A 55,818-nucleotide genomic window follows, 5' to 3' on the forward strand; every position below is an offset into this window, starting at 1 on the left:
GATCCGGAGCAGAAGCCTCGGCGCAACATCCGGGTCGACCCACGACTCAGGAGATAGACGCACGGCGTGCGCGCAGCACTACGGCGGAGCGGGACTGGAAAGCAAGGGGCACAAGGGAACGGAGGCTCCCCCTGGCGTCCTTCCCGGCATGCGCGAGGGGCCGCAGGTCAAGTCGGACCCGCACTGGAACGGTCGCCTACGTTAAACGGATCCCAAGTCGGCGCGACATGCGTAGACCACTCATGTTCCCGGAGCTAGCATCCCTCCACAAAATTGTGGACGAGGGAGAACCGGCGTGCGCAGAAAGCAAGCGGCAGTACTGCTCGTCACCGCACTGTCCTTGGCAATGGCCACGCCAGCGAGCGCGAGCCCGGCCAAACCGACTCCCGCGTCCTGTCCTGCGGGCGTGCAAGCCAAGTGCTACACGGGCCAGGACTCCAACGGCGCCTACTACGCGATCGCGGTGCCGGAGAAGTGGAACGGGTCGCTCGTGGTGCACGCGCACGGCGGACCGGACCTCACCGAAACTTCCGACCCTGCCAGGAGCGTCGAAGACCTCGGGCGGTGGGCGGTGATGGTGCGCGAAGGCTACGCGTGGGCGGGGTCGTCCTATCGGCGCGGTGGGTACGGGACGCGGATGGGAGCGGAGGACACGGAGAACGTGCGGCGGCTCTTCGTCGAAGCGTTCGGGCGTCCTCAGAAGACGTTCCTGCACGGGCAGTCGTGGGGCGGGGACGTGGCGGCGAAGGTCGCGGAGATGTACAGGGGCTACGACGGCATGCTCCTCACCAACGGGGTGCTGGCCGGGGGCTCGCGCGGGTACGACTACCGGGTGGACCTGCGCGTGGTCTACCAGTACTACTGCGGCAACCACCCGCGTCCGAGCGAGCCTCAATATCCCCTGTGGATGGGGCTGCGCAAGGATTCCACGCTCACCTCGGCGGGACTGGGCGCGCGGGTGCAGGAGTGCACGGGCATCGAGTCGAAGCCGGGCGAGCGGACGGCGCTGCAACAGCGCAACCTCAGCGACATCCTGGCGGTGACGCGGCTCCCGGAACGCACGCTGGAATCGCACCTGCGCTTCTCCACCTTCACCTTCCGGGACATCGTGCACAAGCGGCTCGGCGGGCGGAACCCCTTCGACAACAGGACGATCCGCTACACGGGATCGCACGACGACGCGGCGCTCAACGCGGGGGTTCAACGGTTCTCCGCAGACCCGGCGGCGGTACGGGACCTGTCCTTCGACAGCGACCCGACGGGCGCGACGACGATCCCGACGCTGACGATGCACGCGATCGACGACCCGACGGCCTTCGTCGAGCACGAGAGCGCGTACCGGGCGAGCCGGGAAGGCGCGGGCACGGCGGGCAAGCTGGTGCAGACCTTCACCAGGGAGAGCGAGCACAGCGGCCTCAGCAACTCCGAGTACGCCACGGCGATCTCCGAGCTGGCGAAGTGGGCCGGCACCGGCCGCGCACCGGCACCGACCGCGATCTCCAACGCCTGCAAGGGGTTCGACGCCACCTACGGAACCGGGTGCTTCTTCGACCCCGCGTACAAGCCCGGCGACTACGCGTCGAAGGTCTACGCGCGCCCCGGCGGCAAGCACTGGCCCGCGATGTCGGCGACCCGGGAGCGGGTGCTGCGCCTCGTACCCGGAATCGGTATCAAGCCCTAGCGCCGACACCCCGTTTGGCCGCGAACTCCATCATCGCGGCCATCGGGTGCGTGGCCCTCGCCGCCGAACCCGGGCGCGCGAGGGCCACATCGACGGCCTTGAGCAACGCCTCGCGAGTCACCTCGCGGGTGTGGCGCTCCTCGATCCAGGCCCGCGACGCCGCACGCACGCGCTCGTCCGGCGCGCCGAGCACCCTGACGATCTCCTCGACCAACAGCAGCGGTCGGGCGTCGGGCACCTCGAAGGTCCCCGGGGCGGTGAACAGCTCGGCGCCGCCACCGGCCGGGTAGCCGACGACATGACAGCCGCTCGCCAGCGCCTCGGCGACCGGCAAACCGAAGCTCTCGTGGTCGCCGAGCGCGACGAACACCGACGTCTCGCCGAGCACGCGGGCAACCTCGTGTTCGGTCGCCCCGGTCAGCTCGCGGACGGAAACCCTGGAATCCGCGCCCAGCAAGCGCTTCAGCAGCGCGTACTCCTGCGGGCGCTTGCGGGGCATGACCGCGACCGTCCACTCACGACGGTCGCCGGGGCGGAACAGCGCGGTGTCGACCGAGTTCGGCACCAGCTCGACCGGCAGCGACGGGACGAGCCTGCTCAGCACCGCCGCGCTCTCCCCCGACACCGCCCACACCGACGGCGCCGGGTCCCAGCCCGGGTACTCCGCGTCGGAGTCCCAGGTGGCGAACATGTGGAAGTGGTTCTGGTTGAAGATCACCTTCCGAGCGCCCGGCGCGGGCTCGGCACCGGGCTTGATGCCGACCTCCGGCAGCACGAGCAGGTCGTCGGCGGACACCTCGATCTCGGTGCCGCTGAGCATCGGTCCGGCGCAGTCGAAGAACGGGAACCGGTAGCCAGGGGTCGGGCACCACAGCACCGCGTCGTGGCCCGCCTCGACCAGCAACTCCACATGCCGTGCCAGCACCCGCACGCCCCCGACCGGGACCGGGACCTCCGGTGCCGCGTAGATGATCGTCATTGATCGATCATGCCCGCATCCCGCCGGTGACGTGGGACGCGCGATCACTGAGCAGGCAGCGGATGGACGTCACCTGACGCCTCCGGCGCGCTGGCGCAGCGCTTCGTCGGCCGCGTTGAGCGCCAACCGGACCGCGCCCAGTGCCACGGCTTCCTGACCAACAGCGGATGCGGCCAGCTCGGGCGTGCGGAGGCAGGCGGTGTCCATGTGCCGCTTGATCCTCGGCAGCAGCAGGTCGGCAGCGTAGGTCAGGCCACCGCCGACGACGATCAGCTCCGGGTCGATGGTCAGCGTCATCGCGGCGGCGTGCTGCGCGAGCACCTCGCAGAAGTCGTCGACGATCCGCACCGCGCCGGGCTCCCCCGTGCGCGCGTCGGCGATGATCTGTTCGGTGACCTGGTGGTCGCGGTCGGCAACGGACTCCTGCGTGGCGGGGCCGAGCAGCTTTTCCCTGCGCAGCTCCCACTTCTTCGGGTCCAGCAGGCCGATCTCCCCCGCCGCGCCGCCGAAGCCCCGGTGCACGCGCCCGCCGAGGATCAGCCCGGCGCCCATCCGACGACCGACCAGCAGGTAGATCAGGTCCTCGACGTCCTTCGCGACGCCGTGCCAGCGCTCGGCCACCGCGGCGGCGTTCGCGTCGTTGTCCACCAGAACCTTGCAGGAGAAGGACTTCTCCAGCCTCCGCGCGATCTGGACGCCGTTCCAGCCCGGGAGCACCGTCGACAGGGTCACCGTGCCGTCGGGCGCGACGATGCCGGGAACGCTGACCCCGGCGGCCATCAACAACGAGCGGTCGACCTTGCCACGGCTCAAGCACTTCGTGGCCACCGAGCGCACGACGGCGATGCGCGGATCGGCCTCCAGCTGCGGATCAACCTGTGCCTCGTGGGTGTGCACCTGCTCGCCGTTGAGGTCCGCGAGCACACCGATCACCCGGTGCGCGCCGACGTCGAAACCGAGCACGTAGCCGCTGTCCGCGCGGAAGTGGTAGCGGCGCGCGGGCCGCCCGACCCGCCGCCCGGCGGCCGCGGCCAGCTCGGCGGCCCAGCCCTGCGCGATCAGGTCCTCCATCGCGGCCTCGACGGTCGGCCGGGACAGCCCGGTGCTCGCGGAGAGCTCGGCCAGGGTCGCCGGACTCGCAGAGCGCAGAGCGGACAGCACGGCGACGGAGTTGATCACTCGCAGCAGCGAGGGGCTGCCGCTCACCCGGGAATCCTTGACCACCGCACGAGCTCAATGGTAGACCATGGCCGATTATTTAAAGGAAGTTCCATTAATAACCCCAGCGGAGGTGATCATCGCGTGGTGACCGTCGCGATCGTCGGCGCGGGCAGCCGGGGCTCCCAGTACGCGGCCCGCTCTGCCGCCACCGGCAAGGCACGCGTCGTCGCGATCGCCGAACCCCGGGTCGACGCCCGGAAAACACTGGCGGACGAGCACCAGGTGCCCGCAGAGAACCTCTTCGAGGACTGGCGGGAGTTGGCCGAGCGGCCCCGGCTCGCGGACGTCGCCGTGATCGCCACCCAGGACCAGGAGCACATGGAGCCCGCCATCGAGCTGGCCCGGCGCGGCTACCACCTGCTGCTGGAAAAGCCGATGGCCACGACCGAGCAGGCGTGCGAAGCCATCGTGCGAGCCGCCGAGGCCGCCGGGGTGATGCTCGCGGTCTGCCACGTGCTGCGCTACACGCCGTACACGCGGGCGATGAAGTCGATCGTCGACAGTGGACGGATCGGCGACGTCGTCAGCGTCGAGCACCTCGAACCCGTCGGCTGGTGGCACCACGCGCACTCCTACGTGCGCGGGAACTGGCGGCGCGAGGACGAGTCGACGTTCATGCTGATGGCGAAGTCCTGCCACGACCTGGACTGGCTCGCGCACATCGTCGGCCGCCCGGCCGTGCGGGTCTCCTCCTTCGGCGGGCTCTTCGAGTTCCGGCCCGAGCGCAAGCCGCACGGTGCGGCGGATCGCTGCCTCGACTGCGTTGTCGAGCCGGACTGCCCGTACTCCGCTCCCCGGATCTACCTGCCGTTCCTCAAGGAGCCGGACCGCGTGTGGCCGCTGTCGGTCATCACGCCGGACCGCACCGAGGAAGGCGTACTGAAAGCTTTGCGGGACGGGCCATACGGGCGCTGCGTGTACTCGTGCGACAACGACGTCGTCGATCATCAAGTGGTCGACATCGAGTACACCGGCGGCGTCACGGCATCGTTCACCATGACCGCGTTCGCGCCCGTGAGCCACCGCAAGACACGCGTCTTCGGCACGCGGGGATCGCTCGACGGGGACGGGGAAACCATCACCGTGCACGACTTCCTCACCGGCCCGGAGGTCATCACGCCGACGTACTCCGGTGGCGCGACCGCCGATGACGGGCACGGCGGCGGCGATCAGGGGCTCGTCGACGCTTTCATCGACGCGGTGCACACCGGAGACGCGAGCCTGATCTTGACCAACGGCAGGGACAGCCTGGAATCGCACCGGCTGGTGTGGGCCGCCGAGCAGGCGCGCCGAACCGGCACCGTCGTCAACCTGAAGGGAGCCCCACGGTGAAAAGGGCGTTAGCGCTGGGAATCGCGGCACTCGTGCTCGCAGGCTGCGGGACCTCGACACCGGAGGCCGACGGGCGCGGCCCGATCACCTTCGCCACGATCAAGGACGGCACGGGCACGGTCCCGAAGCTCGTGGCAGCCTGGAACGCCAAGCATCCCGATCAGACAGTACGGATCGTCGACCTGCCGGAGGCGGCGGACGGCCAGCGCCAGCAGCTGATCCAGCAGGCGCAGACCAAGTCCGACACCTACGACGTGATCACCATCGACCTGCCGTGGAACGCGGAGTTCGCCGCGCGCCGGTGGATCACCGAGCTTCCCCGCGATCAGTTCGACGTGGACGGTTTCTTCGCGGCGCCGCTGAAGGGGTCGGAGTACCGGGGCAAGCTGTTCAGCATCCCGCACTTCACCGGCGCCGGGATGCTCTACTACCGCTCGGATCTGCTCGCCAAGGCCGGAGTCACCCCGCCGAAGACCTGGGCCGAGATGAAGGCAGCGTGCGCGAAGGTGCTCGCTCTGCCTGAAGCCGCAGGCGCTTCGTGCTACGCCGGGCAGTTCGACAAGTACGAGGGCCTCACGGTCAACTTCTCCGAAGCCGTGTCGTCGGCGGGCGGCGAGGTCACCGACGACGCGGGCAAGCCGAAGCTGGACACGCCCGCAGCCAAGACCGGGCTCGACTTCCTCACAACGGGTTTCCGGGACGGCTCCGTGCCGTCGGACGCGATCACCTACAAGGAGGAGGAAGGCCGCCGGGCTTTCCAACAGGGCAAGGTGATCTTCCACCGAAACTGGGCCTACATCCACGCGCTGATGAACGCCACCGACGGTTCTTCTGCCGTGCAGGGGAAGTTCGGCGTGACGGTGATCCCCGGCGCATCCGGCCCCGGAGTGTCCACTTTGGGCGGTAACAACCTCGCGGTGTCCGCGTTCTCCAAGAAGCAGGACACCGCGAGGGAGTTCATCAAGTATCTGACCAATGTGGACACTCAGCGCGAGCACGCCAAGGGCTCCGCCTACCCGATGACGCGGACCGCGATCTACCAGGACCCGGAGCTGCGCGCGAAGTACCCGTACCTTCCCGTGCTCCACGACGCGATCACCAGCGCTCGCCCTCGGCCGACCTTGGTCCGCTACGGCGACGCGTCCTCGGCGATCCAGGAGCAGGTGTACGCGGTGCTCGGCGGCACGACGACCGCCGAGCAGGCGCTCTCCACGTTGCAGCAGCAGCTGACCGAGTTCGCCCAGGGGTCCTGAGCCGTGCGGGCACGAGCGGGCAGGACGGCCGCGCTGCTGTTGTCGCCGAGCCTGCTCGTGCTCGGCCTGGTGGTCGGGTATCCCCTGCTGGCCGCGTTCCGGGAGTCCTTGCACCGCAGCGGTGACGAGCTGGACGCGGACGGCTTCGTGGTCACCGGCGACCGGTTCGTCGGACTCGACAACTACGCCGACGCGCTCGGTTCGCGGTTCTGGACGGCGTTCGGCAACACGTCCTTCTTCACCGTGACCACGGTGGCGATCGAGGTGGTGATCGGCACGGCGATGGCCTTGGTGATGCACAGGGTGATCCGCGGCCGTGGCCTGGTCCGCGCGTCGATCCTGGTTCCGTGGGCGATCCCGACGGCGGTATCGGGGTTGTTGTGGCGCTGGATCTTCCAGTCCGACGGCGTGGCGAACCAGGTGCTGGCGACGAATCTGCTGTGGACCTCCGACGGGTGGGCCGCCCGGATCGCGGTGATCATCGCCGACACCTGGAAGACAGCTCCGTTCGTCGGCCTGCTCGTGCTCGCCGGGCTCCAGCTGATCCCGCACGAGGTGAACGAGGCCGCGCGGTTGGACGGAGCCAGTGCGTGGCAACGGTTCTGGCGCGTCACGCTGCCTCTGGTCAAGCCCGCGTTGCTGGTCGCTGCGCTGTTCCGGTTGCTGGACGCGCTGCGGATGTTCGACCTGCCGTTCGTGCTCGTCGGTGCGCAGAAGGGCTCGGTGGAGACGCTGTCCATGCTGGCGTGGAGCGAGGCCAACCAGGTCCGCTACGGGCCCGCCGCCGCGTACTCGGTGATCCTGTTCCTCTACGTCGTGGTCATCGCGTTCGTCTTCGTTCGGCTGCTCGGAACGGATCTGTTGGGTGACAAGCGAAAGGCGTCGGCATGAGCGTTGTTCGTCGGCTCGCGCCGCTGCTGGGCGTCGCCGTCATCCTCGTGTACTGCCTCGCGCCGTTCTACTGGATGGTGGTGTCGAGCTTCCGCCGCACCAGCGACATCTTCGACCTCTCGGTGCTGCCGTCGCCGTGGTCGTGGGAGAACTACGCGGCGGTGTTCAGCGGCCAGAACCAGTTCACCCGCGCGCTGCTGAACAGCCTCGTGGTCGCGGGTGTGACGACCGTGGTCACCGTGCTGCTCGGCACGCTCGCCGGATATGCGTTGGCGCGCTTGGACTTCCGGTTCAAGAACATCGTGCTCGCGGTGGTGATCGCGACCTCGATGTTCCCGGCGATCTCCCTGGTCGTGCCGTTGCTGAAGCTGTTCACCGACATCGGGTGGATCGACACCTACCAGGCCATGATCGTGCCGAGCATGTCGTTCGCGCTGCCGCTGGCCGTGTGGAACCTGACGACGTTCTTCCGCCAGCTCCCGGTCGAGCTGGAGGAAGCTGCCACCGTGGACGGTTGCACGCGCGGGCAGGCCTTCCGCAAGGTGATCCTGCCGATCGCGCTCCCCGGCGTCTTCACCACGACGATCATCGTTTTCGTTGTGGCGTGGAACGAGTTCGTCATCGCGCTGAGCATGGTGAGCCGTCCCGAGACGCAGACCGCGACCGTCCGCATCTCCCAGTTCGCCGGGTTCGCGGGCTACGACAGTCCTTTTGGGACGCAGATGGCGGCCGGGGTGGTCGTCACCGTCCCGCTCGTGATCGCCGTCCTGCTCTTCCAGCGCTGGATCATCTCCGGCCTCACCTCAGGTGGTGTCAAGTGACCGATCTGCCCAGCAGGAGGACGTTTCTCGGCTTGGCCGGAGTCAGCGCGGCAACGCTCGCGCTCGGCACCGGCGCCCCGGCGCACGCCTCCACGCCCGGCGATGTTCCCGCCGACCCGTTCCGCCTCGGCGTGGCTTCAGGTGATCCAGAACCGGACAGCGTCGTGCTGTGGACGCGCTTGGCCCCCGAGCCGCTCGCCGCCGACGGGCACGGAGGCATGCCGCGCCGTCCCGTTGACGTGCACTACGAAGTCGCCGAAGACTCGCAGTTCAAGCGCATTGTGCGGCGCGGGCACGCGGTCGCATCGCCTGAGCTGGCGCATTCCGTGCACCCCGAAGTGCACGGGCTCGCGCCTGGACGGGAGTACTTCTACCGCTTCCGCGCGGGCAGCTCGATCAGCCCGTTCGGCCGGACACGTACTGCGCCGGCTCGGCACGATCAGGCTCAGCTGTCCTTCGCGGTTGCATCCTGTCAGGCCTGGTACCACGGGCATTTCACCGCCTATCGGCACATGGCGGCCGAGGACATCGATCTTGTGTTCTTCGTGGGCGACTACATCTACGAGTACGCCATCAACTCCGCGAACCTGTGGCGCGAGGGCGTTCAGCTCGACAAGGTGCACGACGCCGAGGTTCGCACGCTTGAGCAGTACCGGTTGCGCTACGCGCTCTTCAAGTCCGACCCACACCTCCAGGCCGTGCACGCGCACGCTCCGTGGGTGTCCACTTGGGACGATCACGAGGTCCAGAACAACTACGAGCACGTGGGCGTCACGCCGGAGGACTTCGAGCGTCGGCGTGCGGTCGCTTACCGGGCGTACTACGAGAACATGCCGTTGCGAAGGACTTCTCTGCCGCACGGCCCGCACATGACGCTCTACCGGCGCGTGGGCTGGGGTCGGCTGGCGAACTTCTCCGTGCTCGACACGCGGCAGTACCGGTTGCCGGGCAAAAGCATTCTCGGCGCACGCCAGGAGAAGTGGCTCCACGACGGGCTTCGCGCATCGTCCTCGACGTGGAACGTGTTGGCGCAGCAGGTCGTCATGGCGCAGATCGACCGCGACATGGGCCCCGGGCAGACGTTCAGCAATGACCAGTGGGACGGCTTCCGCGCCGAACGGGAGCGCCTGCTCGCGCTCCGCACGCCCAACCTCGTGGTGCTGACCGGGGACATCCACCGCAACGTCGCCGCCGAGCTCAAGGCCGACTTCAACGACCCCGAGTCCGCGACCATCGGCACCGAACTCGTCGCGGGCTCGATCGGCTCCGACGGGGACGGCACGCGGCGCGACAACTACACCGATCTCTGGCTCAGCAACCCACACGTGAAGTTCTACGACGGTCGGCGCGGTTACGTCCGCTGCACTTTGACGCCTTCACAGCTGACGTCCGAATACCGCGTCGTCGACTACATCCGGCGCGACGACCGAGCCCCCGTATCGACCGCCGCGCGCTTCGTCACCCCCGCCGGGCGCCCCGGTTTGGAGGTCCAGTGAAGCTCTCGGCCACGCCCGGCATCGGGTGGATCGACCTGGCTTGGGCGCATCACGGCTTCGTCGACCACTTCGCGATCTATGCGTCGGATTCCCCCTTCGTGCAAGGGGAACTCGTCGAGAAGACCGTCTACACGCGTTTCCGCCACGCCAACCTCGGTCCGCGCAGCCGCACCTTCTACTACCGCGTCGTCACCGTCGACGCCGCTGGCAACCGCAGTCGGCCCAGCCCAATGCTGCGCGCGTCGTCCCTGACCTCCGTCACCGTTTCCGGCCAGCCCGTCGCGGTGATCGGCGAATTCGATCGGACGAGCCGTGGTCTGGCCTTAGCACCCAATGGTTACCAGCAGTACACCGCGCGTTTCCCCAACGGCCCCGACTACCCCGCCTCCGACTGGCCGTACCTCCACCCCGGCCCCGCCGACAAGTGGGCCGGGAGCAAGCCGCACTCGTTCCGCTTCCGCTTCACCCTGCCCGTCGTCCGTGACCTCGTCCTCGCCGTATGGCTCATCGACACGCACGCCACGATCCCCGGCGTTCTTTCCTTGTCCTGCAACGACACCTCGTTCGCCGAAGTGCCGTTGGAGCGCGGCGCCACCAAGGGCTCCACCGTCGGCGAGGGCCCTTCTCTGCGACCGTCCATCGTGGAGGTCGCCGTGCCCGCGTCCGCCCTCCGACACGGGGCGAACATGATCACCTTCACCAAGGCCAGCGGCTCCTGGCACGCCTACGACGCCGTCGGCGTGTTCACGCCAGCTTGAGCCACCCGATCGCGGGTTGCTTAACGCAGGGGACTTTCGGTTTGATCATCGCGACGTGAGCCAGGCGGCATTCGAGGAGAGACGATGAGCAACACCGAGGTCCCCACAGAGAACACCCCGGCCGAGGACGCCCAGCCGGAGCAGGCGCCCGAGGTCGCCACGCAGACCTTCTTCTTCGGCGACGCCTTCGACGACTGACGGCTAGGACACCGAACCCACGACCGACAGCAGGCTGAGCTTCTCGTAGCCGTCGCTACCTGGAGAAGCGGTGTAGACCAGCAGGATCTGGTCCTGGCTGTCGGTGTGCAGCACCTGGCAGTGCAGGTCGAGCACGCCCACCTCGGGGTGCGCGATCCGCTTGTGCTCCCCGCGCCGCACGGCGACCTCGTGCTGTTCCCACAGCGCGGCGAACTCGGGGCTCGACGAGAGCAGGCTGTCCACGATCGCCCGCGCACGCGGGTTCTTGACGAGCGCGGCGCGCAGCGAAGCGACCTGGACGCGGGCGTGGTGGTCGTGGTCGGCCTCGGGGTAGATCGCCCGCGAAGCCGGGTCGGTGAACCACCGGTACACGGAACTGCGGGCGAGTCCGGTGAACCGGGTCTGATCACCCAGCAGCGCGGTGGCCAGCCAGTTCTGCACCAACGTCTCCCCGAGGTCGCTCATCACGAGCGCGGGCGTGTCGGTGAGCCGGTCGAGCACCCGCATCAACCCCTGGCTGACGTGGTCGGAGCGCAGCACGCGAGTCGGAGCGCTGTGCCCGGCGAGGCGGAACAGGTGGTCGCGCTCGTCCAGGCTCAGCCGCAGTCCCTGGGCGATCGCGGCCAGCATCTGCTCGGACGGCGTCGGCCCGCGCCGCTGCTCAAGGCGGCTGTAGTAGTCGGTGGACATGCCCGCGAGCACGGCGACCTCGTCGCGGCTGAGCCCGGCGGAACGCCTGCGCGGGCGCCGGGGCAGGCCGACGTCCTCGGGTTGCAGCGCCTCGCGGCGAGCGCGGAGGAAGTGGGCGAGCTGATCGCGGTCCATGCGTTCGATCGTAAGCAGCCGCGCGCGGTCAACCAGGGACCGCCGATCCCTGGTTGACCGAGTCCTTCCGCGCCCCCGCCGCGCGGTCGAGTGTTGTGGTCATGACACGCATCGCACTCATCACGGGCGGCAGCAGGGGCCTCGGCCGGAGCACCGCGCTGCACCTCGCCAACCAGGGCGTGGACCTGGTGATCACCTACCGCACCGGCGCCGACGAGGCCGAAAAGGTTGTGGCGCAAGCACAGGAGCTCGGCCGCACCGCGATCGCCCTGCCTCTGGACGTCGCCGACGCGAGCACGTTCGCGGGCTTCGCCGAGGCCGTGCGCGACGCGCTCCACGAGCACTGGGGCCGGGGCAACTTCGACTTCCTGGTCAACAACGCGGGCATCGGCAGGCACGCGCCCTTCGCCGAGCTGACCGAGGACGTGTTCGACGAGCTGGTGAACGTGCACGTCAAAGGCGTCTTCTTCCTGACTCAGGCGCTGTTGCCGCTGATCGCGGACGGTGGGCGGATCGTCAACGTCTCCACCGGCCTCACGCGTTTCGCCATCCCCGGGTACTCCGCCTACGCCAGCATGAAGGGCGCGGTGGAGGTGCTGACGCGCTACCTCGCGGCGGAGCTCGGTGCACGCGGCATCGCGGTGAACACGGTCGCGCCCGGCCCGGTGGAGACCGACTTCGGCGGCGGAGTGGTGCGGGACAACGCGGAGCTGAACGGTTTCCTGGCCTCGCGGACCGCGCTGGGCCGCGTCGGGTTGCCGGACGACATCGGCGCCGCAATCGCCGCGTTGCTCGGCGACGGCAACGCGTGGATCACCGCGCAGCGCATCGAGGTCTCCGGCGGCACGCTCCTCTAATTCGCTTGCGCCGCACGCCTAGGTTCGGTGGGCATGGAAGCGAACTCGATGCCCGTGCTCTGGGTGACCGGAGCGCCCGGCACGGGCAAGTCGACGACGGGTTGGGGCCTGTTCACGCGCATCGCGGAGCAGGGTGGCAGCGTCGCCTACGTCGACATCGACCAGCTCGGCCTGATCGGTCCCCCACCGGGCGGCGGCGGCGACGCGAGCCACGCCATCAAGGCCGCCAACGTGGCGCGCGTGCTCGACACGCTGCGGCAGCGCGGAGTGCGGCAGGTGATCGTTTCGGGCATCGTCGACACCTCACGAGATGTCGCGCTGGACGACCTCACGCTGGTGTGCCTGCGGTGTGACCGCGAGGACCTGCGCCGCCGGTTCCTCGGCCGTGGCTCGCCGGAAGCGTTGCTGGAGGAGCTCTTCGAGCTGGCCGAGCAGTTCGACCGCCTCCCCAACCGGCTGGACACGACCGGCCGGTCGCCCGACGACGCGGTCACCGCGCTGCTGCCGCACTGCGTCGTGGCGCCCGGCTCGGTCCAGCCGTTGACGATCCCCCAAGCTCCGCCCGCGCGCGTGGTCGTGGTGACAGGGGCCACTGCGGTCGGCAAATCCACCGCCGCGTGGGGAGCCCTGAACACTCTGTGGGACAAGGGTTGTAAGACCGCCTACATCGACACCGCGCAGTTCGGGTTCGTCCACCCCGGCCCCGATCCGGTGCTGGCCGCCGCGGCCATGGCGACGATGTGGGAGGGCTACCGCGAAGCCGGGGCCGAGACGCTGATCATCGTGACCCGCGAGCTGACGCCGGAGCTGCGCGGCGTGTTCGGCGAACTCACCACGGTCCGGCTCGACGCCGACGCGCAGACCTTGGCGGAGCGGGTTCGGCGCAGAGCGGATGGCGAGGCCCCCTTGCTCGCGGGCGACGAACTCCGAGGCGCGCCAACGGCTGTGCAGCTCCAGGTGGCCGCTCGCGCCGCCGCCGAAGCGGAGCGGCGGCCCGAAGCCGATCTCGTGCTCGACACGAAGGGTCAGACTGCTTCTGAGACGGCCGCTGAGCTGGCAAGATTGATCCGGTGCTGACCATCAGCCAGCTCGCCGCGCACATCGGCTGCACGGTCAAGGCGATCCGCGTCTACCACCGGCGCGGACTCCTCGCCGAGCCCGAGCGCGACGCCTCCGGGTACCGCCGCTACGACGCCCAAGCGGTGATCGACCTCGCCCGCATCGTCACCCTCGCCAAGTCCGGAGTGCCGCTGGCGCGCATCCCCAGCGTGCTCGACGCCCAGCCCGATGAGGCCGCGGGCGAGATCGACCGCATCGACGCCGAGCTGCGCGACCGCATCCGCGAACTCCAAGCCCGCCGCGAGCAGCTGCGCCAGCTCGACCGTCCCGACCGGCTCTGCCTGCCGCCCGAGGCCGTCGAGCACATGGAGCGACTGCGCGAACTCGGCCTGTCCGAGCACTACCGACGCGTGGTCCGCGACGGCTGGATTCTCGCTTTCGCGCTCGCACCCGACTTCGCGCGCGCTTATCTGCCGATCCGCACGGGGCTCTTGGACGACGAGGAATACGTTGCCGTGCAACGTGCCTACGACGCCGCGATGGACTGGGACGCTGACGATCCGAGGCTCGAAGCGCTCGCCGACGCGGCGATCCGCCTCGGCGAGCGCATGGAGCTGCCGTCCGATCTGCCGGACTTCGCCAAGCTGCCCCGCGAGACGGTGGACGTGGTCACGGGGCACACCGAGGTCGACGCTCCGGCGTGGCGGCGCCTGGACGAGATCGTCACGCGCCGCCTGGCAGCTGGCCGGTGAACAGGACTTCCAGCCTCCGATCGTCCGGGTTGGCGTGCAGCCACCAGTAGTGCTCGGCGATGCGATCCGGGTCGAACGCCGTCCCCGGCACGACCCCGCCGTCGACGGTGACGCTGGCGACACGCACTCCCGAATCGCCGAACTGCTTGTCCAGCAAGGAAATCAGCGTCCGCACACCGGCCTTGCCCAGCGAGAGGCTGACGTACTCCGGCTTCGCTTCGGGCATTCCGCCGGTGACCAGGAACGAGCCGCTGCCGCGCCGTGCCATTGCCGGCAGCACGTGCGCCGCGGCGACGGCCGCGCCGACCACGTTCACCGCCCACGCGTCCATGTGCTCGCGCACGGATAGCTCGCCGAGCGCGTCGGCTCGCACGAGCGCCGCGTTGTAGACGACGACATCGGGCACACCCAGCTGCTCGGTCACCTTGTCGAGCGCCGACCGGAGGGCGTCAGCGTCCGTGCTGTCGGCGACGAGCGCCAACTCGGCTTCCACGGTCGCTTCAGACCGCGCGATCACCGCAACCGGCAGGCCCTCCCGCGCGAACCGGCGCGCGACCGCGTTGCCGATTCCTGGCCCGGCACCGATGACCACGACTCCCGGCATCACTGACTCCCTCGTTAGGCGGCGGAACGCGGGAACGGTAGAGCGTGACACCGGTGTCAAGGTCAAGGGCTAGCGCGCGGGGACGACCCGGCTCGCCTCGGCGGGGGCGAGGATCGCGCTGAGGTCGCCCAGGTTCGAGGTGAGCAGGATGCGCAGGATCTCCCGGCCCATGTCGAAGGTGCGGACCATCAGCTCCGGCAGCTTCAGCAGCGAGCTGATGTCGCAGCGCGCCGCGGCCTCGGCCCAGTCGCTCGCCAGGGCGAGCACCTTGTGCTTGTCGATCTTGTTGAGGGTCCGGCCCAGCTCCGACAGCGCCACCAGCGCGGCCTTGACCTGCGGGGTCCGCACCTGCTCCGGCAGCGAGGCGAACAGCTTCGCGCCCTCCGGCGTCCTGGGGTCGAGCAGGTTCAGCACCTGGGCGATCTGCGGCAGGTTCGCACTCGCCTCGTACAGGCGCACCACGTCGGAGAGGATCGACAGGCTCCCGGCGGCGGCGCTGCCCGCGCCGCAGATCACCCGGCGCGCGGCGTCGGGGTTGCCGGTGGCCTGGAACTCGGCCACGGCCATCGCGGCCTGGGTGATGCCCTGGAAGACGCGCTCGATGTCCATGGGCTTGACGCCGGCGATGATCTTCGCGATGTCCCGGAAGGCCGCGAGGAGCTTCTCCAGCTCCTGGGCCGAGGCGTTCGGGTTGTCGCGCTTGGCGGCGTCCAGGACGAGCCGTTCGAAGACCTCCGGCGAAGCGGCGACCGAGCGCTGCTCCAGGTTGCGCCGCACGGTCGCCGGGTCCGAGCCGCCGCCGAGCAGCGCGCGCAGGCTCTCCACGGCTTGGTCCTGCGAGGTCGCCACGGCGGGCCGCTCCACGGAGGGCTGCGCGAGCGCGGGTGCGGCGTTCATCCCGACGACGGCCGTCATGGCGGTCATCCCGACGACGGCGGTGAGTCGCTTCATGTGGTGCTCCGTCCACGAAGTACAGGGGTCCGTTGTTTCTTCTCAACGGGGTGGAGCGGACCGTATGGGGAGCCGGTGAAATCCGGCTGAAATGACCGTTTGCGCTGGTCAGCGCACTTTGTCAGGGGTGGGTGCCACCATCGTCGACATGGAAGATCCCTCGCGCTCTCCGGTCACCACCGCGGGCTTCGTGCGGCTGGTCTCCGCGTGGTTGGCCACCCTGGCCTCCCGCCACACCCGCGTCCGCTACAGCCGCCAGGTCGGCGCGTTCGCACTGTGGTTGCTGCTGCACCAGCGGCGCCACCTCCTCGGCGCCCGCGCGGACGACGTCGTGGACTACTGCCGAGCGCTCTCCGCTCGCCGCCACGATTTCGGCGACGAGGAGTTCCCGGTGCGCTGCCGCAACACCGTCGCCACCGCGGCCACCGCGCTGAGCTCCTTCTACCGCTACTGCGCCGGCGTCGGCCTGGTGGTGGACAACCCCGTTCGCCAAGCACGCGCGATCGACTCGGTCGCCTCCTACGTCCCGCACCCACGCCGCCGACCACCCGAGCTCGGCGCGGCAGCGCTGCGCGCGGTCGTTGAGCAGGCTCACCGCGATCCATGGCTCGGTGGAGCACTCGGCGCGAGCATGGTGAGCCTGATGCTGTGCCTGCACTGGAGGCCCGAACGCATCACCGCCGCGACTCTGCGCGACATCCGCCGCGCTGGCGGAATCCGCGACCGCGCGCGCTTCGTCCCGCTGCCACCACCCGTGCTGGGCCTGATCAGCGCCTGGCTCGCCGAGCGCCCCGACACCGGCCACCGCCAGGTGTTCGTCCACCCCGTGCAACCCCGGCCGCTGGCCGCGATCGAGCTGACACGGCTCGTCGCCCGCGCCACGCACCGGGCCGGCCTCGGCAGGGGGATCACGCCCATTCAGCTCTCGCGCACGGCCGGAGCCCTTGCCGCACAAGGACTTCCCGTCGCCTTACCGACCGTGGAGGAACTGCGCACCACCGCCGCCGCACCCCGGCAGCTCGCCCTGCCCGAGGACGCGGACGGCTACGACCCCGACTGGCAGGACTACGGCCAGCAGGCACTGATCCCGTTGGTGTCCCGTGAACGCTAACGCGCGCGGCGGCGGACGCGATCCACGCGCCGCTCGCTCTCATCCGGGTCGAGCATCCCCAGCGCGGCGCGGCGGCGCAGCTTGTAGATCACGACATCGCGCAGCGGGCTGTCCCGCCACTTGCGCCACCGCTTCGTGTCCCACATCGACTTCTTGCTGTGCAGCGCAATCTCGGCGCGCTCGGCCGCCTCCAGCTCGACCGGTCCCGTCGCGGCGGCCAACAGCCCGCGCTCGCGGTGCCGGTCAGCACGGTTCGGCAACTGCTTGTTGCGCCGGATGTTCTTGCGCGAGCTCTTGTCGTTCTCGCCGTAGTCGTTGCGCCGGTCCCTCTCGTAGCTGAGGGCCTTCTTCTCCTGCGGGCTCCGCCGTGCCATGCGCTCCAGCGTAGGAGGCGTGAGAATCGATTTCGCCCCGCTGAGCCGTCCGGACCGTCACGCCCCTGGTTCCCGTGACGCACCCAGGAGGCCCCCTCTCCGCGCCGCCGAGATCCGCGGTACCGGTGGCGGGGCGTGGTGCGAGCGCGAGTAGATCTTCTGGCGCCTCAGCATCAGCGGCGCCTGATCGACCACGTGTCCCGCGCACCACGGGACGGCGCACCCGGCAGACTGTCGCGGTGACGACGGAGAACGGCCCGCCCGTGACGAGCACCTCGATCGTGCTCCTGGCGCTGGCCAGGCAGATCGAGGACGAACTGACCACGGCGCTCGCCCCGCTGGAGCTCACGGTGCGCAGGCTCGGTCTGCTCGGCCACATCGCGGGTGTACCGGGTGCGTCCTTCAGCGATCTGGCGCGGATGTCCGGGATCTCCGTGCAGTCCGCGCACAGCGCCGTGAAGGGGCTCGTGGCGGCGGGTCTCGTGCTCGACCACACCGCGCGGGCGGGCACGGCGTCGACGATCGAGCTGACCGAGGAGGGCGCCCGGCTGCTGCGCGCCGCGCGCGAGGCCAGCGCCGAGGTCGACGAGCGCCTGTTCGGCCCCGGAGCGGACCCGGTGCGGCGGCGGCTCGGCGAGGCCGTGCGCGCCGCCTTCAGTTTGCCTGAAGGTTCAGGGTAAGCTTCAGGCACCCTGAAGCTTGGAGGCTCCGCCGTGGACCAGTTCCCGCAGACCGAGTTGGCGTTGGAGGCCGTGCGGTTCGCCCGGCGCGTCGAAGCGCCCGCGATCTTCAACCACAGCATGCGCACCTACCTCTACGGCCGTTTCCTCGGTGAGCGCCGGGGGTGGCGCGCCGGGCTCGACTACGACGACGAGCTGCTGTTCCTCGGCTGCGTGCTGCACGACGTCGGGCTCAGCGAGGAGGGTGACGGCGACCAGAGCTTCGACATCGACGGCGCGGACCTGGCCGCGCGGTTCCTGTCTGAGCGGGGCCTCGCCGCGGATCGGGTCGAGGTCGTCTGGGACGCGATCGCGCTGCACCTGTGCTTCGAGGTCGCCCAGCGCAAGCGGCCGGAGATCGCGCTGGTGACGCTCGGCGCGGGCTACGACCTGGGCCCGAACCGCCGCCACCCGCTGCCCGAGGGCTATGCCGAGCGCGTGCACGCCGAGTTCCCCCGCCTGCACGGCGCCGCGGTGCTGCAGAAGGCGATCGTCGATCAGGCGTTGGCCAAGCCGCAGAAGGCTCCTCCGTTCACCTTGCCCGGGGAGCTGGTGCGCCAGGCCACCGGCGAGCAGTGGCCCACGTGGCACGACCTGATGGCGCGGGAGCCGAGCTGGAACGACCACGTCGGCTGGCAGGGCTAGGCCCTGTCCTGCAAGCGGTTGCGCCGTGCATCCCGGTCACGGTGCCGCCGGGGGTTGGGGTGTCTTCAAGACCAGCAAACCCCCCTGTTGATCATCGCTAACCGCCGCAAACCCTGCGGTCTTACGGGGTTTGCTGTCGTTGAAGACCGGCGAACCTGACGACTTACAGGACAGGGCCTACGGCTCCCAGAGGTCGATCGTCACTTCGCGCGCCCACTCGCTGAACACTCCGTTCGTGCTGGCGCCGCGCAGGAGTTCGCGCAGCTCCGACTCGAACTCGGCACGGCGCTGGCCGAACAGGTGTGGCGTGGAGCTGGACAGCGAGAAGACCGCTGCCACAACGTCTTCCAGCTCGCGGACGACCGCGCGGCCCGGGACCACGATCCGTTTCGGCCCGGTGAAGCCGACGGCTCGGTAGATCTCCGCTTCTCCCCCGGCTGTCCCGTCCGGGAGGCTGCTTCGGCCCGCGCGCCGGATCGGGCCGAGGTACTGACGCACCAGCTCCGCGATCTCCGCGTGTGGCGGGACCGGGTGCCGCAGTTCCACGTCCGTGTCCACGCCTCGATGGGTCGTGGCGTGCACGTGCGCGCACACTCCACCGGCTTCGAGCATGTCGCGCGCCGCCGCCAGGACCTTCGGCCGGTCCATCCAGTGCAACGACTGCGCGAAGGTGATCACCCGGAACCGGCCGAGCCCGGCGGGCAGCTCTTCCGCGCGGATGCACAGCCACCGCGCGTTGCGCACCCCTGCCGCAGCGGCTTCGTTGATCATCCCCGCGTCCGCGTCAACCCCCACGACTTGTTCGAAGGCGTTGGCCAGCAACAAGGTCAGTGATCCCGGCCCGCAACCCACGTCGAGCAGTCGCCCGGCTCCGTCGAGTCCCAGTTCGATGACGAGCGCGTCGGCCACCGCTTCCGGGTAGGCGATGCGTCCGCGCGCGTAGTAGGCCGCGCTGCCGGTGTACAGGGAGGGGTCCCACTGCCACATGGTTCAGGCCACCGAGGCGCGGAACGGGTCGGTGGGGTTGATCGCCGCTTCGTCGAAGAGTTGTTCCAGGGCTTCGTGCCCGTGTTCGCGGCGGTACTCGATCTCGGCCGTGGTGACCGGCAGGGTCCACAGGATCCGGGCGTGGCCTCCTGGTACCGGGCAGATCTCCAGGTCAGGCCCGTGCAGGTAGGGCAGGCTGACCAGCAGTTGGTCGCAGGTCGAGCCCGGCACCCACGGTTCACCGATCGGCAGGCTGTGTTCCACGTCGAGCTGGTGCCCGCCGCAGTGGTAGTAGGCGATCATTTCCATGAGCTCGATGAACCTCTGGTCGCGGACCGCCGAGGTCATCACGAACTCGATCCCGTGACCGTCTTCCTGCACCAGTGACCAGCACCCTGCGGTCACGTATGCCCAGCTCCCACCGCGCGGTCCTGGCCCGATCACGAGCACTCTCAGTTCCGGCACCACGTCCCGCCGCGTCCCGAGGTCGAGGTCGATCGCGTCCACCTCGTGCCCTTCGAAGAAGGCCCGCACGTGTGCTTCCACCGCTTCGACGGCTTCCCGCTCCGCATCGTTCACCGCGCAAGCTTCTCAGAGCTCTACCCGTGCTCCGCGAGGTCGAGTTCGACTCTGATGTTGCGCAGGGGTTTCTGGTCCGGGTCGACCCAGCGTGGCGGGATGAAGGTCGGCAACCCCTGCTCGAAGACGATCTCCCACCCCTGCTGATGCATGACGTGATGGTGATGTGTGCAGAGCAGGACCATGTTGTCGAGGTCTGTGGGTCCGCCGTCGAGCCAGTGCACGACGTGGTGGGCTTCTGTCCATGCCGGGGGCCGGTCGCATCCGGGGAAGGCGCATCCTTTGTCCCGCACCGCGAGTGCGGTCCGCATCCCGGGTGAGGCGGTCCTCTTCGACCGTCCGAGGTTCAACGGCACGTTCTTCCCGCTGAGTACGGCGGGGACGATGTTGGCGTCGCACGCCATTTCGCGGATGAGGTGGGCGGAGAGGGGCCCGCCCCAGGAGGTGTCGCCGAACCCGATCGCGGTGAGCAGGGCGTGGTAGGGGATGGTGATGATGATCTGCGGCCTTTGTCCGCCGCTGCTCGGCAACTCCCTGGTCGCGAGGGCGATTTTCATGGCTTCGGTGAGACTGTCGGCGTAGCGCTGTTCGGGGGTGCGGGTGTCTTCCCCACTGCGAGGGCTGGCCAACGCGTGCAACGCCGCTTCCACGGCGGCACCCTCGACGGGTGGGAGGATGCCGGTGAAGTGCAACCACCCGTTGTGGTCTTTACCCATCTTCACCGACCGTTGCGCGATGTTCTCCTGTTCGTCGCGGTAGGCGCCTTCGGGGTCGAGTTGGGTGCGGATGCGTTTGCCCACATACATCAACTGACGCGGATTCAACAGGGGCGCATGCTTCACCAGGGCTTCCTCGGCCTCAACCGCACGATCCTCCGGGATCTTCGCGACGGCATCGGAGATGACCAGAGCATGGCGGGGGCTGATCGTCCCGGTATACATCGCTTCCTTCGCCAACGGCAGCGACGGGAGTTCCCGCACAAGACGACTGCGGCGCCGGGCGTCCTCAGGCGCCAGTTTCAAGGCGGTCCGCAGTAACACCGTCAAGTCCTTACACCCCTGATCCGCATACAACCCCTGAGACTGGGCCTCGGTGGCAAGATCGGTGCTGGCGGCGACGGCGAGGGTGGCGATGGTCTCGAAGTTCCGTAGCTCATCCAACAGCGGATCGCCGGTGAACCGGTAGGTGTCCCCACGCGCGAGGTAGCGTTTCAGCAAAGCGATAATGGCCTTGGCACTCAACAGAATCCCCCCTGCGGTTGTCTCCCTCTATTATCTCAAATTCGAAGATCGAGATCCTGTCCCCAACGAGTGAATCACGTTGAGCCACAACGCTTTCCGCCCGTCGACTCCGTCGACATCACCCCAAAAACCACAACAAGACTGCCAGGCGCCTGCGAAACCGGGTCGGCTTTACCTGGGGTGCGCGTGCCATACGCTTGCTGGCGTGGGCCGGTGATCCTTCACCGTGCCCGTCCGGCCCATGACGGCACGCGCAAGGGGCCCCCAGGTCAAGCCGACCCCCACGCAGCAACCCACGCGCCCCACGCACCCAACCCAACCGGGAAGCGCGGCCGCACCCCGCTGGAAAGAGCTAAGACACCAGCCGTTCCCCTGCTGGAAGCCCAGCCGTCCCCCACTAGGAAGCCCAGCCGTACCCCCACTGGAAGTTCAGCCGTCCCCACCAGGAAGCCCAGCCGTCCCCCCACTGGAAGCCCAGCCGTCCCCCGACCAGAAAACCCAGCCGACCCACACCAAAAGCCAAAAGCCCAAAACCGAACTACGCCAACCCGCCGTTCACATCCACAACCGTCCCGTTCACATAAGAAGCTTCCTCCGACAACAGGAACCCGATCACCGAAGCCACTTCCCGCCCCTCCCCCAACCGCCCGGCCGGAATCGTCTCCAGGTACCGCTCCAACCGCTCAGCCGGAATGCTCCGGGCCATCCCGGTCTCGATCACCCCGGGTGCCACCGCGTTCACCCGCACGCCGGACTTCCCGTACGACGATGCCAACCCCTTCGTCAACGAGATCAGCGCTCCCTTGGACGCCCCGTAACACGGGTCGTGGCTGCCGATCCGCCCGACCACCGACGTCACGTTCACGATCGACACTCCGCCGCCCGCACGTGAGATCACCTCGCGGCACAACATGATCGGCGCGGTGACGTTCACGGCCATGACGTCGGCGGCGTAGTCGCTCGTGGTCTCCGGCAGAGCAACGGCGCGATACAGGCCCGCCGCGTTCACCAAGCCGGTCACGCGCCCCAACCGGGCTTCGACGTCGTCGAGCAGGTCGGAGAAAACATCAGGCGAGCGGAGGTCCACGATGTGGCTGGAGTCCGCTGTGGACGGTGCGAGGTCGACTCCGGCGACCGCCCATCCTCTCGCCCGCAGCTCCGCGACGGTTGCCGCGCCGATTCCTCCGGCCGCGCCGGTCACCACTGCCACTCGTTCAGTCACGGGGCGACTCTAGGCCGCGAGTACGGTGCGCGAGTGGATCTCGGAGTGCTCGGTCAGGCCGTCGGCATGTTCGCGGTGACCAACGTGGACGACATCGTGATTCTGGCGGTGTTCTTCGGGCAGGCGGCGGGAAACAGCACGGCGAAGGTGGTCATCGGCCAGTACCTGGGCTTCGCGGCGATCTTGGCGATCTCGGTCGCCGGGGCGCTCGGCGCCGGACTGCTGCCGCCAGTGGTGTTGCCCTACTTGGGTTTGCTGCCGTTGCTGCTCGGCGTGCGCGCCGCATGGCAGGCGTGGCGCGGGCCCGACGACGACGAGCAGAGCGCGAGCGGCGGGCCGACGGCGCTGGCCGTGGCCGCGGTGACTTTCGCCAACGGCGGGGACAACGTCGGCGTCTACGTGCCGGTCTTCGCCAACGCGGGGACGGCCGCGCTGATCGTGTTCGTGGTGGTCTTCCTGGTGTTGGTCGGGGTGTGGTGCGCGCTCGGCAAGTTCTTCGCGACGCGGCCGGTGGTGGCGCGAGCCCTGGCGCGCTGGGGGCACGTCCTGCTGCCGGTCGTGCTGATCGGCATCGGCGTGCTGATCCTGGTCGAAGGCGGACTCTAGCGTTTCTGTACCTACTAGTATGTATAGTCGGCGGCGTGAGCACAGCCGACCGACTGATCGAGAGCACCCGCGAACTGCTGTGGGAACGCGGCTACACGGGCACGAGCCCGAAGGCGATCCAGCAGCGTGCCGGGGCCGGGCAGGGCAGCATGTACCACCACTTCGCCGGGAAGCCGGACCTCGCGCTGGCCGCGATCACCCGCACCGCCGAGGACCTGCGCGCCAGGGCCGAGGAGCACCTCTGCGCCCCTGGGACCGCGATCGAGCGCGTCACGGCCTACCTGCGGCGCGAGCGCGATGTGCTCAAGGGCTGCCCGATCGGCCGCCTCACCCAGGACCCGGACGTCATGGCCGACCCGAGGCTGCGCGCGCCGATCGAGGAAACGCTGGCGTGGCTCCGGCAGCGCCTGGCCGAGGTCCTGCGCGAGATCGATCCGGCCCCCGAAGCCATCGCCGCCACCGTCGTCGCGGTGCTGCAAGGCGGCTACGTCCTGGCCCGCGCCGCCGACTCCGTCGAGCCGTTCACGGCGGCGATCGACGGAGTGCTCACCCTGCTCGCCGCACGCTGAGGAGACCGCGGATGTACGCGAAGCAGTATCCGATCCCGCTGCCAGCCGACTACGACATGGAGATCATTCGCAAGCGCGTCGCCGACAAGGGCCACTTCCTCGATGACCGCGAAGGTCTCGGGCTGAAGGCGTACCTGATCCGCGAGCGCGGCGTGGACGGATCGCCGGTCAACGAGTATGCGCCCTTCTACCTGTGGAACGACACCGGGGAGATGGCGCGCTTTCTCGTTGGTGGCGGCGGATTCCAGAACATCGTTCGCGACTTCGGCCGCCCGGCCGTGCTGCACTGGACCGGCGTCGCGTGCCACGCGGGCCCGGCCCGCAACGCCACCCCCAAGGCTGCTTCCCGCCGTCTGAGCACGCTCGACGAGGACATCGAGCGGGAGATCGACGCGCTTCGCGAACTGGCCCAGCACGAGGACGTGCACACCGCCGCGCTCGCCGTCGACCCGCTCCACTGGCAGCTCCTGCGCTTCGTGCTGTGGAAGGAGGCACCGCAGGAGACCGAAGGCGAGCGTTACCAGGTGCTGCACCTGTCCTTCCCAGGTCTGGGTGATCTTCCGGAAGGTCCGTCCTGGTGACGGCGTCCGTTCTTTGCCTATACGAAGTGAGCGACCCGGTGAACATCCCCGCAACGGAAATTCTCCGACGTAGCGTGATGGCGTGTCTTCATCGAGCCTGGTCAGCTCCGATTCGTTCACCGTTCCCGACGTGCGCTTGCCGTTCCACGCACCTTCGCCGCGCCCTGACGGCGAAGAGCTTCGGGCGCGGGCGATCCACTGGGGCGAACGGCACGGGCTGATCGGCCCTCGGGGTGGCCAGCGCTTGGCCGAGACCTCGTTGCTGGGCTTGGGCGTTGCGCTCACGGGGACGGCTCCGGCGGCGGGTGCCGCCGTGCTCATGGACTGGTTCCTGTGGGCGGTGGTCCTCGACGACCGGATCGACGACGGGCCGTGGGCGGAGAACGGCGTCCTCGACCGCTTCACCGAGGCCGTGCGGGCGGTCACCGGCGGAGAACAGGACGACCTCCGCGATCCGATGGTCACCGTGCTCGCGCAGGACCTGTGGCCGCGCACGGCGAGCCTCGCCGACAGCGCGTGGTTGGAGCGGCTGCGCGCACACCTCCTCCAGCACCTGGACGCGCAGCGCGAACTCGTGCGAATTCGTTCGACAACAACGGACATCGGCGTCGATGACTACGTGCTCCTTCGGCGGCACACCTTCGGGGCGCTGCTGTTCTTCGACCTGATCGAGGCGGCGGACGGCACCGAACCGCACCGGGAAGCACTGCGGGAACAGGCCGCCGACATCGTGTCGTGGACCAACGACATCCACTCCGTCGCGAAGGACATGGTCCTCGGCGAGCGGTTCAACCTGGTGACGGTGCTCGCGCACGAGCGCGGGCTGACCCTGCAAGCAGCGGTCGACGCCGCCAACGCCATGCTCACGACCGCGGCGAACACCTTCGCGCGGCAACCGGCGACGCGGCGCTTGGAAGAGGTGATGAGCGCCTGCGCCGACTGGCACCGGACGACCTCGCGCTACCACCTCCAAGCCGGGGTCCCCGAGCAGCGCACGGTCCACAGTGGACAGACACCGCCGACGTTGAAGTCGCGGCAGTTCGAGGTCGACCCGCACCCGCTGTACGAACGCCTGCGCGCTCATCACCCCCTCACCTACGACGAGCCCACCGACACGTGGCTGTTGAGCCGGCACGGCGACGTGCGCGCCGCGCTGACCGACAGCCGGTTCACCAACGCCAACTACACCTGGCAGATCTCGCCGTTGCTGGGGCACAGCCTCATCTCCATGGACGGCCGCGAGCACACGGCGCACCGCGCGCTGCTCACGCCGCAGTTCCGCAGCCGGGCGCTGGCCGTCCTGCACGAATCGATCACCGAGGTCGCCGCCTCGCTGGTCGAAGGGCTGCGCGAGCACGCGGACGGCAACGGCGGGCGCGTCGACCTCGTCGAGCACTTCTCGGGACCGCTTCCCGTGCGCGTGATCGCCCGGGTGCTCGGGCTGCCCGCCGACACCGCCGAGCAGGTCGAGCGGATGCGCGGCTGGACCAGGGTCGGCTTCTCCTACCTCGGCAACTACCGGCAGGACCCCGGAATGCTGACCTACGGGCTGGCCAGCCGCGACACCTTCTACGACTACCTGCGACCCCACCTGGAGGCCCGGCGCGCCGACCCGGGTGACGACCTCATCTCCGCGATGTTCAGCTCCGAGGTCGACGGGCAGCCGCTGTCGGCGGAGTACGTCCGGGGCTGCTGCGCCATCCTGCTCACGGCGGGCAGCGAGACCAGCACGGCGGGCCTGACCAACATGATCGTCAACGTGCTCGACGAGCCCGGGGTCAGGGACGCGGTGCTCGGCGATCCGGAGCTGCTCGACCGCGCGCTCGTCGAGACCCTGCGCCGCGACCCGCCGACGCACGTCGTGCTGCGCCAAGCCGCCGAGGCCGTCGAGCTACCGTCCGGGACCGTTCCGGCCGGGGCCACGGTCGCGTGCCTGATCGGCTCCGCCAACCGCGACCCGCGCCGGTTCGAGCGCCCTGACGAGTTCGACCTGCACCGTCCTGACGGCCTCGACCGCGAGTACAGCGCCGCCTCCTCGCACGTCGCTTTCGGCGCTGGACGGCACTTCTGCCTCGGGTCCCACCTGGTCAGGGCGGAGCTGACCACCGGGGTGCGGGCGCTGCTCGAAGCCTTTCCCGACCTGCGCTGGGCCTCCGGTTCCGCACCCGTGCCGACCGGCTTCATCAAGCGCTGCCCGCCCCGTTTGGATGTGATCTTGTGAGCGCGCGATACGGGAACAGCTACGTGGCGCATGGCGTTCCTGGCGAGCGCTCACGGCTCGGCACGCTCGAAGCGGCATTCGATCCCGCCACCGTTGAAGTCCTTGAAAGCCTTTCACTTCCAGAGAAAGCTGGCTGCCTGGATCTGGGCGCGGGAGCCGGGTCGATCGCCGCGTGGCTCGCCGACCACCGACCTCTGGGGCGCGTCGTCGCCACGGACACCGACACCCGCTTCCTGACTTTTCCGCCTGGCGCGCCGGTGCGAGTACTCCGGCACGACGTGGTCACCGAGGACTTCCCGCCCGCGTCCTTCGACCTCGTGCACGCGCGCGCCCTGCTGTTCCACCTGCCGGAGCGCGAGAAGGTCCTCGCCCGCGCGGCCCAGTGGGTGCGGCCAGGCGGTTGGCTCGTCGTCGAAGACCTCACCGTGCGCCCGGTCGACGACTCGCCGCACGACCTGCTCCGCAAGATCACCAAGGCGGGTGAGGAGCTGCACCGCACCACCATGGGCAGCGACATGCGCTGGGCGGACTCCCTGCCAGACCGTTTGCGCGCCAACGGTTTGCAAGACGTGAGGTCGCGGTTCACCCCGGGTGTCATCGGCGACGGCAGCGCAACCGACGCCTTCTGGACGGCGACCTTCGAGCAGTCGATCAGCGCTCAGCTCGCCCTGGGAACGGTGTCCCCGGAGGACGTCGAGGCCATGCGCGCGCTGCACCGCTCTCCCGGCTTCCGCGATGTCGGCGTCGCCATGGTCACCGCGTGCGGCAGGCGACCGTGAACCTGCTTGATCGAGCCCTGCTGTCCTTCACCGGCGACGATCAGCCCGTTATCACGTTCTCCCTTGACTACCAAGGGAAAGCGCCTGCTCTTGAGCTTCTGGCGCGTCGGGTTGCCGAACGCTCGGTCCTGCCTCCCGGCGCCGGTGTCTTCCACGCGCACGGCGACCTCGACGAGGAGACCGACCGCATCGCGCGACGGCCGTTCGGGCGAGCGCTCTGGGACCTGTGGTTGATCACCAGCGGTGATCGCTTCCGGGTCTGCCTCCGCGCCCATCACGGCTTCATCGACGGCGTCGGCCTGAGCCACGTGGCGGCGGCGCTACTACCGGATTCCCCTGGCGAAGGCGATCGTCTGCACACTGCGGCGATGCCGACCGTTCGTGGCTTGGCGCGGGCGTTCAAGGACTTCACCGGCTTGCTGACGCACCGATCTCCGTGGGCACCGATTCCGCGGCCGGACGCGGGTGCGCGCTCGGCATACCGGGACGTGCCGGTGAAAGCCTTGCGCGCCAAGGCCGACAACTACGGCGTGAGCGTCAACGATGTCAGCGTCGCCGCGCTCGGGCTCGCGTTGGGCGAGTGGCAACGCGCCCGCGTCCCGGAGCGCGCGCGGCGCGATGTCGTGGTGTGCGTGGCCGTTTCGACGAGGACACCGCAGGAACGTTTCCACCTCGGCAACCGACTCGCGGTGTACCGTCTGCGGCTCCCGCACGCACTCCGGTCATGGGACGACGCGGTTTCCCTTGTGCGCGGGCACACCGACAAGGTCCGCGAGACCCGCCAGCGTGATGCCCTCCGCTTGGCGCTGAAGGTGCCCGGCTCGCTGCGGCCGGGCGTACGGCTGTTCCGCGCGACGCTGGCTCCGCGCGCGACACCGTTCACCGTCAGCAGTGTTTCCCTTCCGCAGCACCACACTCTGTTCGGCGCGGAGATGCGCGCCGCCGGGATGACGCTCAACGTCTTCGAGGGCTTCCCCGCCTACATCTCCTTCACCCGCACGCCGGAGAACCTCCGGTGCGCGGCGGTGGCCGACACCGCGCGCGGCGCTCTGCTCGCCGTGCCGGAGCACTGGGCGAACCGCCTCGTGTGACCCCGATCCACGGACGCCGCGACGGGGCGGCTCCGGGCAACTCGACAGGGAGAAACCGCCATGACCACGAACGTCGCCTCCGTGCTCAGCCTCAAGTTGCGGCGCATGTTCGACATCCTCGACGCCGACCGGGACGGGCACCTCACGGCCGAGGACATGCCCGCGCTCGCCGACGCGCTCGCCGTGCCCTTCGCCGCCGTGCCGGACAAGATGCGCGACCTGCGCGCGGCGCTGAGCAACATCTGGGACGCGCACCTGAGCCAGATGGCCGAGGAGTCCGGCGGCCGTCTCTCCCCCGCCGGGTACGAGCGCGGGGTCCGGGTGGCCATCGCGGAGGACGGAGAATCGCTGGTCGAGGCGCTCAACGACACCGTCGTCGCGTGGTTCGCCCTCTTCGACACCGACGACGACGGCCTCATCAGCCGCGAAGAGTACGTCCAGATCGGCGGACCGCTCGGCGGGGTCTCGGTCGAGGAGATGGGGCAGGCGTTCGACCGCCTCGACCACGACGGTGACGGGGAGCTGAGCATCGAGGAGATCCGCACCGCGGCGGCGGAGTACTTCACCAGCGACAACCCCGACGCCGACGGCAACTGGCTGTACGGGCCGCTGTAGGTGGATTTCTCCGTTTCGCACTCCCAGCGGGGTCGGCGCCGCTAGGAGTGCGAAACGGGTTCAGCGGCCGAGCGCGGTGCCCGCCGAGCACCCGAGTTCGCCGGGCATCGCCTGGACGCGCGACAGGTAGCCCACCTCGACCTTGCCGCCCTTCCGGGATCCGATCAGACAGCTGAGGCCGTCGCCGGAACCGGATCTCAGTGAAACGCCGACCTTCTCGCCCTTGACCAGGACGTCGACTCCTGGCAGGTGGTCGGCGAGCTTCGTGTCGGGGTTGACGTGCGGCGCGGGCATCCCCTTGCCGACCGCGTCGCGCACCTGGGCTTCGGTCGGCGTGGGTGGCAGGGTCGACAGGACTTGGCGGATCGCTTCCTCAGCGCCCTTCGGGATGCTCGTGCCGCGCGTGGGCGGCGGCGTGACGGGGGTGGCCGTTGCGGGGCAGGACACGCGCTCCGGCTCACCGATGATGCCGTAGTAGTTGAAGTCCATGCCGTAGCAGGCGTTCAGCTCTGGTTTGCGGGGAGAGAACATCACGGGCTCGACCGCCGGGCGGTGGATGCGGATCACCAGGCGCGCGAACTGCTTCGAGGGACTGCGGTCGGGCACCGGGATCTCCTTGACTTCCAACACCGCCAGCTTGCCGTCGCCCTTCCACACCGCCAGTGCCGCCCGCGCGAAGTCCATCGCCGAGTCCTGGCGCGGGTAGCTGATCGCGTCGGCCAACGTCACGGCCTGGCGGTCGGTCGTCGCGTCCCCGGGCGGGGCGGAGCACGAGGTCAGGAGCACGGTGGCACCGAGGAGAGCTAAGCGTCTGGAAGGCACGACGCACGCTATCCACGCGCACTGCCCGCAAGCTTGAGTAGATCTCCCTATCCTGGCGGGAATGACGGTTCGGATCGTGCACTTGAGCGGCGTCGTGTTCGACGCGCTCGCCGCCGGGGATCTCACGACGGCCAACGCGGCGAGCCCGGTGCCGCTCTCGGAGTACTTCGCCGGGCCGGAGTGGCGGAGCGTGTGGCGCATGCGCAGCGCCCAGGTCGCCGAAGATCCGGCGAGCGCGGACTGGGTCACCGGCGTCATCTGGGACGCCGAGCGGGAGCTGGCCGTTGGGCGCGCCGGGTACCACGGTCCGCCGGACTCGACCGGGATGGTGGAGATCGGGTACGCCGTCGACCCCGCGCACCGCAGGCGCGGCTACGCCCGCGCAGCGCTGGAGGCGTTGCTGCGCAGGGCCGCCGATGAGCCGCTCGTGCACACCGTCCGCGTCACGATCAGTCCGGAAAACACGGCGTCGTACGACCTCGTGGCCGGATACGGTTTCGCCGAGGTCGGCGAGCAGTGGGACGACGAGGACGGCCTGGAGATCATCTACGAGAGGCGGGCGTCGTGATCCACCACGTGCGGGCTGACGGACTCCCGTCGTGACGGGCTTTCCGACTTCGGCGCGACGCGTTCGCGAGCCCGGCCTCACGCCACGCGATCGGTTGATGGCGCTGCGGGAGTGCGTGAAGTGCTTTCAGCCGTACGGGTTCCGCGCGACCTGGCACCACGTGATCGTCAGCGCCAACGTGCCGAGACTGCTCGAAGACGACCTTGACTCGCTCGTGCGTGCGGTGGACGAACTGGAGCAGGCCCGCGCCGTCTGGCGGAGCAAGAGCGAGGAGCACGCGGCGCTACGCCGTCGGGAGAAGGCGAGCGGGCGCAGAGTTCCCCGCCGGGCCGATCCCTGGCACGCGTGGGCCGGGTTGGTCGCCTACTGCCCCGACTTCGAGAAGCACCCGACCGAACGGCTGGATGTGGTGCTGCGCCGGGTGATCTCCGCGTTCGAGTCCGGCGTTGACCTCACCGCGCAGTGCCGGGCGTGCGCGCGGGCGCTCACGGAGGACGCGCCGTGCCCGGACTGCGGCGTCGACCCGGTCGGCCCCACCGCAGTCCGCCGCGTCGGCACGGTTCACCGGTGGCGAGAGGTGTGGCTCAGGTCCGGCAGCTGATCTCCATGCCGTCCTCGACGGGGAAGGTCACGCACTCGTAGCCGTTCCTCGGGTCGCGGACGTGGTCGAGGTACGGCTTCATCGACGGCATGTCGATGTCGTCGGCCACGACCAGCGTGCCGGGGGCGAGCCGTGGTTCGAGGAGTCGCAGCACGGGCAGGCACAGGTCCTTCCAGCCGTCGAGCAGCACGAAGTCGACCGGCTCGTCGTCGGCGAGGGTCTCCCGCGCGTCCCCGACCAGCACGGTGATCACGTCGTCCAGCCCCGCTTCGGCGAAGGTCTCGCGCGCCGAGGCCGCCTTGCTCGCGCTCAGCTCCGTCGTCACGACGTGCCCGGAGCCGTTGTCGCGCACGGCGGCGCCGAGGTGGAGCGCGGAGATCCCGAACGACGTGCCGAACTCGACCACGCGCGCCGGGCGGATCGCGCGGACCAGCGCGTAGAGCATGCGCCCGCCCGCGGCGGAGATCGGCATGACCACCTCGGCGGCGGCGTCGGCCTGCTCCTGCGGCGTCGACGTCGCGAAGTCGGCGGTCCAGGAGCCTTGCAGGCGCTCGTCGTCCTCGTCAGCGCGAGCGAAGAGACGGTCGAGGGCGGAGGCGACTCGGGGGTCGCGAAGGGTCGTCATGCGTTCTAGAGTAGACGCAACGTCTCGTCTCGTCTAGCTCGCGTTGTGGGACCGGGCGGGGAGGTCTGCTGGTCTTCAACTGCGGCAAACCCTCGGCGCGGAGGTGGCGGCGGCGAGGGATCTAGGGTGAGCGCGGGAGGTCGGAATGGCGGAGAACGCGGCGCGGCATCACGGGAACCGGCACGGGCGGAGCGAGCAGGCGCGGCTCGCGGTGCTGGAGGCGGCCGACGATCTGTTGGTGGAGAAGGGTTTCGCGGGGCTGACGATCGAGGCGATCGCGGCGAGCGCGGGGGTCTCGAAGCAGACGATCTACCGCTGGTGGAGCACGAAGACCGACATCCTGCTGGACGCCTTCCTCCAGGACCTGGCCGAGGACCTGCCGGTACCGGACCACGGGAGCCTGGAGCGCGACCTTCGGCACTACCTGCGAAACCTGGCGTACTTCCTCACGCGCACCGACGCGGGCGCGGTGCTGCGGGCGCTGCTGGGGCACGCGCAGCACGACGTGGACTTCGCGGCCGTGCTGCGGACGCGCTACCTGGACGAGCAGCTCAGCCGCGACAAGCTGGCGCTCGAACGCGCGGTGGAGCGCGGGGAGCTTCCCGACAGCCTCGACATCGCGGCGGAGGTCGATCAGCTCGTCGGGCCGATCTACTACCGCGCGCTGGTGACCGGCGGCGCGGTCGACGAGGGCTTCACCGATGCCCTCGTCGACGCGTGCCTGAGACGGGTCAGCTGAGGCGGGTCAGCTCGTGAAGTGATCCGCCAGCACGGGAGCGAGCACGCCCGGGTCCGGGGTGTGCGACTGACCGGCCAGGGTGCCGCGCCGAGCGGAGGCGATACCCGAGGCGAGGGCGTCGGCGGCGGGGTCCAGGGCGCGGATCCACCGTGGTGAACCGGGGTAGCGGGCATCGCCGGTCAGCACGAGCGCGGGCTGGGTGATCTCGGCGAGCCGCCGGGGCTGGCCGGTTCCCAGGCAGGCGGCGTCGTGGGCGAGGGTCGGCGCGAGCGCGAGCAGGCTCTCCCACCACGGCGAGGCGCGGAGCCCGACGATCTCCTCAGCGGGAGTCTCGGCGAGGCGCATGAACAGCTCCAGCGCGTCGTCGGGGCGGTTCTCCGCGACGGCGAGGCTGACGCGCTCGACGTAGGCGCGCCACAGCGGCGGCCAGTCCGCGCCCATGTCGAAGGGCACCTCGTAGACGGCGAGGCTGATGATCGGCACGCCGGAGGCGGCGGCCTCCAGGACGAGCGCGCCACCGGAGGACATGCCGAACACGTGCGCCGCTCCCCCTGCCGCCTCGATCACGGCCGCGAGGTCCTCCACCTCGCGCTCGACCGCGTAGAGCGGGCTGTCGGAACTGCCGCCCCGGCCTCGACGGGCGTAGTTGACGACGGTGAACCGCTCCGCCAGCACGGCGGCCAGCGGCGCGTTCTCGGCGCCGTCGTCCAGCCCGCCGCCGACCAGCACGACACCAGGACCCACGCCCTCGCGAGTGACAGCGATCTTCGTGCCGTCCCGGGAGATCACATGATTCACTTCGGTCAACCCCTCAGTCCCACAGTCCCACAGTCCCTCAGTGACGCAGGGCCGCGCCGACACGGCGGATGATCTCGGCTTCGGCCTCATCGGCGGGATCGGCGGGCGCGTACTCGGTGATCGCGGCTCCCACGAGACCGTCCACAGCGGACACGAGGTCGATGAGTCGTTGCGGCGCAACACCTGCTGGCTCGGGGTAGCACATCGACGCGAACACGGTCGGCTCCAGCACGTCGAGGTCGATGTGTGCGTAGACGGGACCTCGGATCCCCTCCAACGCCGCCTCGAAGTCCGGCACGCCGTGCGAGCGCATGCCTTGGCGCGCAAGGTACTCCAGCTCCGAGTCGTCCCCGGCGCGGCGCCCGGTGAAGATCACCTGCTCCGGCCGCAGCGGTCGGTCCGGGACGAGGGAGGCGTGCCCGTCGCCGAGGAGCGTGCGCAGCACCATCCCGTGGAACGCCCCGGACGGCAGCGTCTGCGGGGTGTACAGGTCGGGGTGCGCGTCGATCCACAGCACGGTCAGCTCGTCGCCGTAGCGGGCGTGCGCCGCCGCGACCGGGGCGAGGTCAACACCGCAGTCCCCGCCGACGGTGACCACGAAGTCGTCCGTGCCCGCCAACGCTTTCCTGATCAGCGCGGTGTTCTCCTCGATCACGTCGAAGGAGCGCACACCGCCATCGCGCTCCCCCGCCGTCTCCCGCACGGGCAGCGTGACGCGCGTGTCGCACGGCACCAGCTCAGCCACCCGCCGCGCGCCCGCCACCAGACGCGGGGCGTTGGGCGCGGCCGAACCTTGCCATTGCGGCACGCAGAGAACAGTGGTCATCGCCGAAGCATATGCACGACCCCCGACAACGACGGCCGCAAAGTCGTTGAAGTCAGGCCGGGCCGACGCGTGTCACCAAGCCCCAGTGGTCGGAGCGGTGGCTGTCGAACTTCGCGCTGCGGTGCGTTGAGACCCCGCGCACCAGGATGAAGTCGATCCGCTTGCGGCCGGCGAGGTACTCGGGGAACTGGACGTTGCTGGTCACGCCGAGATTCCAGCCGATGTCGGCGTAGCCGTAGCGCTCCATGAACGAGCGCATCGCCACGACGGTCAGCGGGGAGCCCTCCGCGTCCTTTCCGCCCATCTCCAGGTTGAAGTCGCCGGTCAGGATGACGGGGTTGCGGCGGGACTCAGTCCTGGTCTGGAGGAACGCGATGTCCTCGGTGCGCTTCTCGTCGGAGGCGTCCTTGGGGCGTGCGAGGTGGGCGTTGTAGACGTCGACGATCCCGTGCCGCTCGGTGGTGATCTCGGTGCCCTGGAAGGAACGCGCACCGGACTTCAGCATGATGCCCTGGTCCTGCTGCCCCTCCGCGTCCGGCACGTCGTCGATGGTGAGCGGGCGCTGCGACACGACGCCGTCACCGATCTGCACGAGCTGCGCGTTGCCGGCGGAAACGTCCTTGTAGACGGGTTGTTCGCCCTCGTGATCGCCCCGGTAGTAGCTGGCCTTGCTGGAGCCGGCCCAGTTCAACAGCCACTCGCGGCCGGTGCGGCGCTTGAGGATGCGCGCCACCTCCTGCGCGGCGGGCTTGGCCATCTCCTGGAGGTTCGCCACGTCGCCGTCCTGCCGGAGGATGTCGTCGGCCAGCTTCTCCAGGTCCTCGACCTTGGCATTGGTGCCGCGATCCTCGCCTGCGCCCATCTTGAAACCCATGGCGGCGTTGAGGTTCACCACCGTGACGGTCCCGTCGGACGCGGGCGGCGGCGGGGGTGACGGCGGCGTCCACAGCTTCCGCACGCTGGAGGACAACGACTTCCGGTGATCGCCGTTGACCAGGGTGAGCCGCTTGTCGGCGCCGATGCTCTGCTTGCTGCCCGACAGTTCGACGCTGCCTTCGCCGAGCGCGCGCAGCGAGACCAGGCCGCGCTCGTCCACGGCGGTCCAGCCCTTGGCGTCGAAGCGCCACTGCGTGTTCGGCGTGTAGTCCGTGCACGAGCCGGACGCGAGACCGCAGGCCCACACGCGCGCGGTCACCCCGAGCGCGCCGTCCCAGCCCCACCACAGGTTCTCCTGGGTGATGCTCGCCTCCGCGTTGGTGGTCTTCGCGCGCAGGTGCGAGTTGTCCCCGATGAGCTGCTGAGCGGGGTTCAGCGGGTCGATCACCACCACGGTCCCGACGCCGTTGCTGGCTCCGCTGCTGCTCATCGCGATGTAGGCGAACATCGGCCTGCCGTCCCAGCCGCGCGGCGTGTACGCGGTGTCCTGGGGCAGCCCTGCGTCGCCGCTGTTGCCGACCTTCGTCGCCGCTCCGGTCGCGGGGTCGACGACCACCACGTCGGTCTCGGGCCGGGCTCCGTCGGCGGTGATCTGGAAGGTGACCAGCCGGTCCCCTGCCCCGGCGACCGTCAGCATGCCCTTGGCGTTGGGCTGCAAGGGCTTCAGCTTGCCCTTGGGCACCAAGGTCTTGAGGTCGTAGATCGCCAGGTCGGCGCCGCTGTAGGACTCCAGCACGTACACCGACCCGCCGGAGATGCCGAGCTTGTCGCAGGTGCAGTTCACCTCGACGGCGGCGCCGCTGACGGTGTCCACCGAGACCAGCTTCTTGCTCGTGGCGTAGACGAAGCGCGAGCCGTCCGGCGCCCACTCGGCCGACAGCACCGAGGACGAGTTCGAGCCGAGCTTCAGATCGGCCACCTCGGACTCGCCCCTGGCGATGCGGACGGCGCTGGAGGTCTCGTAGGCGAAGGCGACCGGGCCCGTCGGGCGCGCGGACTGGGGCTGCGGTGGTGGTGGCAGCTCGTCCTCGCAGCCCACGAGGACCGAGGCGATCACGACGACGATTGTTGCGAGTGTCCCTGCGCGCACCCCGGCAATCTAGCCGCCCGCTCGCGGCACGTCCCAGGAAAGGGGGACTCAAGGGGCTCGGGGGAATACTGCGGGCATGCGAACACTGATCATCGCCGCCGGGTCGATGGGCGATGTCGCGCCCTTCACCGGCCTCGGTACGCAGCTGCGCGAAGCCGGTCACGACGTCACGATCGCCGCGTACGGCACCTTCGAGGAGCTGATCACCAAGGCGGGCCTGGGTTTCGCACCGCTGCCCGGTGATCCGCACTCGCGCGGGGAGGCCGAGGACGCCCAGCGCTGGCAGCGCGGCGGCGGAGGTGTGCGCGGCTCGATCCGGCTGCTGAAGCTCACCACCGAGCTGACGATCGAGATGAACCAGGGCATCATCGACGCGGCCCGCGCGGGCGCCGACGTGATGCTGTTCTCGCAGATGGGGATGATCGGCGGCTACCACGTCGCGCAGGCGCTGAAGATCCCCAGCATCGGCACCTACCTGGTCCCCCTGCACCCGACGGCCGCGTTCCCGCCGCCGATCGGCATCCCGGACCTGGGTGGGCTCGGCAACCGGCTGGCCGGGAAGTTCCTGGTCGGGCCGGGCTTCACCTTCTTCACCAAGGTGATCGCCGACGCGCGCGGCAAGCTCGGCCTGCCGCCGATGTCGGTCCCGCAGATGTTCCGCCACCAGGAAGCCACGGGCTGGCGCGTGCTGCACGGCTACAGCCCGTCGCTGCTGCCCCGCCCGGCCGACTGGCGCCCCGGCCTTGAGGTCGTCGGCAACTTCTGGACCGCGCGCCCCGAGGGTTGGGAGCCGCCGGAGCGCCTGACCGATTTCCTGGAGTCGGGGCCGCCGCCGGTCTTCGTCGGGTTCGGCAGCCTCGCGCAGGGCGACGCGGAGCGGCTGAGCGATCTGGTGCGCACCGCGCTGCGGTCGGCAGGTGTGCGCGGGGTGGTCCAGTCCGGCTGGGCGGGTCTGTCCGCAGAGGACGATGACGTGCTCACGATCGGCTCAACCCCGCACGACTGGATGTTCCCGCAGATGGCGGCCATCGTGCACCACTGCGGGGCGGGCACGACAGCGGCGGCGCTGCGCTCCGGGGTGCCAGCGGTCCCGGTGCCGGTCGCGGGCGATCAGCCGTTCTGGGCCGCACGCCTGGCGGCCGGTGGGCTGTCCCCGGCGCCTGTGCCGTTCAAGAAGCTCACCGCCGAGCGGCTGGCCTCCGCGATCCGGCTCGCGCTGTCGGTGCCGTCGTACCGGACAAGGACCGAGGCGATGGCGGAGCGGCTGCGCGAGGAGGACGGGTCGCCGAAGGTGCTCGCCGCGATCGAGGCGCTGGGCTGAGAACCGGACCTCCCTTGTTCGGCGTCAGCAGGAGTGGAGACGTCGAACAAGGGAGATCGGGATGAACCTCGCGCAGGTCATGGGCAACGTCGCCAGCATCGGCTACGGCCTGGCCGCCATCGGGCCGGGCATCGGGGTCGGCATCGTCGCGGGCAAGACGGTGGAGGCGATGGCCAGGCAGCCGGAGCTGTCGGGCCAGCTGCGCACGACGATGATCCTGGGCATCGCCTTCACCGAGGCGCTCGGCCTGCTCGGCCTGGTCGCGGGGATCATGTTCGGCGGCATCAAGTTCACCTGACCCGGACCGGTGGTCTTGCCGGTTCGCGGGAGCGCGGATGATCGCGGACCGGCGACGATGGCCGGGTGAAGATCGGGACATGGGTCGGGACGGTCGTGCTGGTGCTGGCGACGGCGGTCCCCGCGCGGGCGGCTGACGAGCTGGAGTACGTGGCGCTGGGCGATTCCGCGGCGGCGGGGCCGTGGATCCCGACCCAGGTCGACGCGCCCTGCAAGCGCTCCGACCACAACTACCCGGCCGTCGCGGCGAAGGCCTTGGGCGCCAAGCTGATCGACGTGAGCTGCTCCGGCGCGATCACCCCCGATCTGACCGTCAAGGGGGAGAACGCCAAGGCCGCGCAGCTCGACGCGCTCTCCGGCTCGACCGGGCTGGTGACGCTGACGATCGGCGCGAACGACTCCGGCCTGTTCAGTCGGGCGCTGACCTGCGTCAACGCTTTGCCGGAGCCCCTCGGGGCGTCCTGCGCGGACCGGTTCCGCTCGGGTGGGGCCGACCCCATCGCGGCCTCGGTCGAGGCGTGGGCGCCCACGCTCGGCACGGCGCTCGACGAGATCCGGCGCCGTGCTCCGAAGGCGAAGGTCCTGGTCACCGGCTACGGAACCTATCTTCGGCGCGGTGGCTGCTATCCGATCCAGCCGGTGTGGGCGCGCGATGCCGACTACCTCCAGGACACCATGGACAGGATCAGCTCCATCGCGCGGGAGCAGGCGAAGTCGCGCGGCATGGACTTCGTCGACTTCGCCGCGGTAACGGTCGGGCACGACATCTGCGCGGCGCCGTGGGACCGCTACCTCGAAGGCCTGGTGCCGGTGAACATCGCGGCGCCGTTGCACCCCAACGCCAAGGGCATGGCCGCCTTCGCCGCTGCCGTCACCGCCGCTGCTGCCGCATCTCCGAGCTGAACGCACGCACCATGCTCGTCTCACCCGCTGTGCGCCACGTGAGGCCCCACTGCGCGTCCGGCGCGTCGCGGAACGGCACGAAGACGATTCCCGGCCTGGCGAAGTACTGCTCCGCGTGTCCCGCGAGCGGACAGATGCCTTCGCCAGCGCCGATGACGAGCAGCAGCTCTTGGAACGTGCCGAACGCCCGCCCTCGGGTGATCGGCTTCCCGGAGGGCGTCGTCCACGGCTCGGGCGGCTCGCGCCAGTAGTCGGGCGGAGGGTGCGCCGCGCGCAGCACGGTGTCTCGGCCGAGGTCCTCCAGCGTCACGAAGTCCTTGCGCGCGAAGGGGTGCCCGGCCGCGACGGCGAGCACCATCGGCTCGGTGTGCACCACGGGCCCCGTCGTGATGCCGTCGTCGGTGACCGGCAGCAGCACCACCGCCACGTCGGCATCGCCTCGGCGCAGCGGGGCGAGCGGGTCCTCGAACGGCGCTTCGCGGATCTCCACGGCGCATTCGGGGTGACGTGCGCGAAAGTCGTTGAGCCGCAAGGAGATCAGCTCGGCCAGCGCGGGTGCTTCGAAGCTCAGGCGCAGCGTTCCGGTCATGCCGCGCCCCGCCGCGACCGCGCGCGCGAACCCGGCGAGCAACCGCTCGAAGGCCGGGCGGATGTCGTCCTCCAGCCGCGCACCGATCGGCGTCAAGGCGACGCGGCGGCTCGTGCGGTCGAACAGCGGCGCCCCGATGCGGCGCTCCATCGCCTTGATCGACTGGCTCACCCGGGCCTGGGACACCCGCAGCCGCAGCGCGGTCCTGCCGAAGTGCAGCTCCTCGGCGAGCGCCAGGAAGATCTCCACATCCCTGCGTTCCATAATTCCCAGCTTATCGATCGATACCGACTTCGGCGTTGTTCGCCCTGCTCAGGCTGGCGAGAGTGGTGTTGTCCCGCTCAGCAACGCCTCCGCTCAGCAACCTCAAGGAGAATCCCATGTCCGAGCCCACGTTCGTCCGCGCCGCCGGCGCCGAGGTCGTCTCCGACGCGCCGGGCAGCCTCATCACGCTGCTCGCCGACTCCGCCGGGTTCACCACCAACCGCGCGACCCTGCGCAGCGGCGTCTTCGGCACTCCGGCGCACTTCCACACGCGTGCCACCGAGCTGTTCTTCGTGCTCGACGGCACGCTCCAGGTGCTCGTGAACGACGAGCTGCACAGCTTGGAGAAGGGCGACTTCCTCGCCGTGCCACCCCGCGTGCCGCACGCCTTCGGCCCGCAGAAGGACTCCGACGCCGACGTGCTCGTGGTGTTCACGCCCGGCATGGACCGCTTCGACTACTACCGGCTGCTCGACCGCGTCGCGCGCGGCGAGGCCGACCCCAAGGAGATCGCCGCGTCCTCGCAGCAGTACGACAACCACTACGTCGACAGTCCACTGTGGCGCCAGGCCCGCGCCGACGCCGCCTAGGAATCTCAGAGCAGCCCTCGCGTCAGGTGCGTCGTGCGGTGATCATGGAGAGGCCGCCAGGGGAGAGAGCAGTGCCGGTCACGACGCGGGGGCGGGAGCCGGGGGCCGGGCGCAGCCGCCAGTTCGCGGTGATCGCGGCGAGGGCGGCGACGGCCTCGGTGACGCTGAGGACGTCCGCGACGCACTTGCGCGCGGCGGCGCCGAAGGGCAGGAACGCCTTGCGGTGCTCGCCGGTGCTCCGGTCCGGGAGCCAGCGGTCGGGGTCGAAGCGGTCCGGCTCGGCGAAGACTGCCGGATCGCGGTGCAGCACGTAGGGACTGAGCACGATCGTGCTGCCGGCGCGGACCGGGTGGCCGCCCAGCGAGGTGTCCGTTGAGGTCGTGCGGGTGAGGATCCAGCCCGGCGGGTAGAGGCGCAGCGCCTCGGTGACCACGCGCCGCAGGTAGTCCAGTCGCTCGCCGGGGAGCCGGTCGACCTCGGCGTGCACGCGGGCCTCCGCCTCGGGATGCGTGCCGAGCAGGTACAGCGACCACGCCACGACCGAGGCCGTGGTCTCCGTTCCTCCGGTCAGCAGAGCCAAGATCTGGTCGTGCAGCTCCGCATCGGCCAGGTCGGCGGCGAGCAGGGTGGACACCACGTCGCCGTGGTCGGCGCCGGAGGCCCGGTAGGAGCCGATCACCTCGTCGATCGCCGAGCGCATCCGCTGCCTCGCCTCGGTGAACCGGCGATTTCCCCGGGTGGGAACCGTTTTCCAGAGCCCTGTCGGATCGAGCATGCGGTGGAAGACCCCTTGGAGCAGGATCGGCAGCGACCGCTGGATCTCGGCCACGGCGGGCTCGCCCAGATCGGCGGAGAACAGGAAGCGCGCGGTGACTCGCGCGAACAGGGAGTCCAGCAGCGGCTTGGGCTCGACGAGCTGTCCGGGCCGCCACGACGCGGTCAGGGCGTCGATCTCCTCGCGCACCACGTCGATGTAGGCGGGCAGCCGACTCCGGTGGAAACCGGGCTGCACCAAGGAACGCTGCCGTTGGTGATCCGCCCAGACGCAGGTCGGCAGCCCGTCGCCGAAGACCTGGCGCGCCTTGTCGTAGAAGAAGCCGCCCTTGTCGAAGACCTGGGGGTCGCGCAGCACCTCCCACGCGACATCCCTGTGACAGACGAGGAAAGCGCGCTTCGGGCCGATGCGCAGCTCCACCACGTCGCCGTGGGCCCGAGAGGACGCGAGGAACGTCAACGGTCCACGCGCGAGCGACAGCACTTGCCCCAGCCCAGGCACCGCTCCGGGAGCCCTGCCGAACGAGTAGCGCACCATGCTGCTGGTCATGGGGCCGAGCCTTGTCGCACTGCCGAGCCCGGCACCAGGTCAGTCGACCGCGTCCTGTTAGGACTTCACCTGTATCGGCGGCAATTCGATCTCGGGCGGAGCCGATCGGCCTCGTGCTGCGTTGAAGTGACATGACCGTCGAGAAGGACCCGCAGATGCCCGCGTGGGCGGTGTGGGTCGCCCGCGTTATCTCCGTGGTGATCGTCGTGCCGCTGACTTTCCTCTGGGAGCTCCTCAAGGCCGCCGGGCGGGTGCTGATCGTCCGCCCGGCCGAGTTCCTGGGGCGCTGGCTGTTCGCCCCGCTCGGCCGCTACGTGCTGCGGCCGATCGGCGTGTTCCTGCGAGCGGTGTGGGACGTGCTCGCCCGAGCTCTGCGCGTGGTGGCGCTGCCCATCGGCCGCGTTCTGCGCCAGGTCCTCGCGATCGTGATCATCACGCCGGTGGCGTGGCTGGCGAAGTACCTCGTGGTCGTTCCGCTGAGCTGGCTGTGGCGCTTCGCGCTCGCGCCCGCCGGACGGCTCTTCGGTGCCGCGTGCGCATGGGCTTACGAGCGCGTCGCGCTTCCCCTGTGGCGGTTCTTCCACCGCTTCGTGTTCTCACCGCTGTGGCGCGGCACCCGCGCTGTGCTGCGCGTGGTGGTCGTCGCGCCCGCGCGGTGGGTTCGCGACACGGTGATCACGCCCGTGCGCTTGGCCGGGCGACGCCTGCGCCAGCACATCGGCAGCGCTCTCTTCGGCCGCCGCCCCAGCTAGGGGTTTGAGGCTGTCAAGGACTCAGCCCTCGAACTGGGTCAGCGCGAACGCGGTGAGGAAACCGGCGACGGTGATCAGTCCGGTCCACAGCCGGGCTGACTCGAACGCCTCGGGGATCATGGTGTCGGCGATCATCGTCAGGATCGCGCCCCCGGCGAGCGCGGTGATCGTGGCCAGCACCGCCGCAGGGGCCGCGCCGAGCACGCCGTAGCCGAGCATCGCGGCTCCCCCGCTGGCCAGCGTGATCGCGGTCCAGAGCCCGAAGACGTAACCGCGACTGCGCCCGGCCCTGCGCATGCCTGACGCGCTGGAGAGCCCTTCGGGCACGTTGCTGATGAACACCGCCACCACGGTGACCGCGCTGACCGTGCCGCCGCCGAGGAGGCTGGCGCCGATGACGACGGACTCCGGGATGCCGTCGAGCAGCGCGCCCAGCGCGAGCGCGGTGCCGGAGCCGGACTGCTCGGCTTCGGAGGGCTGTTGCGAGCCGGAGCGCTTGCGGTGTCGCGCGCCGCGCCGAGCGAGCAGGACGTTCGCGCCGGTGTAGAGCACCGCGCCGGTGACCGCGCCCAGCGCCGTCGGCAGCAGGCCCGCGCTGCGGTGAGCTTCGGCGATCAGCTCGAAGGAGACCGCCGAGAGCAGCACTCCGCTGCCGAAGGCCATCACCCCGGCGACGACGCCGACGGGAACTCGGACCAGGTAGCCGACCAGCGCTCCGACCAGCAGCGCCGACCCCGCCAGCAACCCCCAACCACCCGCCGCGAGCACCGCTTCCATCGCCGCCTCCTCCGCTGTCGCACCACTCATACCCCACGCGGGCGGACGCGGCAGAACAGTGAAAGCGCGGCCGGGGGAAGGCCGCGCTTTCACTCCGATCCCAGAGGATCAGCAGGTGCGCCCGATGTACCAGGCGTTCAGCATGTCCGGCCAGTGACCGAGCCGCGTGATGCCCGGCTTCACGCACTTCTCGAAGTCCTGAAAGCCGCCGATGTTGGTGCGGTCCACCCAGATGACGACATTGGTGTTGCCGCAGTGGTTGTAGAACGCGTTGGTCATCCAGTCGGTGTACCAGCCGCACTTCTCGCTCGCGGCGGCCTCGCTCTGCACGGTGGCGGGGGCGGCCGTCGCCGGACCCGCCATCATCCCCATCGTCGCCGCGACAGCGGCCACCGTTCCCGCGAGCGCGGTCATGCTCTTGCGCATTGTTGCCCAGCTTTCGTCGAACATCCCTGACATCGCACCGAGGTGGACCAGTGGCTCCTCGGTACGGCGCTCATCGAACAACGGCCGGGAATGTCCGCGTAGGGGTCAAAGGTGGAACTTCAGGACGAGGCAAAGTTCCTCTTTCGGAGGCCAAACGTTCGCGCTCCGGCTAGCCTGACGCCGATTTCCGTTGCAGCACAACATGAATGTGAATGCGAATGCGACGAGGGGTGGATGCTTCAATGACGGTCGAGAGCACGCGGACCAGGGTCAGGCGCCGAGTTCTGCCCGAGGGCAGAGCAGGATCGCTGTGGACATCTCGCCCGGAATCAGGCGTGCTCGACTTCCGGGGACGGCGCCTGCGGATCGAGGTGCCCGACCCCGACGAGGTCCTGTTCCCCACCGACTGCGGGCTGAGCCTGCTCGCCGCCGTCGCCGAGGCCGAGGACGTCGAGCTGGCCGGGCTCAACGTGCTCGACATCGGCTGCGGCTCCGGCATCTACACCGTCGCCGCGCTCGCCGCCGGTGCCGCGCGGGTGACCGCGCTGGACATCAACGCCGCCTCGATCGAGGTCACGCGGACCAACGTGGCGCGCAACGGCTTCGCCGAGTCAGCCGTCACCGGGGTCACGGCCGACCTGCGCGCCTACGAGCCACCGACCGGCTTCGACGTGGTGCTCACCAACCCGCCGCACCTCCCGTACGACCCGCGTTACGCCTCCGACAACGGCTTGGAGGCAGCCCTCATCGCAGGCCCCGACGGCCGCGCGCTCTACGACACGATCGTCGAACGCGCCGACGACCTGGTGCTCCCGGGCGGGCAGCTCGTCATCGCGCACTCCTCGCTCGCCGACGTCGGCCTGACGACCAGGCGCCTGCTCGCACGCGGCTACGAGTGCCGCACGGTGGAGGTGTGCGAGATGGACATCCCCGTCCTCGCTTACGCCGCCCACCGCGCCGCCCTGTTCCACCGCTTGGCCGAACTCCGCGACGCCGGGCGCGCGGAGTTCGACGGCGACCGGTTCTCCGTGCACGTACTGGCTTTCCGCCGCCCGGCCTGAGCCCGAGCGGGACGCTGGCAGCGCCGCCGGGGTTGGGTGGTCTTGAAGACCGGCGAACCTGACGACTTACCCGACCAGGGCTAGGAGTCGAGGTCGAGGGGCGCCCACGGGAGGGCGGTGCGCCAGCCGGGGCGCTCCGCCACCCAGTCCCGGACCACGCGCACGACCTGTTCGAACCCCCGGTCGAAGACGCTCCCCCACTCGGAGTCGCGCGGCACCAGCGCCTGGAAGTGCGCGGACGGGCCGCCTTCACGGTGCTCGACCTGGTAGCTGCCGAAGCCCGGTTCGCCGTCCAGCGCCACCTGGATGTAGTGCTGCGAAGCTCCGGAAAGCCGTTCCACGACAACGAAGTTCGCCGACAGCGTCATATCGGCGAGCAGGTCGTGCAGCTGCTCGTCGGTGGGGTCGTCCACGGTTCGGCTGGCGTCGGTGGCGCGAATGCGCGGGGTCGTCACGACGCCCGATCGTAGTCGCACAGCCACCCGGCCAGGTCGGACTGTTGGAGGCGGCGCTGTTGGTGGACACCGGAGAAGCGTTGGGGCAGCTGGTTTTCACCACGCCGCTCGCGTTCTTGGACGTCGGGTGAGTTGACCAGGGCCGAAGCACCGCGCACAGTGACGCGCATGAACCGGGCCCTCGCGGTGCTGACCTGCGGCGCGTACTTCACGCTTGCCATTGGCGCGCTCGCGTCCGGGGAAGCGCTCGAAGCGGTGCCGCTCGGCGCTTTGTTCACCGTCCTGGCCACGTTCGGCTTCGCATGGGTGCGGCGCAAGGGCCAGCTCGCGTGGTCGATCGCGTACGTGCTCGTGTCGCTGCCGTTGGCGTTCGCCGTTTTCTCGTTCGACCCCAGCGTGGGCTCCACGTTGTTCTTCGTGGTGCTGGTGAGCCAGAGCGTCCTGCTGCTCCCCGTCCCGGGAACGGCGCTGCTCGTCGCGGGAATTCCCTTCGCGCACGTGGGAATGCCGTGGGCGGAAGCCTTGCGCGAGGGATTCGGCCTGCTGGCGTCGGTGCTGTTCGCGGCCGTCATCACCACCTTGCTGCTGCGGGAGCAACGGGCTCGCGCGGAGCTGGCCGAGGCGCACAAGCGGTTGCGCGACTACGCGGCTCAGGCGGAGCGGCTCGCGACGGCTCAGGAACGCAACCGCGTCGCGCGCGACATCCACGACGGCCTCGGGCATTCGCTGACGGTGATCCAGATGCAGGTCAAGGCCGCGCGCGCGGTGCTGCCGACCGACTCCGACAAGGCCGATGACGTGCTGGCCAAAGCTCAGGACCAGGCGGAGTCGGCGTTGGGCGAAGTGCGGCGCTCGGTGAGCACGCTGCGCGAACCGCGCTCGATGCCGCCGCTGCCGGAAGCCCTGCGTGCGCTGGCCGAGGAGAACGCCGCGACCGGAGTGCCGACCGAGCTGACCGTGTCCGGCACCGCACGAGAACTGGGCGCGGAGGCACGGGAGGCGCTGTTCCGGGCCGCCCAAGAGGGGCTGACGAACATCCGCAAGCACGCTGGCGCCGAGTCAGCCGACGTTGTGCTGGAGTACGCGGAAGCCGTTGTGCGCCTTGAGGTTCGCGATGACGGCACTGGCGCGTCCGGCGACGGTTCGCCCGGCTTCGGCCTGCTGGGGCTGCGCGAGCGGGCGGTGCACCTCGGCGGCCGCTTGGACCTCCGTTCCGAGCCGGGGCGGGGCAGCACGCTGAGCATGGAGGTTCCTGGATGAGTCCGGTGCGCGTGCTGCTCGTCGACGACCAAGCGCTGTTCCGCGAGGCGCTGGCGACGCTGCTGGCCACGCAGGAGGGCATCGAGGTCGTCGGCGAGGCGGGCAACGGCGACGAGGCGCTGCGCCGGGTCGCCGAGCTGGAGCCCGACGTGGTGCTGATGGACCTGCGCATGCCCGTGCTCGACGGCGTCGCGGCCACCCGCAGGCTCCGCGTCGAGCACCCGGGCGTCCAGGTCATCGCCCTGACGACCTTCGACGACGACGAGGACGTGTTCGCCGCGCTGCGCGCCGGGGCGCTCGGCTACCTGCTCAAGGACGTCTCGTCGGCGCGCCTGGTCGAAGCGGTCCAGGCGGCCGCGCGAGGCGAATCCGTGTTGCAGCCGTCGATCGCGGCCAAGGTCGTGGCCCGTTTCGCGCAGCTCTCCGACTCCCCCGAGCCGCGCCCGCAACCGCTGGTGGTGCCGCTGTCGGCGCGCGAGCTGGAGGTGCTGCGGCTGCTCGCGAACGGTCAGAGCAACCGGGAGATCGCCACCGCGCTCTACCTCGCGGAGGGCACGGTGAAGAACCACGTGACCAACGTGCTGTCCAAGCTCGGCGCGCGCGACCGCACCCAGGCAGCGCTGCGCGCCCGCGCGCTCAACCTGCTGTGACCGCTGGTCATGCCACGGCATGACCCCAGCACATGACCTCCGGCACAGGTCGGATCGGCCGCTGACGGCGACTCTTGCCGTCACCAGCAACCGCCGCACCGGAGGCCGAGATGACCACCACCGAGACCACCCGCACGAGCAGGGCGAAGCTCGCCCGCTTCGTGGGGCACTACGTCGAGATGATCGCCGCGATGATCATCGGCATGATCGCGCTAGCCCCGGTCTGGCCCGACGCGTGGACGGCCCGCCCGGACGCGAACGCGATCATCATGGCCACCGACATGACCGTGGCGATGGCGCTGTGGATGCGTGTGCGCGGTCATTCCTGGCCGCGGACGCTGGAGATGTCCGCCGTCATGTACGTGCCGTTCGTGATCATGCTGGCGCCGTACTGGCTGGGCCTGCTCTCCGGCTCCGCGCTGATGATCATCGGCCACGTCGTCATGTTCCCGCTGATGCTGGTCGCCATGGTGTGGCGCCGCGGCGACTACTGGCACTGAGGGGTCATCGTGCGCACCTTCCTCCGCCGCGCGGGCCTCGCGCTCGCCGCCCTGATCGCCGTCTTGCTCGTGCCCGGCGTGTCGGCCGCCGTCTCCGTCTCCTCCGCGTTCGGCGCGCTCTACACCGCCGGCCCGGCTCGTCCGGTTCCCGCTGCCGCAACGAAACCGCACGATCCGGCCAAGCCGACCGCTGTCGTGGTCGTGGGCAACCTCGGCGCCGCCGCGTCCGATGTGCTCGCACCGTACGAGATCCTCGCCGCGACGGGCCGCTACAACGTCTACACCGCGGCGCCGAGGCGCGAGCCGGTTCCGTTGACCGGCGGCCTCGACCTGATCCCCGACGTCACCCTTGACGACCCCGTCGCGCGCACTCCCGATCTGATCGTCGTGCCCGCCGTCCCGGACGTCGGTGAGCCCACGACCGCCCCCATCACCGACTGGCTGCGCGTGCAGGCCGCGCGAAGGACTCAGCTGGTCAGCGTCTGCAACGGCGCGGGCCTGCTCGCTTCCGCCGGGCTGCTGGACGGACGGCCCGCCACCGCGCACTGGCTGCGGCTGGGCAAGTTCGAATCGCGCTACCCGAACGTGAAGTGGGTGCACAACGAGCGCTACGTGGATGACGGCAACATCATCAGCACGGCCGGAATCCTCTCCGGTATCGACGGGACGCTGCACATCGTGGAGCGCCAGTTCGGTGCCGCTGTCGCCGACAGCGCGGCGGCCGCGATCGGGTGGCGGCACTTCCGGAACAGTCCGCCCGTGGCCACCGGCCTCGCGTTCCCAGACAGCGTGGCGATCTTCAACGGCGGCTACCGGTGGAATCCCGCGACCGTCGGCGTGATGCTCACCGATGGCGTCGGCGAGACCGAGCTGGCTTCCGTGTTCGACGGGCACAGCCACGGGCTGGCGACGCGCACGATGGCATTGAGTTCCAACGGGAACGCAGTGCGCTCGAAGCACGGGATGGTGTTCCTGCCCCGCGCCGACCACGCCAGCGCGGCTTCGGGGCTCGACCGCCTGATCGTGCCCGGCCCGGCTCGCGGCGTAGTCGCTCCGAGTGGCCCCGCGCCCGTGTATGTGCACGACGGCAACGGTTTCCCCTTCGACGGGGCGCTGCGCGACCTCGCGCGGACCACCGATGTCGCCACCGCGCGGTGGACGGCGAAGACGCTCGAACTGCCCATGGCGGGCCTCGTGCTCGAAGGCTCGGCCTGGCCTTGGGTGCCGACGCTGCTCCCCTTTGTGCTCCTCCTGCTCAGCGTGGGCGTCCTGTTCGGCATCCGTCGCCTGCGTCGCCCTTAAGGTGGGTCACGTGATCACGCAGCGAGACATCGAAGTGGGCGACGGTCGCATCATCCGGACGCACGACACCGGCGGCGAGGGCCCGGTTGTCTTGTGGCACCCCGGCTCTCCGCACACCGGCGCCCTCTTCTCTCCCCTGACCGAGATCGCCGCAGAGCACGGCGTGCGCATGGTGTCCTACGCGCGCCCGAGCTACGACGTGTCGACCCCGCAACCCGGGCGCACGGTTGTTTCCGCAGCAACCGATGTGGAGCGGATCGCCGACGCACTGGGCATCGAGCGTTTCGCCACGATGGGGTACTCCGGCGGAGGACCGCACGCACTCGCCTGCGCCGCCGTGCTGCCGTCGCGCGTGACGGGCGTGGCGTGCCTGGCGAGCTTGGCTCCTTACAACGGCGAGGAAGCGTGGTTCTCCGGGATGGCGTCCCCCGAGGGACTGCGTCACGCGCTCAAGGGCCGTGCCGCGCGAGCCGCCTTCGCAGAGGTCGAGGAGTTCGACCCGAACGTCTTCACCAAGTCCGACTGGGCGGCCTTGTCGGGCGACTGGAAGGCACTGGGCGAGGACGCCGGCCAGTCGAACTCCGACGGCCTGGTCGACGACGACGTGGCCTTCGTCGAGCCGTGGGGCTTCGACCTCGCAGCAGTGGCAGCACCGGTCCTCATCGTCCAAGGCTCCGACGACCGCGTGGTCCCACCCCTGCACGCCGACCTCCTCATCCGTACACTCTCCAGGGCGGAGCTGTGGAGGCGCCCTGACGACGGCCACGTCTCGGTGCTCAACGCCTGCTCCGCCGCAACCGCCTGGCTCACCCCCCACTCCCACTGACCTCCCTCCGCCGGTGGAGCGCGGAGTGCGCGGGAGCTAGGGCTTGCCCGTTGAGCGGAAACCTGATGACCGCTCGCGAAGTGGTCCGGGGGCGCGGGTGGCGGAGTTCGGCGGGCTCGTATTGTGCAGGTGTGCGACAAGATCAACACGGCGTGCCGCTGACCGCGGCCTCCTCCGCCGCCGTCGAGGAACTGGACCGCGCGGTCGACTCGCTGCTGCACTTCCGCTCCGACGTCGGAGACCTCGCCGCCCGCGTCGTCGCCGAGGACCCGATGCTGCCGCTGGGCAACGCGATGCGCGTGCACCTGGCCGTGCTGAGCACCGACCCCGCGCACGTCCCCGTGGTCGCCGACGAGTTCGCCAAGTTCCTGAGCGTGGTCGATCCCGGCGAGCTGACCGAGGGCGAGCGGATGCACCTCTCCGCCGCCTCCCACCTGCTGGACGGCGACCTGGCTGGCGCCGCGCGGGTGCTGACCGGGATCTCCACGGCGCAGCCGCGTGATGCGATGGCGCTCGCGTTCGGCCACCAGCTCGACTTCCTCACGGGCGACGCCGTGTCGTTGCGCGACCGCATCGGCGGCGCCATGCACGCGTGGGGCGAGTCCGACCCGCACTTCGCGAACCTGCTGGGCATGTACGCCTTCGGTTTGGAGGAGTGCGGGCACTGGGACCAGGCCGAGCAGGCGGGTCTGCGCGCGATGTCGCTGGACCCCGCCGACGTGTGGAGCATCCACGCCGTCGGTCACGCCCACGAGATGCGCGCGCGGTTCTCCTCCGGCATCGAGCTGTTCGACCGGCGTCGCGAGAACTGGGACGGCGACAACCTGCTGCGCGTGCACATCTGGTGGCACTACTGCCTTTTCCTGCTGGAGAGCGGTCAGCCGGAGCGCGCGCTGGACATCTACGACACCAAGCTCGCGCCGGGCGCGGCCGACGCGCTCCGCGACGCCGTCAACGCCGCGAGCCTGCTGTGGCGCCTGCACCTGGAGGGCGTGCACCACGAGTCCCGCTGGCAGGAGCTGGCGCGGACCTGGCCGCCTCGGATGAAGATCCCGTTCAGCGCCTTCAACGACATGCACGCGGTCATGTCCTACGTCGGCGCGGGCGACGATCTGGCTGCCGAGCAGCTGATCGCGGAGCGGAAGCGCTACCTGGTCGACGCGCCCGAGACCGTCTCCAACGCCTCGATGACCGCTCGCGTCGGCCTGCCGGTGTGCGAGGCGCTGCTGGCCTTCGGGCGCGGTCGCTACGGCGAGGCCGTCGACCACCTGTGGCCGGTGCGGCGCCGCGTGCACGAGTTCGGCGGCAGTCACGCGCAGCGCGACGTCGTGCAGCGGACGCTCGTCGAAGCCGCTGTGCGCGCCGGGCGGACCGAGCAAGCGCACGTGCTCGTCAGCGAGCGGATCAGCCTGCGCCCCGACAGCCCCTACAACCACCTCAAGCTCAGCCAGCTCCGCCCCGCCTAGGCCCTGTCCTGCAAGTCGTCAGGTTCAGCGGTCTTCAAGACCTACAAACCCCTGCCCCAGCGGTCTTCAACGACGGCAAACCTCACGAGGCTGCTGGGTTTGCGGCGGTTAACGATGATCAACAGCGGGGTTTGCGGGTCTTGAAGACACCCCAACCCCTGGCGGCGCCGTAACCGGAATACGCAGCTCAACCACTTACAGGACAGGCGCTAGGCCCTGTCCCGCAACTCATCAGGAGGTCTTGCAGTCCTTGTTCCGGCGTTTCCGTCACCGTGCCGCTGTCACCCGAGAACGGGACGCGCCGAGGCATTCGCGGCAGGGCGGACCGGAGGGTTCGGCCATCGGCAGCGGTTCGACGACGTGCCCGCACAGCGCGGCGTAGCTGCCCAGCCCCTGTCCCTCGTGGAAGGCGGAGTCGCTGACCCGGTGCTCGCGGCGGTCCCTGCCGCAGGTGATCGGGTTGGCGTACACGACGGGCGGCGTGTCGCGGCGCGGCGGCGGGACGGAACGGGGCGCGCGACGGGCCGCGCGCACGTCCACCACCGCGGCGGCGGCGACCGCGGCCAGCGGGAGGAGCGTCCACAACGCGGTGTCCTGCATCGTGCTCCGTTCGGAGTGGTCGCCCGGCGGCGTCGCGAAGTTGGGGGAGTTGACGCCGCCGGGGCGACCGGATACCCCGTGCGCGGTCCGGGGTTGGTCGGTGGGTCGGTGGTGCGGGGCCCGCTACGGCACCGCGGCGTTGATGCCGGGACCGGGGGTGAGGATGCGGGCCGGGTCGTAGAGCTTCTTGGCGCGCACCACGTCGTCCCAGGTGTCGCCGTAGTGCTCGCGCCACTCCTCGGGGCCGTACTGCTGGCCGCCGATCGGGTAGGCCTTGCCGCCGAGCCTGCGCACCTTCTCCATCCAGGCCTTGTTGCGCTCCAGCATCTTCTCGACGTAGTCGGGGGCGGCGCCGCCCGAGGAGGCGTTGAGCACGTCGAAGAGCCAGATCAGGCCGTCCGGCTCCTGCTCGGGCATGCGCAGGCGCGGGCGGCGGAAGGAACCGGCGCGGTGCGGGAACACCAGCACGAAGCCCTTCCCGTCCGGCAGCGACCAGTCCTCGTCGGTCATCAGGGCGAAGGTCTCGGCGGAGAAGGCTTCGATGTGCTCGTCAGCCAGGAAGATGTCGAACCACGGCTTGTGCCGGTCGTCCCAGCCGTCGTCGATGCGCCACTGGTGCATCATCAGCGAGTACTTCTCGCACAGGTCGACGTAGTCCAGCCGCTCCTCCTGCACCGGCCCCTGCGGGTCGAGGCCGTCGAGCAGGCCCTCCGGCGTCGGCTCACCCTCGTACTCGTAGTGCGCGAGGTGCACCAGGAAGGTGGGGACCGGCGCGATCGCCCCGGGCGGCGCGATGATGCAGTAGATCTCGTCGACCTGGCCGCGGGCGACCACCTCGCGCATGGCGCGGAACGCGGCGCCGGGCTCGACGTAGGGCAGCACCCACGACCGCGTGCCCGTGGGCACCGGGGCGACCTTCAGCTCGGCCCTGGTGATCACGCCGACCTGGCCGACGCCACCGAGCACCGCGTCGAAGAGGTCGGGCAGCTCGGTCTCCGAAGCCCACTCGATCTCACCGCGGCCGGTGACGACCTGGACGCGGGAGACGGAGTCGATCTGCGCGCCGTAGCGGTAGCCGGGGCCGATGCCGCCCGCGCTGAGGGTCCCGCCGACGGTGATCGGCAGGTAGCCGGTCAAGCCGCCCGTGAAGCGCGTCCCGTGCCCGGCGAGCGCGGAGACCAGGTCCGACCAGAGCACGCCGCCGTCGACGTCGGCCGTGGTGGGCCCGCACTCGTGCACGGTGTTCAGCGAGGTCACGTCGATGGCGATCCCTCCTTCGACCAGCCGCTGGCCCTGCGTCATGTGACCGGTGCCCTGCGGAGCGACCTGGATCTGGTTGTCGTGGCAGAACCTGATGACCTTCGCGACGTCCGCCGCGGTGCGCGGGCGCAGCACCGCGGCGGGTCGACGGGTGACGATCCGGCCAAGATCACGCGAAGCCTCTGTCACGGCCTCGCCGTCGAAGTGGAACTCGCCTTCGACCTCGGGCAGCGCGAGCGCACCGCCCCCGGCCTCGGTGGTCCAGTCGCGGGAGGAGGGGTCCCAGAACAGTGGCAGCTGCGTCATTGGATCTCCGGATGTCGCCTCGGTTTCACGGGAACGATGCTCCGAACACGCTGCGTGCGCATCCGTGTTCGCCACACGACTCGCGCTCGCGCGCACGTACGTGATCGGATACCCACACACCGAGCACACGTACGTGTGGCCCGTCGGCTGGCTCGACGGGCGCCCCAGGTACAGACTGCGGGCCTCGACGGCATGACGGGACGGATGTGGAACTAGCTGGCGTGGGGCTGACCAGTCTGGTCGGCAGGGACGAGCTGCTGGACGCGCTCGCGGCTTCGGTGCGAGCGGGCGCGCGGCTCACGAGTCTGTCCGGGGCGGGCGGCGTCGGCAAGACCCGGCTCGCGCTGGCGCTGCTCAACAAGGTGGCGGGCGACTTCGACCTGGCCGCCGTGGTGCACCTGGCCGATCTCGATCCGAGCGAGGACGCCGTCACCGCCGTCGGGCAGTCGATCGTGGCCGCGCTGGGCGTCACCGACCACCAGTCGCAGCGCCGCCCGGTGGAGATCCTGCTCGAACGCCTCCAGGGGCAGCGGGTGCTGCTCGTGCTGGACAACGCCGAGCACATCCTCGACCCGGTCGCCGACGTGGTCATCGCCCTGCTCACCGAGGCGCCGGGACTGAGCGTGGTCGCCACGACGCGACACCGCCTCGACCTGCCGCCGGAGCGCGTGATCGCCGTGCCGCCGGTGACGATCCCCGAGGTGGGCGCCACGCCGGAGGAAGCGCGGGGCAGCCAGGCGCTGTCGCTGCTGCTGGAGCGCGCGGGCGACGCGGGCTTCCCCGCCGTCGTCGAGGGCACCCCCGCGTGGGAGGCCGTCGTCGAGCTCGCGCGGTGGTCCGGCGGGTTGCCGCTGGTCATCGAGCTGATCGCGGCGCAGATGGGCGTGCTCGGGCCGGAGAAGACCCTGCAACGGCTGGACGGCGGGCGGCTGCTCACCACCACCGCGCGCCGGGCTCAGCCGCACCACCGCACCCTCACCAAGGCGCTGGACATCTCCTGGGCGCTGTGCACCCCCGCGCAGCGGTTGCTGTGGGCGCGGCTGGCGGTGTTCTCCGGCGGCTTCGACCTCGAGGCCGCCGAGGAGGTCTGCGGCCGGGGCGACAGCGCCGACGTGCTCTCGCCGCTGGGCGAGCTGGTGCGGCACTCCGTCGTCGTCGTGACCGGCGACGGCCGCTACCACCAGCTCCAGCCGCTGCGCGAGTACGGGCTGCGCCACCTCGACGCCTTCGGCGAGACCGACGAGCTGCGCGCGCGGCACTGCGACTGGGTACGCCGCCTCGTCGCGACCGCCGCCGCCGAGTGGTTCGGGCCCGACGAGCTGGAGTGGCTGGCGCGCCTGCACCGCGAGGTGCCCAACATCCGTTCCGCCGTCGGCTGGTGCGTCGCGACGAGGACCGCTGCCGCCGTGGAGACGGGCCTGGCGATCGTCTCCGACGTGATGCGGACGCGGGTGCAGTTCTTCGCCGCGTTGCAGAGCACCACCTGCGGGTGGATGTACGACCTGCTCGCGATCCGGTTGGAGAACGACGCGCGGCCGGCGCCGACGCCTTCCCTGCTGGCCGCGCAGGCAGCGCTCGGCTTCACCTTCATCGCGATCGGCGACACCGAACGGGGAACGCGCCACCTCGCCCTGTGCAGGGAGGTCGCCGCCCAGCTCGGCGCGGAATCCGCTCCCCCGGTGCTCTTCCTGGAAGGGTGCCACCGCACGCTCAACCTCGACGACCCCTCCGGGCTGTCGCTGCTGCGCGAGGCGCGCGACGCCTTCAGGGCAGCGGGCGCGCTCGCGGACGGTCAGATGGCCTCGTTGATGCTCGCCGTGGGCGCGGGCCTGTCGGGGCCCACCGATGTCGCCGACGAGGCGGCCGCCGACTGCCTGGCCGACGCCGAGCGTCACGGAGCGCCGTGGGCCCGCACCTGGGCGCTGTGGGTGCAGGGACTGCCCGCGCTCACCGCGCCGCGCTACGTGCTGCACGAGTGCCTTCCCGCCCAGATCGCGATGGGCGACCGGTGGGGAACGACGTGGACGGTGCAGGCGGGCGCGTGGTGGCGGGCCCGGGTCGGCCAGCCCGAGGACGCGGCGCGGCTGCTCGGCGGCTGCGTCGGCATGCAGGAGCGGCACGGCGTCGGGCTCGGCGGGCTACCGCTCTTCCGGCGGCAGCGCGAGCAGGCGGAGCGGCGGATCGTCGCGGCGATCGGCGAGGCGGCCTTCCGCTCGGCCTTCATCGACGGCACGGAGCTGACCACCGAGGAGGTCTACGAGCTGGCGCTGCGGCCCGTCGGCGTCCCCGGCGCGCCGCTGCCGGCCGCCAACGCCGCCGAGCTGACCACCGCGGAGCGCCGGGTGGCCGCGCTGGTCTCCGGCGGGCTGAGCAACGGCCAGATCGCCGAGGAGCTGCACGTGTCGAAGCGGACCGTGGAGACCCACGTCGGCCGGATCTTCGGCAAGCTGCACCTCGCCAACCGCGCGCAGCTCGCCGCCTGGTACCTCGGCCGCTCCGGGGACGAGCCGCCCGCCTAGGATTCGCCGCGTGGACACCGACATGAGCCGCTCCGTCGTGCTCTTCCAGGTCGCGGCGGCCGAGCACCCCCTGGTGGCCGACGCGCCCGCCCGCGAGGACGACTTCCTCAGGCAGGCGTGGGCGGAGGTGTCCCGCGAGAACCCCGTCGACCCGGCCGCGGTCACGCTCATCCACAGCGAGTGGCAGTTCTCCCCCGCCGACGAGCACTTCGCCACGACGACGTTCCCGAACCTCGGCGAGGTGCACTTCAACTTCCAGCGCCCGGGGCCGCAGGGGTGGGAGGAGGCGATGGCGCAGGCGCGCGCCGTCGTGCAGGAGTTCCACGAGAACCAGCTCCGCGAGGAGG

Annotated in this window: 59 protein-coding genes (1 of these 59 only partly in view); 37 read left to right on the forward strand and 22 right to left on the reverse strand. The window is 70.2% G+C overall.

Translation table 11 applies throughout. The annotated features are described in order from the left end of the window. Nucleotides 1-295 precede the first annotated feature (295 nt). On the forward strand, nt 296-1,681 hold the full coding sequence (locus ABD798_RS18355) for a hypothetical protein (RefSeq protein ID WP_344876362.1): 1,386 nt from the start codon (nt 296-298) through the stop codon (nt 1,679-1,681). Here the strand turns inward: ABD798_RS18355 and ABD798_RS18360 are convergent. Together ABD798_RS18360 and ABD798_RS18365 are read right to left on the reverse strand one after the other, a co-directional pair. Further along, a complete protein-coding gene (locus ABD798_RS18360) occupies nt 1,671-2,660 on the reverse strand; it encodes a glycosyltransferase (protein WP_344876364.1) in 990 nt (329 codons plus the stop codon). The genes ABD798_RS18355 and ABD798_RS18360 overlap by 11 nt on opposite strands. Before the next feature lie 69 nt (nt 2,661-2,729). Then, on the reverse strand, nt 2,730-3,866 hold the full coding sequence (locus ABD798_RS18365; protein WP_344876366.1) for an ROK family transcriptional regulator: 1,137 nt from the start codon (nt 3,864-3,866) through the stop codon (nt 2,730-2,732). Nucleotides 3,867-3,965: 99 nt separating this feature from the next. On the opposite strand from ABD798_RS18365, the gene ABD798_RS18370 reads away from it, so the two are divergent. Genes ABD798_RS18370 through ABD798_RS18395 form a run of 6 tightly spaced genes read left to right on the forward strand, consistent with a single transcriptional unit; the run spans nt 3,966 to nt 10,432 of the window. Then, entirely contained in the window at nt 3,966-5,213 is a 1,248-nt protein-coding gene (locus tag ABD798_RS18370) for a Gfo/Idh/MocA family protein (protein ID WP_344876368.1), read from the forward strand. Next, a complete protein-coding gene (locus tag ABD798_RS18375; protein ID WP_344876370.1) occupies nt 5,210-6,466 on the forward strand; it encodes an ABC transporter substrate-binding protein in 1,257 nt (418 codons plus the stop codon). The genes ABD798_RS18370 and ABD798_RS18375 overlap by 4 nt, the downstream gene beginning before the upstream one ends. Before the next feature lie 3 nt (nt 6,467-6,469). Continuing rightward, nucleotides 6,470-7,357, forward strand: coding sequence for a carbohydrate ABC transporter permease (locus tag ABD798_RS18380; protein WP_344876372.1), 888 nt, complete (start codon nt 6,470-6,472; stop codon nt 7,355-7,357). After that, nucleotides 7,354-8,178: a carbohydrate ABC transporter permease gene (locus ABD798_RS18385; RefSeq protein ID WP_344876374.1), complete on the forward strand. Its 825-nt coding sequence runs from the start codon at nt 7,354-7,356 to the stop codon at nt 8,176-8,178. Before ABD798_RS18380 ends, ABD798_RS18385 begins: the two co-directional genes overlap by 4 nt. Continuing rightward, nucleotides 8,175-9,674, forward strand: coding sequence for an alkaline phosphatase D family protein (locus ABD798_RS18390; RefSeq protein ID WP_344876376.1), 1,500 nt, complete (start codon nt 8,175-8,177; stop codon nt 9,672-9,674). Before ABD798_RS18385 ends, ABD798_RS18390 begins: the two co-directional genes overlap by 4 nt. Next, complete coding sequence (locus ABD798_RS18395) at nt 9,671-10,432, forward strand: polysaccharide lyase family protein (protein ID WP_344876378.1); 762 nt, start codon at nt 9,671-9,673, stop codon at nt 10,430-10,432. The genes ABD798_RS18390 and ABD798_RS18395 overlap by 4 nt, the downstream gene beginning before the upstream one ends. 201 nt (nt 10,433-10,633) lie before the next feature. Here ABD798_RS18395 and ABD798_RS18400 read toward each other — a convergent pair whose 3' ends face one another. Next, the gene (locus ABD798_RS18400) at nt 10,634-11,455 is read right to left on the reverse strand and encodes a helix-turn-helix transcriptional regulator (RefSeq protein ID WP_344876380.1); all 822 of its coding nucleotides are present in this window, start codon (nt 11,453-11,455) and stop codon (nt 10,634-10,636) included. Between the two features lie 101 nt (nt 11,456-11,556). On the opposite strand from ABD798_RS18400, the gene ABD798_RS18405 reads away from it, so the two are divergent. The 3 genes from ABD798_RS18405 to ABD798_RS18415 are packed head-to-tail and all read left to right on the forward strand — an operon-like array spanning nt 11,557 to nt 14,123. Then, a complete protein-coding gene (locus ABD798_RS18405) occupies nt 11,557-12,312 on the forward strand; it encodes an SDR family NAD(P)-dependent oxidoreductase (protein WP_344876382.1) in 756 nt (251 codons plus the stop codon). 33 nt (nt 12,313-12,345) lie between these two features. Beyond that, a complete protein-coding gene (locus tag ABD798_RS18410; protein ID WP_344876384.1) occupies nt 12,346-13,389 on the forward strand; it encodes an AAA family ATPase in 1,044 nt (347 codons plus the stop codon). Continuing rightward, a complete protein-coding gene (locus tag ABD798_RS18415) occupies nt 13,383-14,123 on the forward strand; it encodes a MerR family transcriptional regulator (RefSeq protein ID WP_344876386.1) in 741 nt (246 codons plus the stop codon). The genes ABD798_RS18410 and ABD798_RS18415 overlap by 7 nt, the downstream gene beginning before the upstream one ends. On the opposite strand, the gene ABD798_RS18420 is transcribed toward ABD798_RS18415, so the two are convergent. Both ABD798_RS18420 and ABD798_RS18425 read right to left on the reverse strand, forming a co-directional pair. Next, the gene (locus ABD798_RS18420; RefSeq protein ID WP_344876388.1) at nt 14,095-14,727 is read right to left on the reverse strand and encodes an SDR family NAD(P)-dependent oxidoreductase; all 633 of its coding nucleotides are present in this window, start codon (nt 14,725-14,727) and stop codon (nt 14,095-14,097) included. The two genes, ABD798_RS18415 and ABD798_RS18420, sit on opposite strands and share 29 nt — an antisense overlap. Before the next feature lie 69 nt (nt 14,728-14,796). After that, a complete protein-coding gene (locus tag ABD798_RS18425; protein ID WP_344876389.1) occupies nt 14,797-15,678 on the reverse strand; it encodes a hypothetical protein in 882 nt (293 codons plus the stop codon). A 148-nt stretch (nt 15,679-15,826) separates the two neighbouring features. Between ABD798_RS18425 and ABD798_RS18430 the strand changes: the two genes are divergently transcribed. Continuing rightward, a complete protein-coding gene (locus tag ABD798_RS18430) occupies nt 15,827-16,789 on the forward strand; it encodes a tyrosine-type recombinase/integrase (protein WP_344876390.1) in 963 nt (320 codons plus the stop codon). Here ABD798_RS18430 and ABD798_RS18435 read toward each other — a convergent pair. Continuing rightward, entirely contained in the window at nt 16,786-17,163 is a 378-nt protein-coding gene (locus ABD798_RS18435) for a hypothetical protein (RefSeq protein WP_344876392.1), read from the reverse strand. The two genes, ABD798_RS18430 and ABD798_RS18435, sit on opposite strands and share 4 nt — an antisense overlap. A gap of 239 nt (nt 17,164-17,402) precedes the next feature. Between ABD798_RS18435 and ABD798_RS18440 the strand changes: the two genes are divergently transcribed. Together ABD798_RS18440 and ABD798_RS18445 are read left to right on the forward strand one after the other, a co-directional pair. Then, nucleotides 17,403-17,843 (forward strand): MarR family winged helix-turn-helix transcriptional regulator, encoded by a 441-nt coding sequence (locus ABD798_RS18440; protein WP_344876394.1) that lies wholly within the window; start codon nt 17,403-17,405, stop codon nt 17,841-17,843. 33 nt (nt 17,844-17,876) lie between these two features. Beyond that, a complete protein-coding gene (locus ABD798_RS18445) occupies nt 17,877-18,527 on the forward strand; it encodes an HD domain-containing protein (protein WP_344876396.1) in 651 nt (216 codons plus the stop codon). A 177-nt stretch (nt 18,528-18,704) separates the two neighbouring features. Here the strand turns inward: ABD798_RS18445 and ABD798_RS18450 are convergent, their stop codons facing one another. The 4 genes from ABD798_RS18450 to ABD798_RS18465 form a co-directional block, all read right to left on the reverse strand. Then, nucleotides 18,705-19,514, reverse strand: coding sequence for a class I SAM-dependent methyltransferase (locus tag ABD798_RS18450; RefSeq protein WP_344876397.1), 810 nt, complete (start codon nt 19,512-19,514; stop codon nt 18,705-18,707). A 3-nt stretch (nt 19,515-19,517) separates the two neighbouring features. After that, nucleotides 19,518-20,093 carry a suppressor of fused domain protein gene (locus ABD798_RS18455; RefSeq protein ID WP_344876399.1) on the reverse strand — a complete coding sequence of 192 codons (576 nt, stop codon included), beginning with the start codon at nt 20,091-20,093 and terminating at the stop codon, nt 19,518-19,520. 20 nt (nt 20,094-20,113) lie between these two features. Then, complete coding sequence (locus ABD798_RS18460; RefSeq protein ID WP_344876401.1) at nt 20,114-21,334, reverse strand: HNH endonuclease signature motif containing protein; 1,221 nt, start codon at nt 21,332-21,334, stop codon at nt 20,114-20,116. A gap of 538 nt (nt 21,335-21,872) precedes the next feature. Then, nucleotides 21,873-22,556 (reverse strand): SDR family NAD(P)-dependent oxidoreductase, encoded by a 684-nt coding sequence (locus tag ABD798_RS18465; RefSeq protein WP_344876403.1) that lies wholly within the window; start codon nt 22,554-22,556, stop codon nt 21,873-21,875. A gap of 33 nt (nt 22,557-22,589) precedes the next feature. On the opposite strand from ABD798_RS18465, the gene ABD798_RS18470 reads away from it, so the two are divergent. From ABD798_RS18470 to ABD798_RS18500, 7 genes are all read left to right on the forward strand, one after another. Continuing rightward, the gene (locus ABD798_RS18470; RefSeq protein ID WP_344876405.1) at nt 22,590-23,162 is read left to right on the forward strand and encodes a cadmium resistance transporter; all 573 of its coding nucleotides are present in this window, start codon (nt 22,590-22,592) and stop codon (nt 23,160-23,162) included. 35 nt (nt 23,163-23,197) lie between these two features. Further along, complete coding sequence (locus ABD798_RS18475) at nt 23,198-23,731, forward strand: TetR/AcrR family transcriptional regulator (protein WP_344876407.1); 534 nt, start codon at nt 23,198-23,200, stop codon at nt 23,729-23,731. A gap of 11 nt (nt 23,732-23,742) precedes the next feature. Beyond that, nucleotides 23,743-24,312 (forward strand): DUF4865 family protein, encoded by a 570-nt coding sequence (locus tag ABD798_RS18480; protein WP_344876409.1) that lies wholly within the window; start codon nt 23,743-23,745, stop codon nt 24,310-24,312. Nucleotides 24,313-24,394: 82 nt separating this feature from the next. Further along, nucleotides 24,395-26,533 carry a cytochrome P450 gene (locus tag ABD798_RS18485; protein ID WP_344876411.1) on the forward strand — a complete coding sequence of 713 codons (2,139 nt, stop codon included), beginning with the start codon at nt 24,395-24,397 and terminating at the stop codon, nt 26,531-26,533. Continuing rightward, complete coding sequence (locus tag ABD798_RS18490) at nt 26,530-27,312, forward strand: methyltransferase domain-containing protein (RefSeq protein WP_344876413.1); 783 nt, start codon at nt 26,530-26,532, stop codon at nt 27,310-27,312. The genes ABD798_RS18485 and ABD798_RS18490 overlap by 4 nt, the downstream gene beginning before the upstream one ends. Then, nucleotides 27,294-28,403: a WS/DGAT/MGAT family O-acyltransferase gene (locus ABD798_RS18495; RefSeq protein ID WP_344876415.1), complete on the forward strand. Its 1,110-nt coding sequence runs from the start codon at nt 27,294-27,296 to the stop codon at nt 28,401-28,403. Before ABD798_RS18490 ends, ABD798_RS18495 begins: the two co-directional genes overlap by 19 nt. A gap of 60 nt (nt 28,404-28,463) precedes the next feature. Beyond that, on the forward strand, nt 28,464-29,018 hold the full coding sequence (locus tag ABD798_RS18500) for an EF-hand domain-containing protein (RefSeq protein ID WP_344876417.1): 555 nt from the start codon (nt 28,464-28,466) through the stop codon (nt 29,016-29,018). 60 nt (nt 29,019-29,078) lie between these two features. On the opposite strand, the gene ABD798_RS18505 is transcribed toward ABD798_RS18500, so the two are convergent. Then, nucleotides 29,079-29,804: a hypothetical protein gene (locus tag ABD798_RS18505; protein ID WP_344876419.1), complete on the reverse strand. Its 726-nt coding sequence runs from the start codon at nt 29,802-29,804 to the stop codon at nt 29,079-29,081. A gap of 97 nt (nt 29,805-29,901) precedes the next feature. On the opposite strand from ABD798_RS18505, the gene ABD798_RS18510 reads away from it, so the two are divergent. Next, nucleotides 29,902-30,408, forward strand: a complete 507-nt coding sequence (locus ABD798_RS18510) for a GNAT family N-acetyltransferase (RefSeq protein WP_344876421.1) — start codon at nt 29,902-29,904, stop codon at nt 30,406-30,408. A 31-nt stretch (nt 30,409-30,439) separates the two neighbouring features. Then, complete coding sequence (locus tag ABD798_RS18515) at nt 30,440-31,009, forward strand: hypothetical protein (RefSeq protein ID WP_344876423.1); 570 nt, start codon at nt 30,440-30,442, stop codon at nt 31,007-31,009. Here ABD798_RS18515 and ABD798_RS18520 read toward each other — a convergent pair. Further along, a complete protein-coding gene (locus ABD798_RS18520) occupies nt 30,993-31,634 on the reverse strand; it encodes an O-methyltransferase (RefSeq protein WP_344876425.1) in 642 nt (213 codons plus the stop codon). The genes ABD798_RS18515 and ABD798_RS18520 overlap by 17 nt on opposite strands. A 145-nt stretch (nt 31,635-31,779) precedes the next feature. Here ABD798_RS18520 and ABD798_RS18525 point away from each other — a divergent pair, with 145 nt between their 5' ends. Beyond that, nucleotides 31,780-32,373 (forward strand): TetR/AcrR family transcriptional regulator, encoded by a 594-nt coding sequence (locus ABD798_RS18525; protein WP_344876427.1) that lies wholly within the window; start codon nt 31,780-31,782, stop codon nt 32,371-32,373. Nucleotides 32,374-32,379: 6 nt separating this feature from the next. Here the strand turns inward: ABD798_RS18525 and ABD798_RS18530 are convergent, their stop codons facing one another. The 3 genes from ABD798_RS18530 to ABD798_RS18540 are packed head-to-tail and all read right to left on the reverse strand — an operon-like array spanning nt 32,380 to nt 35,990. After that, nucleotides 32,380-33,162, reverse strand: coding sequence for an alpha/beta fold hydrolase (locus tag ABD798_RS18530; protein ID WP_344876429.1), 783 nt, complete (start codon nt 33,160-33,162; stop codon nt 32,380-32,382). 46 nt (nt 33,163-33,208) lie between these two features. Continuing rightward, complete coding sequence (locus ABD798_RS18535) at nt 33,209-33,997, reverse strand: arginase family protein (protein ID WP_344876431.1); 789 nt, start codon at nt 33,995-33,997, stop codon at nt 33,209-33,211. A gap of 52 nt (nt 33,998-34,049) precedes the next feature. Then, the gene (locus ABD798_RS18540) at nt 34,050-35,990 is read right to left on the reverse strand and encodes an endonuclease/exonuclease/phosphatase family protein (RefSeq protein ID WP_344876433.1); all 1,941 of its coding nucleotides are present in this window, start codon (nt 35,988-35,990) and stop codon (nt 34,050-34,052) included. Nucleotides 35,991-36,099: 109 nt separating this feature from the next. Between ABD798_RS18540 and ABD798_RS18545 the strand changes: the two genes are divergently transcribed. The 3 genes from ABD798_RS18545 (at nt 36,100) to ABD798_RS18555 (ending at nt 38,544) form a co-directional block, all read left to right on the forward strand. After that, nucleotides 36,100-37,344: a glycosyltransferase gene (locus tag ABD798_RS18545; protein WP_344876435.1), complete on the forward strand. Its 1,245-nt coding sequence runs from the start codon at nt 36,100-36,102 to the stop codon at nt 37,342-37,344. Between the two features lie 61 nt (nt 37,345-37,405). Continuing rightward, entirely contained in the window at nt 37,406-37,642 is a 237-nt protein-coding gene (gene atpE / locus ABD798_RS18550) for an ATP synthase F0 subunit C (RefSeq protein ID WP_344876437.1), read from the forward strand. Between the two features lie 65 nt (nt 37,643-37,707). Next, entirely contained in the window at nt 37,708-38,544 is an 837-nt protein-coding gene (locus tag ABD798_RS18555) for an SGNH/GDSL hydrolase family protein (protein ID WP_344876439.1), read from the forward strand. Here ABD798_RS18555 and ABD798_RS18560 read toward each other — a convergent pair. Beyond that, entirely contained in the window at nt 38,513-39,397 is an 885-nt protein-coding gene (locus ABD798_RS18560; protein ID WP_344876441.1) for a LysR family transcriptional regulator, read from the reverse strand. The genes ABD798_RS18555 and ABD798_RS18560 overlap by 32 nt on opposite strands. Before the next feature lie 116 nt (nt 39,398-39,513). On the opposite strand from ABD798_RS18560, the gene ABD798_RS18565 reads away from it, so the two are divergent. Continuing rightward, nucleotides 39,514-39,987: a cupin domain-containing protein gene (locus ABD798_RS18565; RefSeq protein WP_344876442.1), complete on the forward strand. Its 474-nt coding sequence runs from the start codon at nt 39,514-39,516 to the stop codon at nt 39,985-39,987. Nucleotides 39,988-40,009: 22 nt separating this feature from the next. On the opposite strand, the gene ABD798_RS18570 is transcribed toward ABD798_RS18565, so the two are convergent. Beyond that, complete coding sequence (locus tag ABD798_RS18570) at nt 40,010-41,311, reverse strand: cytochrome P450 (protein WP_344876444.1); 1,302 nt, start codon at nt 41,309-41,311, stop codon at nt 40,010-40,012. A 131-nt stretch (nt 41,312-41,442) separates the two neighbouring features. On the opposite strand from ABD798_RS18570, the gene ABD798_RS18575 reads away from it, so the two are divergent. Next, nucleotides 41,443-42,063 carry a hypothetical protein gene (locus tag ABD798_RS18575; RefSeq protein WP_344876446.1) on the forward strand — a complete coding sequence of 207 codons (621 nt, stop codon included), beginning with the start codon at nt 41,443-41,445 and terminating at the stop codon, nt 42,061-42,063. A gap of 21 nt (nt 42,064-42,084) precedes the next feature. On the opposite strand, the gene ABD798_RS18580 is transcribed toward ABD798_RS18575, so the two are convergent. Together ABD798_RS18580 and ABD798_RS18585 are read right to left on the reverse strand one after the other, a co-directional pair. Continuing rightward, the gene (locus tag ABD798_RS18580; protein ID WP_344876448.1) at nt 42,085-42,840 is read right to left on the reverse strand and encodes a ZIP family metal transporter; all 756 of its coding nucleotides are present in this window, start codon (nt 42,838-42,840) and stop codon (nt 42,085-42,087) included. Nucleotides 42,841-42,948: 108 nt separating this feature from the next. Next, complete coding sequence (locus tag ABD798_RS18585) at nt 42,949-43,266, reverse strand: DUF6355 family natural product biosynthesis protein (protein WP_344876450.1); 318 nt, start codon at nt 43,264-43,266, stop codon at nt 42,949-42,951. Nucleotides 43,267-43,508: 242 nt separating this feature from the next. Between ABD798_RS18585 and ABD798_RS18590 the strand changes: the two genes are divergently transcribed. Then, nucleotides 43,509-44,327, forward strand: a complete 819-nt coding sequence (locus ABD798_RS18590) for a 50S ribosomal protein L11 methyltransferase (protein ID WP_344876452.1) — start codon at nt 43,509-43,511, stop codon at nt 44,325-44,327. Nucleotides 44,328-44,407: 80 nt separating this feature from the next. Here the strand turns inward: ABD798_RS18590 and ABD798_RS18595 are convergent, their stop codons facing one another. After that, nucleotides 44,408-44,782 carry a hypothetical protein gene (locus ABD798_RS18595; RefSeq protein ID WP_344876454.1) on the reverse strand — a complete coding sequence of 125 codons (375 nt, stop codon included), beginning with the start codon at nt 44,780-44,782 and terminating at the stop codon, nt 44,408-44,410. 168 nt (nt 44,783-44,950) lie between these two features. Between ABD798_RS18595 and ABD798_RS18600 the strand changes: the two genes are divergently transcribed. From ABD798_RS18600 to ABD798_RS18625, 6 genes are all read left to right on the forward strand, one after another. After that, nucleotides 44,951-46,042, forward strand: a complete 1,092-nt coding sequence (locus ABD798_RS18600) for a sensor histidine kinase (protein WP_344876456.1) — start codon at nt 44,951-44,953, stop codon at nt 46,040-46,042. Further along, on the forward strand, nt 46,039-46,692 hold the full coding sequence (locus tag ABD798_RS18605; protein ID WP_344876458.1) for a response regulator: 654 nt from the start codon (nt 46,039-46,041) through the stop codon (nt 46,690-46,692). The genes ABD798_RS18600 and ABD798_RS18605 overlap by 4 nt, the downstream gene beginning before the upstream one ends. 110 nt (nt 46,693-46,802) lie before the next feature. Beyond that, the gene (locus ABD798_RS18610) at nt 46,803-47,192 is read left to right on the forward strand and encodes a hypothetical protein (RefSeq protein WP_344876460.1); all 390 of its coding nucleotides are present in this window, start codon (nt 46,803-46,805) and stop codon (nt 47,190-47,192) included. A 9-nt stretch (nt 47,193-47,201) separates the two neighbouring features. Further along, nucleotides 47,202-48,494: a DJ-1/PfpI family protein gene (locus ABD798_RS18615; protein ID WP_344876462.1), complete on the forward strand. Its 1,293-nt coding sequence runs from the start codon at nt 47,202-47,204 to the stop codon at nt 48,492-48,494. A 10-nt stretch (nt 48,495-48,504) separates the two neighbouring features. Then, complete coding sequence (locus ABD798_RS18620; protein WP_344876464.1) at nt 48,505-49,320, forward strand: alpha/beta fold hydrolase; 816 nt, start codon at nt 48,505-48,507, stop codon at nt 49,318-49,320. Nucleotides 49,321-49,451: 131 nt separating this feature from the next. Next, complete coding sequence (locus ABD798_RS18625; RefSeq protein WP_344876466.1) at nt 49,452-50,786, forward strand: tetratricopeptide repeat protein; 1,335 nt, start codon at nt 49,452-49,454, stop codon at nt 50,784-50,786. A gap of 267 nt (nt 50,787-51,053) precedes the next feature. On the opposite strand, the gene ABD798_RS18630 is transcribed toward ABD798_RS18625, so the two are convergent. Continuing rightward, nucleotides 51,054-51,386 carry a hypothetical protein gene (locus tag ABD798_RS18630; protein WP_344876468.1) on the reverse strand — a complete coding sequence of 111 codons (333 nt, stop codon included), beginning with the start codon at nt 51,384-51,386 and terminating at the stop codon, nt 51,054-51,056. A 123-nt stretch (nt 51,387-51,509) separates the two neighbouring features. Continuing rightward, on the reverse strand, nt 51,510-52,952 hold the full coding sequence (locus ABD798_RS18635; protein WP_344876470.1) for an FAD-binding protein: 1,443 nt from the start codon (nt 52,950-52,952) through the stop codon (nt 51,510-51,512). A 221-nt stretch (nt 52,953-53,173) separates the two neighbouring features. On the opposite strand from ABD798_RS18635, the gene ABD798_RS18640 reads away from it, so the two are divergent. Next, nucleotides 53,174-55,471: an ATP-binding protein gene (locus ABD798_RS18640; RefSeq protein ID WP_344876472.1), complete on the forward strand. Its 2,298-nt coding sequence runs from the start codon at nt 53,174-53,176 to the stop codon at nt 55,469-55,471. A gap of 10 nt (nt 55,472-55,481) precedes the next feature. Continuing rightward, nucleotides 55,482-55,818, forward strand: the start of a protein-coding gene (locus ABD798_RS18645; protein ID WP_344876474.1) for a hypothetical protein. The gene runs 551 nt beyond the window's last position; 337 of the gene's 888 nt are visible here — the first part of the coding sequence; the start codon lies at nt 55,482-55,484; the stop codon falls past the right edge of the window.

This window comes from Allokutzneria multivorans, from assembly GCF_039537405.1.
Taxonomy (GTDB): domain Bacteria; phylum Actinomycetota; class Actinomycetes; order Mycobacteriales; family Pseudonocardiaceae; genus Allokutzneria; species Allokutzneria multivorans.

Excerpts from the sequence above, each read along its gene's own strand:
- ABD798_RS18360 (WP_344876364.1), bottom strand. The coding sequence starts at position 2,660 with ATGACGATCATCTACGCGGCACCGGAGGTCCCGGTCCCGGTCGGGGGC.
- ABD798_RS18385 (WP_344876374.1), top strand. The coding sequence starts at position 7,354 with ATGAGCGTTGTTCGTCGGCTCGCGCCGCTGCTGGGCGTCGCCGTCATC.
- ABD798_RS18400 (WP_344876380.1), bottom strand. The coding sequence starts at position 11,455 with ATGGACCGCGATCAGCTCGCCCACTTCCTCCGCGCTCGCCGCGAGGCG.
- ABD798_RS18405 (WP_344876382.1), top strand. The coding sequence starts at position 11,557 with ATGACACGCATCGCACTCATCACGGGCGGCAGCAGGGGCCTCGGCCGG.
- ABD798_RS18410 (WP_344876384.1), top strand. The coding sequence starts at position 12,346 with ATGGAAGCGAACTCGATGCCCGTGCTCTGGGTGACCGGAGCGCCCGGC.
- ABD798_RS18420 (WP_344876388.1), bottom strand. The coding sequence starts at position 14,727 with ATGCCGGGAGTCGTGGTCATCGGTGCCGGGCCAGGAATCGGCAACGCG.
- ABD798_RS18425 (WP_344876389.1), bottom strand. The coding sequence starts at position 15,678 with ATGAAGCGACTCACCGCCGTCGTCGGGATGACCGCCATGACGGCCGTC.
- ABD798_RS18430 (WP_344876390.1), top strand. The coding sequence starts at position 15,827 with ATGGAAGATCCCTCGCGCTCTCCGGTCACCACCGCGGGCTTCGTGCGG.
- ABD798_RS18435 (WP_344876392.1), bottom strand. The coding sequence starts at position 17,163 with ATGGCACGGCGGAGCCCGCAGGAGAAGAAGGCCCTCAGCTACGAGAGG.
- ABD798_RS18450 (WP_344876397.1), bottom strand. The coding sequence starts at position 19,514 with ATGTGGCAGTGGGACCCCTCCCTGTACACCGGCAGCGCGGCCTACTAC.
- ABD798_RS18480 (WP_344876409.1), top strand. The coding sequence starts at position 23,743 with ATGTACGCGAAGCAGTATCCGATCCCGCTGCCAGCCGACTACGACATG.
- ABD798_RS18500 (WP_344876417.1), top strand. The coding sequence starts at position 28,464 with ATGACCACGAACGTCGCCTCCGTGCTCAGCCTCAAGTTGCGGCGCATG.
- ABD798_RS18510 (WP_344876421.1), top strand. The coding sequence starts at position 29,902 with ATGACGGTTCGGATCGTGCACTTGAGCGGCGTCGTGTTCGACGCGCTC.
- ABD798_RS18520 (WP_344876425.1), bottom strand. The coding sequence starts at position 31,634 with ATGACGACCCTTCGCGACCCCCGAGTCGCCTCCGCCCTCGACCGTCTC.
- ABD798_RS18525 (WP_344876427.1), top strand. The coding sequence starts at position 31,780 with ATGGCGGAGAACGCGGCGCGGCATCACGGGAACCGGCACGGGCGGAGC.
- ABD798_RS18535 (WP_344876431.1), bottom strand. The coding sequence starts at position 33,997 with ATGACCACTGTTCTCTGCGTGCCGCAATGGCAAGGTTCGGCCGCGCCC.
- ABD798_RS18545 (WP_344876435.1), top strand. The coding sequence starts at position 36,100 with ATGCGAACACTGATCATCGCCGCCGGGTCGATGGGCGATGTCGCGCCC.
- atpE (WP_344876437.1), top strand. The coding sequence starts at position 37,406 with ATGAACCTCGCGCAGGTCATGGGCAACGTCGCCAGCATCGGCTACGGC.
- ABD798_RS18560 (WP_344876441.1), bottom strand. The coding sequence starts at position 39,397 with ATGGAACGCAGGGATGTGGAGATCTTCCTGGCGCTCGCCGAGGAGCTG.
- ABD798_RS18565 (WP_344876442.1), top strand. The coding sequence starts at position 39,514 with ATGTCCGAGCCCACGTTCGTCCGCGCCGCCGGCGCCGAGGTCGTCTCC.
- ABD798_RS18570 (WP_344876444.1), bottom strand. The coding sequence starts at position 41,311 with ATGACCAGCAGCATGGTGCGCTACTCGTTCGGCAGGGCTCCCGGAGCG.
- ABD798_RS18575 (WP_344876446.1), top strand. The coding sequence starts at position 41,443 with ATGACCGTCGAGAAGGACCCGCAGATGCCCGCGTGGGCGGTGTGGGTC.
- ABD798_RS18580 (WP_344876448.1), bottom strand. The coding sequence starts at position 42,840 with ATGGAAGCGGTGCTCGCGGCGGGTGGTTGGGGGTTGCTGGCGGGGTCG.
- ABD798_RS18585 (WP_344876450.1), bottom strand. The coding sequence starts at position 43,266 with ATGCGCAAGAGCATGACCGCGCTCGCGGGAACGGTGGCCGCTGTCGCG.
- ABD798_RS18590 (WP_344876452.1), top strand. The coding sequence starts at position 43,509 with ATGACGGTCGAGAGCACGCGGACCAGGGTCAGGCGCCGAGTTCTGCCC.
- ABD798_RS18600 (WP_344876456.1), top strand. The coding sequence starts at position 44,951 with ATGAACCGGGCCCTCGCGGTGCTGACCTGCGGCGCGTACTTCACGCTT.
- ABD798_RS18605 (WP_344876458.1), top strand. The coding sequence starts at position 46,039 with ATGAGTCCGGTGCGCGTGCTGCTCGTCGACGACCAAGCGCTGTTCCGC.
- ABD798_RS18610 (WP_344876460.1), top strand. The coding sequence starts at position 46,803 with ATGACCACCACCGAGACCACCCGCACGAGCAGGGCGAAGCTCGCCCGC.
- ABD798_RS18630 (WP_344876468.1), bottom strand. The coding sequence starts at position 51,386 with ATGCAGGACACCGCGTTGTGGACGCTCCTCCCGCTGGCCGCGGTCGCC.
- ABD798_RS18635 (WP_344876470.1), bottom strand. The coding sequence starts at position 52,952 with ATGACGCAGCTGCCACTGTTCTGGGACCCCTCCTCCCGCGACTGGACC.